The sequence below is a fragment of the Rhodococcus sp. MEB041 genome (assembly GCF_030208955.1).
Taxonomy (GTDB): domain Bacteria; phylum Actinomycetota; class Actinomycetes; order Mycobacteriales; family Mycobacteriaceae; genus Rhodococcoides.
Genome location: NZ_JARVSZ010000006.1, coordinates 1 through 56,986 on the forward strand (window position 1 = coordinate 1; position 56,986 = coordinate 56,986).

Sequence of the window (56,986 nt, forward strand, 5' to 3'; positions counted from 1 at the left end):
CGGTGTCGCCGCCGACTCCCCGCCGCGCGAGTTCGAGGACGATTCGACCGCCCATCGATTGACCGACTGTGGAAATGCCACCGAGATCGTGTTCGCGAATGAAATCCGCGACGGAGTCGGCGAGAGCAGCGATCGATACTTCGCCCGTCAACGGCGGCGTTTCACCGAACCCCGGTAGGTCGACCGCGATGACATCACGGTGTTCCGCCAGTTCGTCGATGATCGGGGACCAGGATCGCCATCCCACGCCCAAGCCGTGCACCAGCAACAGCGGGCTGCCGTGTCCGAATCTGACATAATTCAGCGTCATATAGTCGACGGTACGCGAATGCCCGGTCGATGAACGGGTTCCGGAAGACCGATGGCACCCGCCCAGCGAGTGTCCAAATGCAACCTCTCGCCGGGTACCGACTGTTCGGGGCCACGTCACCGAGTTCGCGGCCGAGGCACCCTGGTACGACCGGGATAGCACCACGGTCGGATGGTGGGCGGGTGCGACGGGGTACGCGTTCGCTGATGAACTCGAGATGTTCCCGAGGCGACACCGCGTCTTCGCGTTCCGGCTCGTCCCGAGGTGAGAACGCACCCCCGGCACCATGCACGTGCCGATGATCGGCGAATTACAGGCACTGGCGAATGCTGTCGGGTCGTGCGTCAGCGATCACGCGGCGACGGTCGACTTCGCCGGGAGCAACGGCCGACGCGTCGGGTGAGGCATGCCCGCGCCGGCACGGGCCGCGGGGGGAGAAGACCGGGTCGGGTTTCCCTCAGTGGCCCGTTTTTACCGGGCCGATCTTGTACGGACATGGTCTCGCCGACGCCGGTTCGCATCTATCGATCGCCGAGCGAACGGATCGATGATGACCGAGTCACCCCGCGCGGACCCCACCACGGGCGGGCACGTCGACGATGCTGTTTTGCGGGCGGTGATCGATCAGTCCTAAGACACGGCCAAGCTGTGGGACTCGGCCGGGATCGTGCGGTACGTCAATCCGGCCGGACTGCCCCTGCTCGGGCGCACCGAGAACTCGGCCACGAATCTGACCACGACGGACCTTTTCGCTCCCGGCACGACGTCTACCGTCGAGGATGCCGAGCGCGCCGCGCGCGAACCGGCCGTGGCGTGGACTCCGCGAACTCCGACGCACCGGTACCGATGTCACGGTTCCTGTGGTATTGTCATCCTGCGCCTCAACGGATCTGGTCGCCGCACTGATACGCGAGCGTCCCCGCCACCCCGGCTCGACGCCGAGCTCGTCGACGTGGACGCCGCCGCTCACCGTCTCACGATCGGACAGTCCGCGCGCGCCGGGCTCGCGCGGCTCGGTGTCTCCGCCGATCTCGACGCTGTGTTGGCGGCGACCACGACGACAGCGGCGACCCTGCTAGGCGTGCGATCGGCTGCTGTGGCCCGCCGCGGCGCTCCCACGGATCCAGTGCTGCGCATCGACGCGGTTACCCGCACCCTGCGCACCGACGTGGTGGTGCCCGCCGACGACGGCTCGCTGTCCGGTCACGCGTTGGCACACGTTAGCTGACGGTGTGTCAGGACGCCGAGACCGAATCCGGATTCGGCACTGCCGTCATGTTGCAGATGGGCTTTCGCAGCGGTGTCGCTGTCCCGGTGACCACCAGCTCGGGAGTGTGGGGCACGGTGATCGTCTTCGGCGAGCGCCCCGGTGTGTTCGGCGCCGAGGAGATCGCGTTCCTCTCCGCCTTCGCGGCCGTGCTGCTACTTAGCCGGGTCGTGACGATGGCGCGCTCTGGCGTGCGCCCCGGCGTTCGCCGTGCGGGGATGCGTGCTGCCCACGGGCCTTAGACCCGCTGGCGTCGGCGTCTGGAACCGCCGGCGGCTCTACACGCGTCTGCTACTCCCTTGGTTCACGAGATACTCTGTCCAGCAGAGCAATACAGACGCAGCGGGTTGGGCTCGTGAATTTCTAAGTGTCACGAGAGTGTCACAAGTCAGGAGGGACGGAAGTGGACCGCGGCGGACGGTGATGGACGCATGTGCAGCTCAGGCTGGTTTTCGTGAGTCCAGGTGCATCCACCTGATCAGTTCGTCGAAGCCCTGTAAGCGAGTGGTCTTCGGTTCAATCCCGAACGAAGGCTCTCAGTATGCCTCTGAGCAGGACAAATGCTCCGAAACAGCCCGCTCAGACCTCTCGCTTGACCGCATCAGCGATACGTCCATGCAGGTCCGCCACGGCCCAGGGGCGTCCGGTCACCTGCGAAAACTGCCGAGACGTGGCTCGATGTCACGAGTTGTCACAACTCAGTCGTAACTCGTTCGATGGACTCGGGTAGACGTGGGTGGCTGTGGGTGGACTTTCACGCCCAAGAATCCACGACGGCGCGTGAACCTCCATGGACTGTCGTGGACCTATTCCACTCGCTTCCTGTCCCGTCGCGGGAGGCGTGGACATGGGCGGACTCGAGTGGACGGACCGCATCGCCCTCGGCGGTCGATCGGAAATACGGCAGCCGCGGGTCTGATCACGGCGCTTCCGGGACCCCCGCGACCGTTATTTCGACGTTTTCCAAGCCATTGAAAGAAGCCTTTCCTGCACGGTGACGCGGAGGGCCCACGCAGTCCGGCGATGAGTTCGTCGGGGGACCCGAGTCGACACTGCATGACTACACACACGCTCGCCGTTTCCGGCGCCACCATCACCTACGACGTCCACGGTCCACTGACCTCGGGTACACCCCTGATGCTCATCGGTTCACCGATGGATGCGAGTGGGTTCACCACGCTCCGTACACACTTCACCGATCGACCGGTCGTGACCTACGACCCACGCAACACCGGCCGCAGTGTCCGTGACGAGCCCACGGCTGCGGTCACGGCGCGGCAGCACGCCGACGATCTGGATGCGTTGATCGCAGCGCTGGACTGCGGTCCTGTCGATGTGTTCGCGTCCAGCGGCGGCGCGGTCAACGCCCTCGTCGGCGTCGAACGCCGGCCGGGCGCGATCCGAACTCTCGTCGCCCATGAGCCACCCGCCGGTGGTGCACTCGCTGATCACGACCGCATCTCGGCTGCCTGCACGCACATGGTGGCGTCCTACGACGCGGCGGGGACGGGGCCGGCGATGGCCGAGTTCATCCGCCTGGTGATGCACCGCGGTCCTGTCGACGACGCGTACCTCGCAGGGCCGGCGCCGGACCCGGCGCAGTTCGGACTCCCGACCGAGGACGACGGTTCTCGTACCGATCCGCTGATGTCGAACATGCGTGGACTGGGCGTCGATTACGTGCCCGACGTGGAGCGTCTGACGGCAGCGTCGACTCGCATCGTCGTCGCGGTCGGCGAGGAGTCCGGTGGACCTGAGGACGGCGAGATGGCCGGTCGTGCAGCGTATGCGGTCGCCCGGCTGTTGGGTCAGGATGCTGTCGTCTTCCCCGGCGGGCATCAGGGGTTTCTCGGTGGTGAGTTCGGTCAGACGGGTCGACCCACCGAGTTCGCTGCTGCGCTACGAGAGTGCCTCGACCCTGACATCTGGCCCCCGCACGGCGTGTGATGACGCAGTAGTGGTCGGCGACGGCGGATACGACTCGCCCCCACTCCGGTGTGAGTTACGCCCGCAATGCCCTGACCTGGTCGACTGAGTCGCAGACCATGTGCGCGGCGGGTCAACTGGGCTCGACCTGCCCGAGGCCTGTCGCGCGTCCATTGCCGACGACTTCGGAAAACGACAACGAGCGCCTCGCCGTCCGGTACGGCGTCGAACCGACGAAGCGCTCCGCGCGTATTCGGCCGGAGCCGTGAACACCTGTCCTCCGCGACCCTCGCGGAGTCGTCGAATGCCGCCACGGCCAGAGCATTCGAGGACCTCGTCACCGGCGACGAGGGTCGCAGATGACTCGCCGATGCGGGCTTCGTCGCGCCCTAGAAGTTCGGCTACGGTTCGGATCGTTGTGCTCGATCGACGCTGATGGTGACCTTCGTCGACGTGACGAACACCCTCGCCTCCTGCCCCACATCGAGACCAGCCTGGCGTGACCGATCGGGACGGAGTTGGACCCGTGGCCGCGAGCACGCTGTGGTCGCCGGCTCGGTCGAGTGCAGTGACGACACCGTCGGCGAAGATGCCGTGCAACTCCGACGACGGATAAAATCCCTCAGAAGCGAACATGCCCGGCGCTGCCCGCGCCGCTGAAAGATGTGCTCGGGCGCCGAGCTGACAAGTTCAACCATCACGTGCGAATTCATCATCGCACGTTCGCGAATTCTGTTGTAGAAGTCGGCTTTGAATCTTCGCATCGAGCCCCGGTCAGTAGGTCGGCGTCGCCCGAGTAGGCGACCCCGCGATACTTCCACCCGACCGCGTCTTCGCCGGATCGAACTCGAAGATCTCCAGCTGGAAACCCACGGGCCGATCGGCACACAGGTCCACCAGGTGCGCGGACAAGGTCCGATGGAACTCCTCGACAATCCGTCCAGTGGTGGCCTCGTCACGACCGGCTGCGATCTTGATGCGGACGTGGACATACCCGTTCGGCACACCGACGGCGTCGTCGGCTATCCGCGACGTCTCGACGGCTGTCGCGAACGTCCTGATGCCCCAGTGCGGGAAGACGCCCAGTCGCTGGGCCGTCGCATGCATCGCATCGACCAACCCCGTCGCGTCCAGCAGGTCGGACACGTTGTCGGTGTACTCGATCGCTATGTGTGGCACGAAGATCCCTCTCCTCCGAGATTGCAGCCGTAAGGGTCGAGCGCCGTCACACCATCGACCCGATGCGGTCGTACCGGACGTCCTTGACGGTGTCGAGCGCGGACCGAAGTGATGCCGGTGCTCGACCCGTGATCTGTTCGACATGGCCGGACAGAATCGACTGATACCCGCCGGCAATTGCCAGATCTGCCGACACGAGTTCGTCGCTCGCCCACCGATGGCCCTCCGCGTTGGGCGGCATCGAGGGGTCGTACGTTCGCGGCAGCCCGACCGAATCGAAATAGGCGAGCCGCTGTTCCTCCGAGACCGCCCGGTACTCGATGGGTGTCTCGAACGCTTCCGCTCCCAGCCGCACGATGTCGGACATGGACAGCAGCTCCGGTCCGGTGATCTCGTACACCGCACCGGCGTGTTCGGTCGGGTCTTCCAGGACGGCGGTGGCAACACGGGCGACGTCGACCTTCGACACCGGGGCCAACGACCCGTGCCCGGTGGCCATCTCGAGAACACCCTCGCGGGCGGCGGGGGCCAACCAGACGGCGCCGACGATCTCGGCGTACAGGGAGTTGCGGAGGATCGTGTACGCCAGTCGGCTCGTGCGGAGATCGCGCTCCGTCTCGTAGTGATCGATCGCCGACAGTGCGGGATTGCCTGGCTGCACGCCGCCCACGGAGGTGTAGACGATGTGGCGGATGCCGGCTCGCTCGGCGGCGTCGACAGCAGTGCGATGCTCGACAGTGCGACGACCGAGGTTCAAACCACTGATGAGGAGAAGGACATCGCCTCCACGATAGGCCTCGTCGAAGAGCTCGGGCCTCTCGAAGTCGCCCGGACGCACGCTGACGCCGGGCCCGTCGACGCTGATGCTCGAGGGGGATCGTGTGACCAAGGTCAGCTCTCGACCCGGGTCCGCCTCGAGGAGTTGCTGCGTGACCCGACGTCCCAGGTCGCCCGATGCTCCACTGATGACGATCCGGGTCACGACGTTCCTCCATCGACTAGGTACTCGGCACCGAGAGTTCGTGCCGAGCTCCAAGCCTGACGTCGGCGAGTGACCCGGGCAACACCACGTAGTTCATCCGGGGCATGCCCCCCGTGCATAGACGCTCGTCATGGGCGTGCCCGAAGTCTCCGGACGATCGGGAACGAAAAAGTGCCCGATTGTCGGGATGAATGTGACGGACATAACGTGACGAGCGTCTCAGTAGCGATCGAAAGGCATGCGCATGCAACAAGATTCGACTCTCCTCGATCCAGAACCGACCGCGACCGACCCACTGTTCTCGCCACTCGTGCTCAACACGACACCTGTTCGCAATCGGTTCTATCTGCCGGCGATGCAGCGCGGATCGCGTGGATACAGACCCACCGCGGGAATGGCGGCAACACTCCGAACCACCGCCGAGCAGGGGCCGGGAGTCATCATCACGGAGGGGGCGGCGCCGGAACACCCTGCGGGGTACTGGCAGCCGGCGTTCAGCATCCTGGGCCGCGACACTGCCGACGACTGGGGGCTCGTAGTCCGCGAGGTGCTGGGTACCGGAGACGTCGTGGTGCTCATGCAGCTATGGCACCCGGGAGCTCTGCGCCTCGTCGTCGACGGGATCGAGAATCCCTATCCCGAGCATCCCGCGTGGAGCCCGTCGGGCCTCATCCAGGAGGGGCGGCCCAACGGTGTCGCCATGACTCGCCGGGACCTCGAGGACACCAAGAACGCCTATGTGGACAGCGCCCGCATCGCGCAGAGTCTCGGTGCACACGGGATCGAGCTTCACTGCGCACACGGGTACCTCCTCGACCTGTTCCTGTGGCACGAGAGCAACATTCGCACCGACGAGTACGGCGGCGACACGCTGGCCGAGCGCGCAACCTATCCCGCCGAGATCATCGCAGCTATCCGTGCGGCGACAGGACCCGACTTCATCGTCTCGGTGCGATTCTCGCAGTGGAAGGAAGTGGATTACGGAGCGAAGATCGCACAGCACCCGGACGACTTCGGACCGTTCCTCGAGCGCATGGAGCAGGCGGGTGCCAACGTCTTCCACATCTCGGCGCGGCGATTCGACGCACCCGGGTGGCCCGAGCTGGATCCGCGCAAGAGCGTCGCAGCATGGGTGAAGACCATGACCGACCTTCCTGTCATGACCATCGGCAGTGTCGGTTTGTCCACTGATCTGGCGAGCGACGTCTTCGACGACAAGGACCCGCTCCTCCAAGTCGAGGACGACGTCATCCGAGTGCGTCAAGGCCTGGAGACCGGCGACTTCGACATGATCGGCGTCGGGCGCGCACAGATATCGAACCCCGACTTCGTCGACCGGGTGCGCCGCGGTGACTACGACGGGCTGCGCGAGTTCAGGAAGTACCGAGATCTCGCGGAGGCGTACGAAAGCTATTCGCACGAGGGTCAACTCGTCGACCAGTCCAGGAAAGGTGACAGCGTCGCTCCTGCCCGCTGACGGCGGCGGAGGCGCTGACCGGTCGACGAGCCGCACCATGGTGCGCGGCTCGTCGATCCGTGTGACGAATACGCGAGAACGCGGCTGCGTTCGCGGTACTGTGCGGACGGATACATGAGGAGGGCCGACCCGTGGGAGTCGACGCAGTCTCCGGTGATGCTTCACCCGTGGACGTCATCATGGAGGACATCGCACTCGTACTTCGCGGCGTGTCCGCACCCTCCGGGGAGTACGAGGACCTGTTCCGGAAACTCGCGTCCTTGCTCACCGAGTTCGACAGGGACAGAAGCGTGCCGGTGGTGGGCGTCGCCGGTCACGTCGGGAATTACTGGCGTAACTGGCTTCTGGTGATTTCGCGTGCCGGCGCCCTGAGGCCCTCGGCGATGCGCCGGCTGCTCGACACGCTGGATCCTACGCACCCTCTGTCCCAGAAGATGCTCACGCACAATCTGCGCATGCTCGAACGTGACGGCATGTACACGCGCACGGTGATCGCCGGCACGCGTCGGCACGTCGAGTACACCCTGACCCCGCTGGGGCGAGAACTGTCCGATCTCGTCATGGTCCTCATCGACTGGGGGCTGCGGCACACAGACGACATAGACTGCGCCCGTGCTCGTTTCGACCACTATGCCGAGCGCGGCGCGCAGGACCCGCCCCCCGACGTCGTAGTCGGGGGCGGGTAGGAGTGTCGGTCAGTGCTCGTACGTGTCGAGATTGCGGTCCTTGCTCTCCTTCGACAGTGCGATGAACACTGCGCTGACGACGGCCAGCCCGATCATGTAGAGGCCCACCAGAGTTGTCGAACCGTTCGCCGCGGCTTGAAGGGACACCAGGATCACCGGCGTGAACCCTGCACCCAGCAGAGTGGCGGCCTGGTACCCCAGCGACGCGCCGGTGTATCGAGCGGACGTGCCGAACTGCTCGGCGATGTATGCCGCCATCGGGCCGAACGTCGCGGACTGGACGAGGCTGAAACCGAGCACGAAAGCCAGTGTCACCAGCAGTGCGCTTCCGGAGGACAGCAGCGCGAGCACCGGGAAGATCGCCACCGCGAACACGCCGAGTCCGGCGAGCATCACCGGTCGACGACCGACACGGTCGGACAGCCGGGCGAAACCGAGGAGGGCGAAGATGGCCACGAACTGGCACAGGGCGAAACCGAGCAGGACGTCCGACCGTGCCACCCCGGACTTCGTGGCGTGACCGATGGCGAAGGTGGCGAACATGATCTGGATGGCCACGCTGGCCATGCATCCGCCGGCGACGAGGATCAGGTTCCGCGGGCGACGGAGAATGCTCACGATCGGCGCGGCCGCACGCACTCCCGAGGCCTGTGTAGCACTGCGTTCGAGTGCTTCGCGGAACACGGGGCTCTCGGAGACCCTGCTGCGGACGAACAGGCCGACGGCGAGAAGGACGGCGGAGAGCAGGAACGGGATCCGCCAACCCCACGCGAGGAAGTCGTCCTCCGGAAGCAGCGCGACGAGGGCGAGGGCCAGGGTTCCGAGCAGCGAGCCGGTAGGCGCACCTGCGTTGGTGAATGCGGCAGCGAAGCCCCGACCTCGACCACCGACGTGTTCGAGCGACATCAAGGTCGCGCCACCCCATTCGCCGCCGATGGCGATGCCTTGCAGGACGCGGAGCAGAACCAGGATGATCGCTGCCCAGGAACCGACGGCGGTGGCCGGCGGAACCAGTCCGATCAGGAACGAGGCCGCGCCCATCACGCTCATCGACACCAGCAGCATCGATTTGCGTCCGTACTTGTCACCGAAGTGGCCGAAGATCGCTCCGCCCAGAGGCCGCGCCAGATAACCGGCCGCGAAGGTGCCGAGTGACGCGATGGTGCCCGCGACGGGTGAGAGGTCGGAGAAGAACACGGGAGCGAAGACGATGGCGGCGGATGTGGCGTAGAGGAGGAAGTCGTAGTACTCGATGGTGCTGCCGAGATAGCTGGACAGAACGACCCGTCTGATCTCGCGGCGTCTCGCGTCGGTCGGCGGGGGCACCTGCGCCGAAGTGTCCGCACCGAGGGTGCGTGGTCGAAGCGGTGTCGGTTCCACGGGAATGGTCATGGTGGGTCGGGGGTCCTTCGGTGCGGGTGTCGAGGTGGTGTCCGCCGGGGGCGGCCGCTGTGACACGCGGCCGCCCCCGGCGGAAGATCGGTCACGCTACAGTGGCGTCGATCTTGTCGTAGCGGACTTCGCGAACTCGCTCCATCACCGAGGCGAGCGGCTCCGGCGCGCGTCCGGTGATCTGCTGCACATGCAGGCTCTGGAGAGCCTGATATCCCTGCGCGAGACCGACTTCCGCGGAGACGAGCTCGTCGCTGGCCCACAGGTGGCCGTCAGGGCTGGGGGGCATGCTCGGGTCGTACGTGCGCGGGATTCCGACGGCGTCGAAGAATGCCAGCCGCTCCTCCTCGGAGACCGGCTTGTACTCCACTGGAGACGAGTGCACGTGAGAGGCCAGTGCCGCGATCCGGTGGAAGTCGAGGAGCTCGGGACCGGTGATCTCGTAGATCCGGCCGGCATGTGCCGCCGGGTGCATCAAGCATTGCGCCGCGCAGCGTGCGACGTCCTCCTTGGCTACCGGAGCGAACATTCCGTCTCCCGTGGCCTGGGACAGGACGCCCGACGGTACTGCCGGTGCGACGAGAATGTTGCTGACGATCTCCGCATACAGGTGATTCCGCATGAAGGTGTACGTGATGCCGGACTCCCGCAGATCGGCTTCTGTCTGCAGATGATCGATGGCCGACAGCGCGGGGTTGCCCGGCTGTACGCCGCCGACCGAGGTGTAGACGATGTGGCCCACACCGGCGTGCTGAGCGGCGGCGATCGCGGCGCGATGTTCCGACACTCGCCTCCCGAGGTTGAGGCCGCTGATGAGGAAGAGCACGTCCCCACCCGCGTAGGCCTCTCGAACCGTCGGCGGGTACTGGTAATCGCTGTGCCGGATCTGCACGGTGTCCGAGGCGAAGTCGGCGAGCTTCTCGGGGGTGCGGGTGGTCAGGATCAGCTCGCGGTGCGGATCGGCGTCGAGTAGCAGCCGCGTTACCCGCCGTCCCAGATCGCCCGATGCTCCGCTGATGATGATTCGACTCATGTCTGTGCTCCTGAGGAGTGAGGGATCGCCGTGAGCGGGAGGCTCGCCGGGGTGGATTGTCGGCACTGCCCGAGGCCGCTTCCGCGTCGTCGTTGTGACGTGCGCTACATACGACCACCTGGCCGGGTCTCCGGTCCACCACCAGAATCGTGGGGTCCACCATGCGCGTCGAGCATCGTGCGGCATGTGTCGCAAGCATGGTCCCGCCCAACATTTCGGCGTTGCAGCGTCCTGACGGGCGTCGCATGCTGGGGAAGCCAGACGTGATCGGGGTCACCCCACCCGACAAACACGTCCTCCCGAACGAAAGAGACCCGACATGACCGCCTTCGCCACCCCCGAGCTCGCAGATCTCGACACCGCCGGCGTATCGGACGCAGAACTGGTGGCCCGCGCCACCGCGCTGGTCCCGCTCATTCGCGAACACGCCGCCGACGCCACGAAGAATCGCAAGGTCTCGCCCGAGGTGATCGATGCGATCGCCTCGGCCGGCTTGTTCCATGTGATGGTCCCCAAGCGTTGGGGTGGACAGGGTGCGACGTTCAAGACAGCGTGCGACGTGGTCGCCGAGATCGCCCGCGGCGACGGATCGACCGGCTGGGTCACGGCGCTCACTCTCCTCGCGACGGCCTACGGAGCCACCAACACCACCCAGGCGCAGGACGATGTCTTCGGTGCGAACCCCGGTGCGCGGATCTGCGGGATCTTCTCCCCGGGCGACAAGAGCGAGAAGGTCGAGGGCGGATATCTGGTGAGCGGCAAGTGGCCGTATGCCTCGGGTTCGTTCGCGGCGCAGTGGGCGAGCCTCACCATCACTCTCGAAGGTGGCGCCCCCGGTATGGCGTTGATCCCCGCCGAGGCGTTCACCATCGAGCCCACTTGGTTCGTCGCCGGAATGCAGGGAACGGGTAGCGACACCATCGTGGTCAAGGACCATTTCGTGCCGGAATACCGCGTCCAGCCGGTCGCCGACATGTTCTCGTCCAAGTTCCGCTCACCGTTCACCGAGGAGCACGTCGCCTCGATGCCGTTCAACGCGGTCGCGGCAGGGATCCTCGTCGCGCCTCAGATCGGTCTGGGCCGTCACGCCCTCGAGCTCACCCGTGAGAAGCTGCCGAAGAAGCCCGTTGCGTACACCGCGTACGGCCAGGCGAAGGACTCGCCGACCCACCAGCTGGGTGTGGCGCGCGCTGCCACCAAGCTCCGTCTCGCAGAGCTGCTGCTCGACGCGATGGCAGCGGACATCGATGGCGCCGCAGAAAAGCACGAGCTGCCGAATCCGGAGATTCTCGCGCGCATACGCAACGACACCGGCGTGGTCGCCGAGCTGGTCAAGGAAGAGATCGACTACCTGCTCACCGCCAACGGCGCCGGCTCGTTCGCCGACGTCAACGTGCTCGGCCGCGTCTGGCGCGACAGCGAGACGGCCGCGCGGCATGCGCTGGTCACGCCCGAGATCGGCCGCGAGGCATACGGCCGTCAGCTCCTCGGCAACTACGATCCGACGATCGGCTTGTGAGGACGGTGACCGCCGCCGTGGCGCCGACGATTGCAGGTCAGGCGAGTGCTGAGGACTACCGTCACGTTCTGAGCCACGTGCCCACGAGCGTCTCGGTGATCACCGCGATGACCGAGAACGGTCCGGCGGGTATGACCGTCGGAACCTTCACCTCGGTGTCGCTCGACCCGCCACTGGTCGCCTTTTACGTCGATCTGGGTTCGACTACCTGGCCGGTCCTGGCCGAGGCGGACCACTTCGGGATCAACGTCCTCGGTGCTCACGCCGGCGATCTCTGTCGCGCGTTCGCCCGACGGGGCGCCGAACGCTTCCTGGGGGTCGAGTGGAGTCCGTCCGGACACGGTGTGCCCTGGTTGTCCGACGCCATCGTCTCGATCGACTGCACTCCGCACTCGGTGGACCGCATCGGTGATCACCTGCATGTGGTGGGTCGAGTGGAAGCCATCGCGCAGCAGCGTTCCGACGAACCATTGATCTTCCTGCGGGGTGGTTTCGTGGACATGTCGGCCATCGCGGACCGAGGTGCCGGCCGGTGATCGCCGAGCACGTGGAGATCCGGGTCAGGGAGGGGTGTGCCGGCGACCTCGAGAGCGGGTTCGACGAGATCCGCGCTCTGCTGCTGGCCGCACCGGGATGTTCCGACGCAGCGCTCGCCGCGAGTGTCGATCGTCAGGACACATACCTGCTGACCGCACGATGGGAACGTCTCGAGGACCACACCGAGACATTCGCCGGTTCCGCGTCCGGCGCTCGTGTGCGCCAGGTTCTCGAGCCGCTCTGCGCCGAGATGCCGAGGGTGACGCACTACCGGTGCTAGTCGCCGACCACGCAGTAGCACCGGCGCCCCTGCCATAGCTTCACGCTATGGCAGGGGCGCCTTATTGATATTTGTCAAATAGCGGGAGCCGGCGAAGACTGTGTTCCACGCCATAAATATTCGACCGAGTGAGGATGTTCGCCATGATCGACGTCACTGTTGATTTCGCCCGATGTGATGCCAACGGCACGTGTGCCGCGCTGATGCCCGACGTGTTCCGTATCGGCGACGACGGATTGTTGGTCCAGCTCGCAGAGTCCGTGCCGGACGATCGAGACCAGGACCTCGACGAAGCGATTCTCTGCTGCCCGATGGGAGCGATCTCGCGCTCATGACGACCTCACACGCTCTGGATCCGTTCGCACCCGATTCGCCCACCCATTCCGGTGGCGCAGCCGATGGCCAGTCGGTCATCCGCGGCGAGTACGGATACGCCGTCCTCGACTTCGCGCTCGCGACCACCGTTCTGCGCGACATGCGCTTCGTCAACGCTGCGCTGACGCTCATGGAACAGTTCGGCATCACCGACGGTCCGGTCCACGATTTCCGGGCCCGCAGCCTCATCATGGCCGAGGGCGCACGGCACATTCGGCTGCGGACCCCGCTCGCTCGATTCATGGGCCCGACGATGGTCGAGGACATTCGCGTCGAGCTCCGCACAATCCTCGCGGACATCGATCCGGGTGGCCGGTCCGACGGCCCGGTCGACTTCAACGAGACCGTGGCGCGGAAGATCCCGGCGCGGGTCTACTGCCTCCTCGCCGGAGCGCCCGCCGAGGACGCACCTCTGGTCGCCAGGTTGTCCGCGGGCACTCTCGCGCTGCTGCAACGAGATCCGAGTCTGAAGGACTCGATCTTGCAGTCCTACGACGAACTGTTCGCATACCTGACCTCGCTCATTGCACGCAAGCGCGAACAGGGACTGGGCAACGACATGCTCTCGTTCCTCATCGGCCAGGAGATCGAGGGAAAGCTCGATGCCGAGGAGTTGCTGAGCGAGGCGACGGCGATGCTCGAGGCCAGTTCGGTGAACACCTCCCACCAGACTGCTCTCGTCGTGTGGACACTCCTGCGGGAGCGGGAGACGTGGAAGCGCTTGCAGGAGGACCGATCCCTGGTTCCTGCCGCGGTCGTCGAGGCATGCCGGCTCTACCCCCGTCCCGGCATCGTCAGCAAGATCGCATCCGAGGACATCGACATCGCCGGCACGACCGTCCCGGCCGGATCCGATGTCCATGTCGCGGTGTGGTCGGCCAATCGCGATCCCGAACGCTTTCCGAACCCGGATGCCTTCGACATCGATCGTGAACGCGTGCAACCACTGACCTTCAGTACAGGTCTGCACGGATGCCTCGGACAGAGCCTTGCCAAGGTGGAGATGGAGGAGGTGGTGGGCTTCCTGCTCGACCGCTACCCCGATGCGACGGTGGTCGACGAGGGGACAAGCATCGGACATGCCGGCGGACGCTGGCTCGTCGACTCGCTCGCCGTCGACCTCGGACCCGCACGCGCCGGCCGATCTGTCGCGGAGGCCACGCCGTGACCGCGGCAGCGCAGACGATCACCGAACACCTTGCGGCGCAGTGGGCAGACACGACGTACGACGATCTCCCGCGCCATGTCGTCGACGCCGTCAAGGACCACATCCTCGACACGCTGGCCGTCGCGCTCGTGGGTGCGAGCACACCTGAGGTGATGGCCGTGATCGACGCGTCCGTGTCGTTCTCGTCCTCGCCCACGGGATCCGTCGTCTGGGGGACCGGACACCGGTTCACCCCCGCGCACGCCGCCCTGGTCAACGGTACGTCGGCGCATGCCCGCGATTTCGATGACGGTGGCGGCGCGGGCCACGCCGGCTCGACGGTGCTACCTGCCGCACTGGCCGTCGGTGAACATGCCGGATCGACCGGGCGACAGGTGATCACCGCGGTCGTCGCGGGTTACGACGTGGGGTATCGCGCACTGCAATCGCTCGGTGGTTTCGCCGCGCACACCGATCGCGGCTGGCACACCAGCGGCACGATGGGCAGCCTCGGCGCAGCCGCAGCGGCGGCGTCGCTTCTCGGCGCCGACCGCGGAGCCTATGCCGACGCTCTCGGGATCGCGGGATCGTTCACCGGAGGTGTGTGGGCGTTCATCGACGACGGTGCGCTGACGAAACGTATCCACCCGGGCAAGGCCGGTGAGACCGGCGTCGATGCCGCGGTCCTGGCCGTCGGAGGCATCACCGGACCTCGGCGCATCTTCGAAGCCGAGTGGGGCGGCCTGCACTCGGTTCTCGCCGACGGGATCGGCCATCCCGAGCGCGCACTGCGGGATCTGGGTGTCGACTTCAACGTCGCGACCTCCTATCTCAAGCCGTACGCGTGCTGCCGCGGGAGCCACTCCGCCGTCGACGCGGTGCGGAGGTTGATCGCCGAACGCGGCCTCGGTCCGGAGAACGTCCGGTCGGTGACGATCACCGCCGGCACCACCGCGGTGAACATGCTGTCGGTCTCGCCGATCGAGAACGTCTTCGACGCCCAGTTCAGCCTTCCTTACGCTGTCGCTCTCGCGCTGTGTGGCAGCGACCTCGGGCTTGCCGACTACGACCCGCCCCGTCACGGCGAGGCACGGATCGCCGATCTTCTGACGGCGATCTCGATGGAGGTGGACGACTCCATCGAGATCGAGGACGGTCCTCGGCTGTCCTTCGTGCTCACCGACGGCGAGACGATCACCGTGGATGCCGGAAACCCCACCGACGCACGCGGATCCGCGGTGCGCCCGCTCTCCCACGACGAGGTCGTCGCCAAGGCTACGTCGGTGCTCCGCCCACTGGGCGGGGACATTGCGTCTCGCCTGGTTTCTGCCGTGGAGAACCTCGACGACGCTCCCGACCTCACCGAACTCCTCGCCGTGCTGGCGGCCGAAAGGGTACCCACATCATGACCACGCCCGAGACGATCGCGCGGACCGAGGTGATCTCGGCCGAACCGGTCGAGTCGATGGCCGCACTTCTCGACATCGACGTTCCCCACGCACTCGGTGACACCGTGCCGCCGATCTGGCACTGGCTGCACCTGCTTCCTCGTGACCCGCAGGCAGATTTGGGTGAAGACGGACACCCGCTGACGGGGATCCCGGCACCGCCCGGTGGTGGTCGCCGGCGCATGTTCGGAGGAGGTCGCGTGACGACCTTCGGGGAGCTGCGGATCGGGGAGCCCGCGACGAAGGTGACGTCCATCGCGAAGTCGGTGGACAAGGTAGGCCGCACCGGCGCACTGACGCTCACCACCGTGCTCCAGGAGATCACCCAGAACGGCGAACTGGTCATCCGCGAGGAACAGGACATCGTCTACCGGGAGGGTGGTTCTGCGCCCCTCCCGACACCCGCTCCGGCGGTCGATCCGGTGCGTGAGCCGTCGCTGTCCCTCCCGGTGAACGAGGCGCTCCTGTTCCGGTTCTCGGCGTTGACCTACAACGCGCACCGCATCCACTACGACCTCGACTGGTGCCGCCGCGAGGGATACGACGGGCTGGTGATCCACGGACCACTACTCGCGTTCCTGATGGCCGATCACATGCGTCGCCAGGGAATCTCGCTGCTGAACCGGACGTTCGGGTACCGACTGGTATCGCCGATGACACGCCCGCAGACCGTGACGGTGACTCCGAGTCTCGACGGTCTCGAGGTCGGCGCCGAGGCGCGCAGCGCCGCGGGAGTCGTGTGCGCCGTGGGCACACTGTCCGACGGAACGCAGCGATGAGCGCCGAGACCGACGTTCTCATCGTGGGCGGGTCCGTGGCTGCAATCCGAGCGGCCGAAGCGATTTCGCGGCATGCGCCTGCGGTTCGAGTGACGATGGTCAGCGACGAGCCGCACCTTCCGTACGAGCGGCCACCACTGTCGAAGACCGCACTCGACGGCACCCTCGACCTCTCGGCATTGACCTACCCCTCCGTCGCAGGTCTACGCGAGCACGGCGTGGAGTTCGTGACGGATACCCGAGTCACCTCTCTCGACGTCGAGAGCCGCACGGTCTCCACGACCGCCGGTGACATCACGTACGGCGCAGCGATTCTGGCCACCGGATGCGAACCGATCTTTCCGCCGATGTTCCGACAGCTCCCCGACGTGTTCGTGCTGAGGCGCTTCCAGGACGCCGTCGCCCTCCGCGCCGCGGTGGCGGATCGACGAAAGTCGGTGGCCGTCATCGGGGCCGGCTTCATCGGTGGGGAATTCGCCGCCACCCTGGCGACGGTCGGACGACCCGTCACCATCGTCGATCTCGCTACGAAACCTCTGGGCCGGTTCGGGGATCCGGTGGCTTCCGAATACGCGGCGCTGCATCGAGATTCCGGTGTGACGCTCGTGCTCGGGGACGCGGTGACCGGAGTCGAGGACGCCGAGCCGGGCAGAGTGCTCCGCCTGGCCAGCGGTGCCACCGTCCCGGCCGACGTCATTCTTCTCGGCATCGGCGTGCGACCGTCCACCGGGTGGATGGAGAATTCAGGACTGACGCTGGACAACGGTGTGGTGTGCGACTCGACGCTGCGTGCGGCGGACGGTGTGTACGCGGCCGGCGACGTGGTCACCTGGCCCAACGGGCGCTTCGGTGCAACCATGCGCATCGAGCACTGGACCAATGCGGCCGAGCAGGGACGCGCAGCCGGAATCAACGCGGCCAACGCCGTGACGGGTCTGGCCCCGATCGACTGTGTCACGGTGCCCTACTTCTGGTCCGACCAGCACGGTGTGCGCATCCAGTTCTCCGGATTCCTCCGCGGTGACGAGGAGATCATCGAGTGCCCGGGTCCGGGCGGATCCCTGTACCTGTACGCCGGCGGCGACACGCTCCACGGTGTGCTGGCATTCGAGCGGCGCGCCGAGTTCGTGAAGATCCGCGCGATGCTCCGTCGGGAGACGACGGTCGGCGCGGCCCGTGACATCCTGTCCGTCGGAGCCTGAGCGTGTCAGTCCGTCGACCGATGCGTCGCCGAACTGTCGTCGCCGCGGCGGTGCAGCACGTCGACGAACTGTGCAGCGACAGGGGTGATGACGCCTCCTCGACGGGTCACGACGGCGAGCGGCAGATCCGGCCAGCCGCCCTGCACCTCCACCGTCACCACACCCGGGTGATGCTCTGCCAGAACGGTACTGATGACGGAGATTCCTACACCGGCGGCGACGAGACCTGCCGCGGTTTCGACGGTGGGGACGGATACGACCGACTCCGGGCTGCCGCCGACGGCGGCGAATCTGTCGTCGATCAGTCGAGACAGGCTGCGTGCCCCCGGCACCCGGGACGGCAGGATCCACCGCTCGCCCCGCAAATCCTCGAGAGCAACCCGCTTCTGCGCGGCGAGGGGCGACGACCCCGACACCACCAGCGTCAGTGGCGAGTGCGCGATGATCGTCGTGTCGAAGGCGACGTCGTTCACCGTGGGCAGTGGTTCTTCCACCAGGACGGGAACGACGGCAAGATCGAGGTAGCCGTCCGCCAGGTTCTCGAGCAGAACCAGAGGATTGGCGTCGGCGAGTTCGAACGTGATGCGCGGATACTCTGCCAGGAAGTCGGATACCGCGCTGTTGACCACGTGCCACAACCCGATCGGTTCCGCGCCGATACGGAGTTCGCCGTCCAATCCCTGCCCCATGGACCTGAGCGCCGCCGTGATGCGCTGCTCCTCGGCCACGAGTCGCCTGCCCGCGTTCTGCAGGTAGCGCCCGGCGTCGGTGAGGGTCACGCCGCGCGGATGGCGCTCGAGAAGCCGGACGGCGAGTTCGGATTCCAGTTTGGTCATCGCAGAGCTCAGCGGGGGCTGCGACAGATGCAGGATACGTGCCGCCTCGGTGATGGATCCGGCATCCGCAACGGCGAGAAAGTAAGTGACGCTCCGGATGTCCATGCGCCGAGTGTATGGCAGGGCCACTGCAATGGCATTGGCCTTTCGGGGACGAGTGCAGGATCGTAAATGACCAGGCGAGTGATGGAGGAACAGTGTCCGAAGATCAGCAGGTGACAGTGATCGGGGCCGGCCCGACGGGGCTCCTGACCGCCCTCGGCCTGGCCCGACAGGGCGTCACGGTCACGGTCGTCGAGCGGGGCCCCGGTCTGCAGGACACACCGCGGGCCATCGTGTACCACTGGTCCACCCTGGACGGCTTGGCGCGACTCGATCTACTCGACGACGCCGGTCGTGCCGGATTCTTCAAGCAGGACTACGCCTATCGAGTCCGTGCCACCGGCGAGATCATCTCGTACGGTCTCGCGGCGCTCGACGGCAAAGTCGAGCGACCCCACAACCTGCACCTCGGTCAGGGCGCCCTCGCCGCGGTCGTACTCGACAGACTCGAGGCCTTCGACAACGTCCGGGTGCTGTGGGGCCACGAGGTCACCGCGATCGAGCAGGACGCGACCGGAGTGAGTGTGTCGGTGCGCGGTGCCGACTCGGAGGACGTCCTGCGCTCGGAGTGGCTCGTCGGTGCCGACGGGGCCGGCTCGGCCGTCCGGCGCCTGTCGGGACTCGAGTTCGAGGGCATGACATGGCCGGAACGTTTCGTCGCCACCAACATTCGCTTTCCCGACGACCGTGAGGGATGGGCGCAGTCCACCTTCTACCTCGACGACGTGTACGGCGCGATCATCGCCAAGATCGACGAGTCGGGTGATCACGGGCTGTGGCGGTACACGTACATGGAGGACGCGGATCTCCCCGCGGATTCGATCGACGACCGCATGCCACGCTTCCTGTCCGCGGTGTTCGGGCACGAGGTGGCCGACCGGATCGAGGTCGTCGCCACGTCCCCGTACCGGATGCATCAACGCGCCGCATCCGCCTTCCGGGTGGGCCGGGTATTGCTCGCCGGTGACGCCGCGCACGCGACGAACCCGACGGGTGGACTCGGACTGACCATGGGCCTGTTCGACGCCTACTCGCTCATCGAAGGTCTGGGTGCTGTCGTCACCGGTCGAGCGAGCGACGACGTTCTCGACGAGTATGCGCGACAACGACGGTCGGCCTTCGTCGACAAGGCGAGTCCGCGCGCATCGTCGAACAAGAAGCTGCTGTTCCACTCGTCCGATCCCGTGCAGCGAGATCGGGATCTGGACATGTTCCGCCGGATGTCGCGGGACCGCGAGTTCGCGGCCGACGTCCTGTACTTCACCAAGACCCTCGAAAGTCCGTCGCTGCTCTCCGTGTAGCGCGACCACCACCCGAAACGAAGGTGTACCACCATGAATCCTCTCGACGGACTCACGATCGTGTCGCTGGAACAGGCCGTCGCGGCGCCCTTCGCCACGCGGCAGCTCGCTGATCTCGGCGCCCGCGTCATCAAGATCGAGCGACCCGGCGTGGGCGACTTCGCCCGTGGCTACGACGAGACCGTGCACGGGCTGGCCAGTCACTTCGTGTGGCTGAATCGTTCGAAGGAATCCGTGGCGCTCGACCTCAAGTCGGACGAGGGGCGTGCGGCGGTCCACGCGCTCGTCGGTCAGGCCGACATCTTCGTGCAGAACCTCGCCCCGGGTGCTGCCGAGCGGCTGGGGCTCGGTGCCGAGGATCTGCGTGCCCGCCACCCCCGGCTCATCCACGTCTCGATCTCCGGGTACGGACGCGGCGGACCGTACTCGTCGAAGAAGGCGTACGACCTGCTCGTGCAGTGCGAGGCCGGTCTCGTCTCGATCACCGGAACGCAGGACGAGCCGTCGAAAGTCGGAATCTCCATCGCGGACATAGCATCCGGGATGTACGCCTACGCCGGCGTCCTGACCGCGGTGATCCGCCGCGACCGCACAGGTGAGGGCGCCACCATCGAGGTGTCCATGCTTGAGGCACTCGCCGAGTGGATGGGGTTCCCCCTCAACTACGCCATGTACGGCGGATCGTCCCCGTCGAGGACCGGCGCCAGGCACGCGGCGATCGCCCCGTACGGGCCCTTCACTTGTGGGGACGCGAACGAGGTATTCCTGGGTATCCAGAACGAGCGCGAATGGGCGACGTTCTGCGACGTCATCCTCGACACCCCGGCGCTGGCGCAGGACCCGCGGTTCCTCCGCAACTCGAGCCGGGTCGAGAACAACGCCGAGTTGCGCAGTGCCATCGAGGCCGTCTTCGCCTCCGACACAGCGGAATCGGTGGCGGAGAAATTGGAGCAGGCGGGTATCGCGAACGCGCTGCTGCGTACGATGGACGGCCTTGCGGCGCACCCGCAGCTCGCCGCCCGAGATCGGTGGCGGACCTACGATTCGCCGGCCGGCCCGCTGCGTGCGCTGGTACCGCCGGTCACGATGTCGGACGCGGCGCCGGTCATGGGCGCAATTCCCGAGGTGGGCCAGCACACCGACGCCGTGCTCGCGGAGTTCGGCATCGCGTCACCGGTCGCCACCGGTGCGTGACGTGAGGTCCGATCGACCGTCGGTCGACCACGCCTCCACATTCCTCTTCGTTCCCGGAGATCGCCCCGAGCGGTTCGACAAAGCCGCGCGCGCCGGCGCCGACATGGTCATTCTCGATCTCGAGGACGCCGTCGCAGAGGAGGCGAAAGCCGCGGCGCGCACACACGTGGTGCGCTGGCTGTCGGAGGGCGGAATCGGCTGTGTCCGTGTCAATGCGGTCACGAGCGATCATCACCACGACGACATCGAAGCTCTGTCCGACGTCGCGGGCCTGTGCTGCGTGATGGTTCCGAAGGCGGACGTCACCGTGGATTGGGCCGGAATCGAGCGGAGCGTGCGCGGACGGGCAGTCGCGCTGGTCGAGACGGCCGCGGGCCTGGACTGCGCGGCTGCTCTCGCGCGCGACCCGGACGTGGCGCGGCTGGCGTTCGGCCACCTGGACTACGCCGTCGATCTCGGCGCCGAACCGTCTCGGGCGGCGATGATGCACGCCCGGTCCCGGTTGGTCCTGGCATCGAGATTGGGCGGCAAGCCCCCGCCGATCGACGGAGTCACCACAGCGCTCGGCGACGTGAGTGCTCTCACCGACGACATCAGGCATGCGCAGGAGATGGGTATGGGCGGCAAACTCTTGATTCATCCGTCGCAGGTCGACCCGGCCAGGCGCGCGTTCGCGCCCTCCGACGATCAGGTGGAGGCCGCGCGCAGGATCGTCGCGGCTGCCCTGTCGGGGGCTGCCGTGAATGTCGACGGGTTCATGGTGGACGCGCCCGTGCTTGCTCGCGCTCACCGCGTCCTGCACTCCGCCGGCGTGGGTTCCGCGCCGTCTTCGGCCGGATAGCGCGAGCGCCGGAACTGCAGTGATACGCCCCAGGCATGGTGGCCGGGAACATCCTGGCATTGCAGCAACTGTGTGCCGGCGCACAGACTCGACAGTGACCGGAGTCTCACTCCGCGGTCGTCGCCCTTCGTTCCGAGTACCGAGGAGAATCCCTGATGTCCGTCACCGTCGACAGGCCGAGCAGTCTGGATCGCACCCGCTTCTTCATCGACGGCGAGTGGGTCGATCCCGTGCGGATCGAGCTGCGGGACCAGATCGAAGCAGCCACCGGTGAACGCCTCGGCGTCGCTGCTCTCGCCGACGAGGCCGACATCGATCGCGCCGTCCGCGCGGCCCGTCGGGCACTGGACGAAGGCCCGTGGGGCCGCACCACCGCGGCCGAGCGCGCCACCGTGTTGCGCGCCTTCGCCGACGCCCTGGACGCGCGAGCCGGAGACACGGCCACCCTGGTCAGCCGCGAGAACGGCATGATTCTCGGTCTGTCGCACGCACTCAACGGCGGTGCGCCCGGAGCGTTGCTGCGGATGTACGCCGACATCGTGGAGGCGCTTCCGCTCGAGTCGGTGCGACCGAGCCAGGCGGGTTCGACCATCGTCCGTCGTCTCCCTGTCGGTGTTGTCGGCGCGATCGCGCCGTGGAACTTCCCGCAGGCGCTCGCGATGTTCAAGATCGCGCCCGCTCTGGCCGCAGGATGCACCGTCGTTCTCAAGCCCTCGCCCGAAACTGCCCTGGATTCCTATGTTTTCGCCGATGCGGCCCTCGAGGCCGGCCTCCCGGCGGGTGTCCTGAACATCGTCCTGGGCGACCGTGACGCGGGTGCCGCACTGGTGTCGCACCCGCTGGTCGACAAGATCGCGTTCACCGGTTCCACCGAGGCCGGACGCATCATCGGTCAGGAGTGCGGACGACTGCTTCGGCGATCGACGCTGGAGCTCGGTGGCAAGTCCGCCGCGATCGTCCTCGAGGACGCCGACATCGACACGGTGCTCGCGGGTCTGGACAACGCGTCGTTCCTCAACAACAGCCAGACCTGCACCACACAGTCGCGGATCCTCGTCGCCCGGTCGCGGTACGAGGAGGTCGTCGAGGCCATCGGACACTTCGCCGACTCCTACGTGCTCGGTGATCCCCTGGACGCCGCCACCACGATGGGCCCGATGGCTACCAGCGGCCATCGCGACAAGGTGTTGGGCTACATCGACATCGCCAAGAACTCCGGTGCACGCCTCGTCGCGGGCGGCGACCGTCCTGCACATCTCGACCGCGGCTGGTTCGTGCAGCCGACGGTCTTCGCGGACGTCGACAACGGCGATCGCCTGGCGCGCGAAGAGGTGTTCGGCCCCGTGATGGCACTGATCCCGTTCGAGGACGACGCCGACGCCGTTCGGATGGCCAACGACAGCAACTACGGGCTGGGCGGTTCGGTGTGGAGCGCCGACGAAGACCGGGCGTTGGCGGTAGCCCGTCAGGTGCGCACCGGGACGATCGGTTTGAACTACTACACACTGGATCTCGGTGCACCGTTCGGCGGGTTCAAGGATTCCGGCCTCGGACGCGAACTCGGTCCCGAGGGGATCAACGCGTATCTGGAGTACCAGTCGGTCTACGCTTCGACGCGCTACCTCGACGCATGAGCGGCCAGTCGCCGGCCGATGTCGTGACCGCATACTTCGCCGGGGTCACCGCCGGCGACGCCGGCGCAGTGACCGCGCTCTTCGCACCCGACGCGGTGCTGAGCAACGCCGCCGGCACCCTGACCGGATCCGCAGCTATCGGGCGGATGTACGAGGGTGGGCTGAACGGCACCACCACGATGCGTCCGTCGCCGCGTCGTCTGCTGGTCGACGGCGACGACGTCGCCGTGGAGATAGACCTCGACGTGAACGGCAATGTCGTCGTCCTCGGCGACTTCTTCACGGTGCGCGACGGACTGATCACCTCTCTGGCGATCTACAGCCTCACACCCGCCGGAGGACGCCTGCTCGACGACGTCGGGGTCGATCCGTCCGCACCGACGACGTGACTCGGTCACCACTGACTCACTCACCACTACAGGGAGATTCATGAAGATCGCAGTTTTCGGACCGCACCGCCGCGTGGGAGCCGTCGTCGACGGCACTGTCGTCGACCTCCATGCGGCCTATATCGCCTACCTGACGGAGAAGGAGCCGAGCCCACGGGCATCGGCACGAGCGGATCACGAAGTCCCGTCGGACCTGAATTCGTTCATCGAGCAGGGGGACAGCGCGTTGGCCGGTGCCCGCGCGGCACTAGATCACCTCGCCGAGCGACCTGATACGAGGGGAGTCGACGGGGAGCAACTGGTATTCGACCTCGGCGAGGTCACGCTGCACGCGCCGATCGAGAGCCCGTCGCGCATCTTCGCCGCGCTGGCCAACTTCGCGGACCACATGCAGGCGGCAGCGGACAACACGTCGAGTGGAACCGACAAGGCGACCCTCGACCGATTGGTGTCGGGTGGGCCCAAGTACTTCATCAAGGATCCCCGAGTGGTGTCCGCGGACGGTGACGATCTGTCCTACCCCGCCCGCACCGACTTGCTGGACTACGAGGCCGAGGTCGCCGTGGTCCTGGGTCGGCGCGGGAAGGACATCGCCGCAGCGGATTTCGACCAGTACATCTACGGCTACACCCTGGTCAACGACTGGTCGATCCGAGACAACATCTCCTTCGGCCCGGACTTCCAGTACTCGAAGAACTTCGACGGTGCGGCGAGCGTCGGTCCGTGGATCGTCGTCGACGAGGGACTGGATGCGCAGGACATTCCCGTCGAGGCACGCGTCAACGGTGAGGTCCGGCAGAGCGGTAGTACCAAATCCATGATCCACTCGTTTGCCGCGTTGGGGGAGTACCTCTCCCGTGACTCCACCCTGTTCCCGGGAGATCTCATCAGCGGCGGCACCCCGAAGGGCACCGCAGTCGACTCGAGCACCAAGAACGCGGACGGCGGCTTCGACGACGACTCCAAGTTCCTGAGACCCGGCGACGTCGTCGAGATCAGCTCGGCTGCACTGGGTTCCATCACCAACACCGTCACCGGAACGCGGAAGGGGCACTAGCCGTGGCCGCGAAGAAGTACTCCGTCGGCGGAGTGACGTACGACCGCCCGTTCAAGATCCGTCGGCTCAACCACTTCGGCATCAGCGTCGCCGACACCGGTGACGCCGTGGCGTTCTACCGCGACCTTCTCGGATTCGTGGTGGCCGACATGCTCGACCTGAACAAGTACGACCCGGGACCCTGGCTCGACGGTCTCCCGGACACCCGCATCTACTTCCTGCGCCACAACAGCGACCATCACACCCTCGTGCTCATGCCGCGGGCCTGGGTGGACAAGAACGAGAGCCCGGCTCGGGACGACATCACGGTCAACCAGATCACGTGGCAGGTCGGTTCGCTGCGCGAGGTCGTCGAGGCACGTCTGTGGCTCGAGGAGCAGGGCTCGAAGGTCGACCGGTACGGGCGCGATCCGGGGTCCAACTGGCACACCTACTTCCCGGATCCGACGGGTCACACGAACGAACTCGAGTACGGCATCGAGCAGGTCGGTTGGGACGGGGTCAGCAAGCCGGAGATCATGTGGCCGTGGGCGAACGAGCATCCGGCGCTGCCCACCCGCTCGGAGGGAACCGAGCTCGACGATGCGGAGAAGGCCGGCATCGATCTGACCTCGGGACACCGGTGGGTCGACACTCTCCCCAAGACGCACGACGTGGGGGGCGTGCTGTTGTCCCGTCCGTTCAAGCCCGTACGCATCGGCCCCGTGAGCATCTTCGTCTCCGATCTCGATGCCGCTGTGCGCTTCTACACCGAGACGCTCGGCCTCGTCGTGTCCGAGGAGACGTCGGTACTCGGCCATCGCGCCGTTTTCCTGCGTGCCAACACCGAGCACCACAGCATCGCTCTGTTCCCCGTCGAGGCACGCGAGCCGCTCGGGTTGGGTGACGAGACGACGCTGCTCGCCTTCGGTGTCCAGGTGGGATCGTACGAGCAGCTGCGGGCCGCACGGACTTTCCTGGAGGGCAGGGGCGTGAAGCTCGTCGACCTCCCGCCGGAGATCCACCCCGGCATCGACTACGTCCTGCACGCGGTGTCACCGGACGGACACGTCATGCAGCTCTACTACTACATGGAGCAGGTCGGCTGGGACGGTGCCGTGCGTCCGAAGTCGGGTCGTCGCGTGGTGGAGGCCGGCGTGTGGCCCGAGACCCTGGAGCCGATGTCCGACACATACGGCGGCGAGACCTTCTGGGGTCCGCTCGGCTGATGTCCGCTTCTCGGCGAACCCGTCCGTTCACATCACGTCATAGGAGATCCGTGTCCGACCACACCACCGTCACCCGCGTCGCCGCCGTCAGCGGCGCCGCACAGGGCCTGGGAGCCGAGATCGCCGAACGTCTGGCGAGAGCGGGCTTCTCACTGGCTCTCCTCGACCTGCAGGACACGGGCCTGAAGAACACCCGAGCCCACATCGAGGAACTGCACCCCGGCATCGAGGTCGTCACCGTCGTCGCCGATCTCGCGGACGAGGCGGCCGTCGTGGCGGCGTTCCAGCAGATCGACGAACGCTTCGGCCGACTCGACGCCCTGGTCAACACTGCGGGAGGAAGCGGTACCGACCCGGTGCGTTCACTCGCGGATCTCGGGGTGGACGTGTGGCGCAGGGTGGTGGACAACAATCTCACCAGTGCGTTTCTCTGCAGCCGAGAAGCGGTGCAGCTCATGCTCCGACACGACTACGGCCGTATCGTCAACTTCTCGTCGGCGGTGGCGAAGGGGCTCTCGGGCCCCTCGGGGACGGTCGGTGCACGTCTGCCCTATGCCGCGTCGAAGGCCGCCGTGAACGGTCTCACCAAGCAGCTGGCGAAGGACCTGGGGACCACCGGAATCACCGTCAACGCGGTGTCTCCGGGACTGGTCCTCCCGGACGCGGGTCGAGTACGGGACATCTTCGATGCGCTCCCCGCCGATGCACAGGCGGCCACGCGAGCAGCGATACCGCTCGGCCGCACCGGAACCGGATCGGAGATAGCCGAAGCGGTGGTCTATCTGGTGTCCGAGCACGCGGGCTTCACATCGGGATGCATCCTGGCAGTCGACGGAGCAGCGACATGACAGCACTCCCGCTCGTCTTCGTCCCCGCACTCGGGTCGGACGAACGTCTCTGGCAGCCCGTCGCCGACCTGCTGGCGGACTCGATCGAGACGATCGTGATTCGCGGAGAAGGCTCATCGATCTCGGCGATGGCGGACAGCGTCCTCGAGCAATGCCCCCCACGGTTCGCCGTCGCGGGGAACTCGATGGGAGGCTACGTAGCCCTCGAGGTAGCGCTCCGGATGTCACCGCGGGTGTACGGCCTCGCTCTGCTGAACTCGTCTGCGATCGCAGCGGACGCCGGGCGTCGGGAGAACTCTCGTCGCATCATCGAGATGGTGCGCGGGGGTCGCTTCGACGAGGCGGTGACCGCGATGTCAGGTGCTGTAGCACCCCGTCGGCAGGAGGTCGCCGATCTTGCCGCGACGATGGCACGCGACCTGGGCGAGGACGTCCTCGTCGCCCAGCAGGTCGCCGTGATGACCCGACACGATCGCCGGGACGAACTGACGTCTCTCACCGTGCCCACCCTGGTGATCGCCGGCACCGACGACGCCATCACACCGAGTGTCCTGGGGCGTGAGGTCACCGACCTGGTCCCGGCCGCGGAACTGGTCGTGCTCGCGGGAGTGGGCCATCTGTCGACGCTCGAAGCACCGGAATCCGTCGCCGCGAACCTCTCTCGCTGGCACGCCGCGCTGACCCACTCCGTGGTGCGAACATGATGGCCTTCGACCACACCACCCTCGCGCAGCGAGTGCTGTTCCAGCACGGTCGCGTCGTGGACAACGTGGAGGCCGCGGTCGCCGCACTGTCCGGCGCTCGGGTTCTGCTCGTTGCCGACACCTCGGTGGCTGCGGTGGCGGACGCAGTGGCGACACGGATCCCGGTGGTCGCCAGGATCGGCGAGATCGTCCAGCACGTACCCGTGGAACACGGCGACGCAGCCGTGGCGCTCACCAGGAGCGAGAACGTCGACCTGGTGGTGTCCATCGGTGGAGGGTCCGCCACCGGACTCGCCAAGTACGTCGCTCGCGACACCGGGACACCGATCGTCGCGGTTCCGACGACATTCGCCGGATCCGAGGCAACCGACGTGTGGGGGCAGACCGCGGGCGCTCGGAAGACCACCGGGTCGAGTCCGGCGGTGCTCCCTCGGACGGTCGTCTACGACGCCGAATTGTTCGCGACGCTGCCCGCCGACCTTGCCGTGGCGTCGGGACTCAACGCCCTCGCGCACGCGGTGGACGGCTTCTGGGCACCTCGCGCCGACCCGATCAACACCGCGCTGGGGACCGAGGGAATCCGGGCACTGGTTCCCGGGCTCCGTGGGATCGCCGCCGACGCAGACGACCTTGATGCACTCGAACGCACTCTGTACGGCGCCTATCTGGCCGCCGTCGCATTCGCGTCGGCGGGGAGTGGACTGCACCACAAGATCTGCCATGTGCTCGGCGGTGCCTTCGATCTGGCCCATGCGCAGACCCACGCCGTCGTGCTGCCGTACGTCATGGATCTGTTCGCGTCGACGGCTCCGGATGCCGCGTCGCGAGTGTCACACGCGGTGGGCGGCCCCGACGCCGCATCCGGCCTGTTCGCCCTGCGCGAGGAGCTCGGTGTGGTCGGATCGTTGCGGGAACTCGGTATGCCGGAGGGCGGCATCGACGGTGCTGCAACGCGGGTCGCGGCACTGGTACCACCGTCCACTCCGCGTCCTGTCGACCCAGCGATGCTTCGTGCGCTGATCGGCGCCGCGTGGGCAGGTGCCCCTGTGGGACATCACGACAACTGAGGAGCGACCATGTCCGACCCTGTTCAGGCAGAACGAGAGCAGATGCTCGTCGACACCGTGGTGCGGTCGTTCGACGGTGCGCCCGACGACCGGCTGAAGCAGGTCATGCAGACGGTGACCCGCCATGTTCACGCCGCGGCCCGCGAGCTCCGACTCACCGAGACCGAGTGGAACACGATGATCGACTTCCTCACCAGGACCGGGCAGACGTGCACCGATACCCGGCAGGAGTTCATCCTGCTGTCCGATGTGCTGGGGTTGTCCATGCAGGTCATCGGCATGAACAACCCCCCGGTGGCCGATGCCACCGAGGCCACAGTCTTCGGCCCCTTCTTCGTCGACGGGGCCCCAGCGATCCAGCAGGGCGGTGACATGTCGTTCGGCGCGGCCGGTGAGCCGTGCTGGGTGAGAGGAACCGTCCGGGGGACCGATGGCCGCCCGGTCGTCGGCGCGCGGATCGAGGTCTGGGAAGCGGATGAGGACGGCCTGTACGACGTCCAGTACGACGACGATCGAACGGCCGCCCGGGCGCATCTGTTCTCGGACGACAACGGCGCGTTCCGCTTCTGGGGGCTGACTCCGACGCCCTACCCGATTCCGCACGACGGCCCCGTCGGGAGCATGCTCGCCGCGGTGGGACGGTCGCCGATGCGCGCGAGCCACCTGCACTTCATGGTCACTGCCGACGGCTATCGCCGGTTGGTCACGCACATCTTCGTCGACGGTGACGAGATCGGCTGGAAAGATGCGGTGTTCGGCGTCAAGGAGTCGTTGATCAAGCAGTTCGTACGTCGCGAGGGCGTTCCGACGCCCGACGGTCGCGCGGTGTCGACATGGAGCGAGGTCACCTTCGACATCGTGCTCGCACCGTCGCCGTAGTCAGGCCGTCGGGACCGGCGAGGCCGTGGTCGGCTCGTCGAGCAAAGACTCGTCGTACGATCCGGTCACGAAGTCCAGGAATGCGCGCGCAGCACTCCCTGTCGGACCGTCGTTCCGGGTGATGACGCCGTAGGAGCGGAACGCGTTGGCGTCGCTGATCGGCACCGTGACGGTGGGAGATTGCTGATCCGAACGCGGTACCGGAACGATCGCGATCCCACTCCCGTGGCGCACGAGGGCGCGGAGCGTGGACAGCTCCGTGGCCTCGATGCTGATCGACGGTATGCACCCGGCGTCGTCGAACAATCTGTCCACCACGTGTCGTAGCCCGTAGCTCTGTCCGAGTGCAATCATGGGACGCGTCGAGATCTCGGCGATCGAGATGGACTCCCGATCGGCGAACTCGTCACCCGGTGGCACCTCGAGACACAGCAGCTCGCGTCCCAGTCGCACCCACGCCAGGTCTTCGGCCACGGGTCGGGGTGCGACGAAGCCGATGTCGATCCGGCCCGAGCGCACTGCCTCGACGATGGAATCGGCAGCCCCCCCTTCCAATTCGAACGACGTGAGTGGCGCCTGCACGTGATAGCGATCGAGCAACGACGGAACGAGCCATCCGCCGAAAGAGTGCAGGAACCCCAACGACACGACGCCTTTGTGCGGGTCGACGAGGGTGCGGATGCGTTCTTCGCCCTGCGTGAGCTCCTTCATGGCGCGCTCGGCATGTGCCCGGTAGATCTCGCCGTACTTGTTCAGACGTAGCCGATTCTGATTGCGGTCGAACAGCTTCACACCGAGTTGACGTTCTATTCTGGCGAGCGCTCTGGACAACGTCGGTTGGCTGACATGGAGCTGTGTCGCCGCGTTGGTCACATTCTCCGTCCTCGCCAACACGACGAACCACTCCAGCTCACGAACCTCCATGTGACGCGCTCTCTCTCGCAGTGACGGCGGCCGCGGCACGTACTGCGTCCACGGTGTCAGCGTCCACGATACCGTCCTGCAGAAGGCGAGGAAGCGTTGTGGACGAGAGTAATTCGGTGGATTCTCCATCATCCAGACCGATGAGTATGACCCCGTCGGCCACACTTGCCGCGCCGATGTCGGCGATGAGCCCAGCGAGTCCTCCGGGTGTACCGACGTAACGAACGGTCGTCGCATCGTTCACGTCGAGTCCGCGATCGCGATATTCGACCAAGGCGGCTCGAGCCGTCGGCGCGATAAGGAACTCGACGTCCAGAACAGCGACGACGGTGTCGGCCTGATCGCTCAGGTCGTCGTACATCGCTGCCGCGCGGCGCAGATCGGTGGCGCGGACACGGTGGATCGCGGGATCGGTCGCCTGCAGGTCGAGCGCGACGTGGAATCGTCGAGGAGCCGTCGAGAGGGTTGCCCTCCGCGTCTGGGAGACAGTGCGGAACCCGATGCCGTCGAGCGTGGTGCGCGATGGATTATCCATGTGTCCAGTGTTGCAGCGATCACCCCAGCAGGACCTGGGCGAACTTGCGCAGGGGACTATGCCTGAACGGTATGAAGGAGACCCCTATGAGTCGGGCGCTTGGTCAGGCAAACGTTCCTGTCTATGGACCGAGGCCCGACCCGATGGTGGGCTGTTGTCCACGTCACATGAACAGCCGGGTGCTCGTCGACAGAGACACGGACGCGACGCCGACACCCACCTCTCGAGGAGCCTTCGTGACCACGACTGAAACATGCATTCGGATGACATCAATGGCTCGAGCGCGCATGCCATGACGCCGAAGCGCGTCGTGGAACTGTTCGACGACGCTCGGTCTCGATGCCCGGTCGCGCACAGTGACGAGCACGGCGAGTTTCACATGATGTTGGACCATACGACGGTCCGAGCGGCCGCGGCGGATCACCGGCGATTCTCGTCGGAGCCGCAGGTTCTCCGTCCGATTCTCCCGCGGCCGTCGCTCGCGGCTCTGGAGATGGATCCGCCTCGTCACGGAGACTGGCGTGCGCTCTGCGACCAAGCGGTGACGCCACACGTCGTCGACGTTCTCGAACCGATGGTCCGCGCCGACGTGGACAAGCACCTCGACGAGGTGATGCCCGGCGGTCGGGCCGACCTCGTTGCTGATCTCGCGAATGCTGTTCCCGCCGAGACGATTTGTCGACTCGTCGGAATTGACGACGATCTCGTTCCGGAAGTACGCGACCGAGCGATAGCGATGTTCGCTGCGCGGGGTAACCCGGTACCGTTCCGCGGGAACCTGTGTGCCTTCGCCGAGTGCGGAGTGCCGAGTAGCTGATGGGGCTCCGGCGCACCGGTGCCTGTGGCCGAAACCGCCCTTGCCGCCTTGCCCGTCAAACATGATCTTCCGTGAACGAGATAGACTGCCCAGCAGTGCGATACAGACTTGTTGGGTTCGACGTAGAGAATTCTCGGTGTCACGAGAGTGTCACAAGTCGGGACGGACGGAGGTGGACCCGGTCGGACGGTGATGGACGAATACGCAGATCAGGACGGTTTTGGTGAGTCCAGGTGAATCCACCTGATCGGGTCGTCGACGCCTTGTAAGCGAGCGGTCTTCGGTTCAATCCTGACAGAAGGCTCTCGATATGTGCTGACATGCATAAATGTCCCGGAATAGCATGATCTGACCTCTCGTTTCACGACTCGTGCCGGTACGTCCCTGCAGGTCCGCCGAGGTCCAGGGGAATCCACGCACCTGCGACAACTGCCGAAATGCCGCTCGATGCCACGAGTTGTCACAACTTGTTCGTCACTCATTCGGTGGACTTAGGTGGGCGTGTGTGGTTGTCGGTGGATTTTGGGCAGGCGCGCGGACAGTCCGTGGATCCTCGAGGACTTTTGTGGACGGTTTCTACTCGCTTCCAGCTGTGTCAGCGGATGGCGTGGATGTGCGGACCTCGGTGGACAGTGCGCTGCCCGCTTCGGGCCTGTCACTCCGCCCACCGACTCATCGCAGGGGGAGCACCAATGAGTGACAACACCGTGAGACCTGTACGAGCATCCGACCGCGTGCTGCCGCATCCACCGCGGCGGCTACCGGTGGTCGGCGACATTGTGGACCTCCACGTCACCGAGTCGAGCCAATGGGCGAAGCGTGATGCGCAGGAGTGCGGCTCGGCTTTCGGACGAGACGTATTAGGCACCCGCGTGACGAACGTGTCGGGACCCGTGGAGGTTGCGGCGGTGAACGACGAGACGATCTGGGCACAGTCGAAGGTACTGCCGATACCACCCGCGCGGGACCGGCCGATCGTGTGATCGTCCCCGCGTCAGCCCATCGACTCGGCGGATGCCGGGCCCCACGACGCCAACATCGGAAGTGCCCGAGCAGTAGACGACTCGGGCTCGACGGTGTAGATGATCAAGCGTTGCTCCGGATCGAGGGGCGACACGAGAGATTCGATGCCGAACGCGAGTCGGCCTACCATGGGGTGAGCGATCATCTTGTCGACGGACGTGCGATTCGCTACGCCGTGATCATTCCACCACCGGGCGAAGTCTCCACTTGCCAGACGTAATTCGTCGATCAAAACCGTCAATCGGGCGTCCGCGACGTGGCGTCCGACCTCGTAACGCATCGCACCCACCGCGGCCGACGCGTAATCGGACCAGTTGACGATTCGTTCCCTCGCACGCTGATCCAAGAAGAGCCAGCGCACCAACACGGCGCCCGCGTCTATCTCTGCCCCCAGGACTGCCCGCGCCAGCGTGTTGCACGCCAGGATCTCCGAGCGGCGCCCGAGGACGAGCGCAGGAACGTGGTCCATGATGGTCAGCACCCGGAGAAGACCAGGATCGGGACGCTGCGCAGACTCCCACGCACTCGAGCGTTTCCGGCGAAGCGGAGCGGCGAGATTCCGGAGGTGAGCGTCCTCGATCTCGTCGAGGCGCAAGGCCCGGCTCAAGGCGTCGACGATGTCGTCGGTGACCGTGTGCTGGCGACCCTGCTCCAACCGGCTGTAGTGGTCGGGGCTCAGTCCCGCGAGCACCGCGAGCTCCTCCTTGCGCAGGCCCGGAACGCGCCGCGGTCCGGGGAACGGCGCAATCCCCGCCGTTGCCGGCGTGAGTGCGTCACGTCGGGACCGGAGGAATGCCCCGAGTGCGGATCTGTCTGCTGGCACCCTGCCGAGACTACGGAGACATCCCGGACACTGCCTGGTCACGGCGTGACCAGGCAGTGCTCGCCCTGGTGCGTTTTGTGATCGCACTGTGGACTGGTCGTCATGAGCAACCCATCGAATCTGTCCGACCGCACCGCCGTCGTCACCGGATCGACAAGCGGAATAGGCGCCGCCACCGCCCGCGAACTCGCGGCCCGTGGCGCTCGCGTCGTGATCACCGGGCGTGACGCCGAACGTGGTGCGCATCTGGTCGCCGAGATCGAAGGCGCCGGCGGATCGGCCGCGTTCGTGCACGGCGATCTCGCCGCGTCACCTGCCGACCTGCGTGCGCTGGCAGCCGCGTGGACCACCGCTCTCGACGGGCGGGTCGACATCCTGGTGCACAACGCGGCTCTGTGCCCCGCCGTCGACACCGTCTCCCTCACCGACGCCGATCTGGAAGCGACACTTGCCGTCAACGTCCGGGCACCGCATGTTCTCACCGCAGCCCTGGCGCCGGCAATGGCCGAACGAGGCACCGGCGCGATCGTGGTCATCGGGTCGTGGATGGCCACGGTGGGCCATGCATTCGTCGGCCTGTATTCCGCCACGAAAGCGGCCGAAGCTCAGCTCGCTCGAAGCTGGGCCGCCGAGTTCGGACCGCAAGGGGTGCGAGTGAACACTGTTGCGCCGGGCGCCACGCGCACTCCGATCAACGACTCGAGTAGCGACGTCATCAGTCAGATGACGGCCGGCATTCCGGCCCAACGTCCGGGTAGGCCGGAAGAGATCGCGTCGGCCATCGCGTGGGTGGTCTCGGATGAGGCGGCTTACCTGCACGGGGCGACGATTCCGGTGGACGGTGGCATCACCGCAACCCGTTAGGCGGCCGTGGCTGAGGTTCTCGTGGAGTGCACCTTTGCAGTTCGCCGAGTGACCCGCCGCGCACGGCTACTCTCGGACCGGTGACCTCGACGTGGACGACCGCAGACATCCCGGATCAGACGGGGCGGCGTTTCGTCGTGACCGGCGCCAACAGTGGCTTGGGTGCGGCCACGGCCCGAGCCCTGGGTGCTCGTGGGGCGGAGGTGGTACTCGCGTGTCGCAATACCGACAGGGGAGAGGATGTCGCCCGCGAGATTGGGCCGACTGCGACCGTTCGCGAGCTCGATCTCGCCGATCTGGCCTCCGTGAGACGCTTCGCCGACGCAACCGAGCCCTTCGACGTCCTGGTCAACAACGCCGGTGTGATGGCGCTGCCGCAGAAGAAGACGGCCGACGGTTTCGAGATGCAGTTCGGGACCAATCACCTCGGCCATTTCGCGTTGACCGGACTGCTCGTCGACCGCATCTCCGACCGGATCGTCACGCTCTCCAGTCTCGCGCACACGAGCGGACACATCTCGATCGACGATCCCAACTTCGAGCACCGCCGCTACAGTCGCTGGGCTGCCTACGGCCAGTCCAAGTTGGCGAATCTGTTGTTCGCGTACAAGCTTCAGCGGCGCCTGTCGGAAGCGCGCTCCTCGGTCGTCTCCGTCGCGGCGCATCCCGGTATCTCGTCCACGAACCTGGCGTCCCACACCGAATCCGCCCTGGACAAGATTTTCTCGTTGGGAGCGGGCGTCATCGGTCAGAGCTCGAACATGGGAGCATTGCCGCAGCTGTACGCGGCGACGGTCGCCGGCGTCGAGGGAGGCTCGTACATCGGACCCGACGGGTTCCGGGAGATGCGCGGCCATCCGACAGTCGTCTCGTCCAGTAAGCGTTCGCGCGACTTGAAGCTCGCGACCGCCCTGTGGAATCTGTCCGAGCAGCTGACCGGGGTGAGCTACACGAGCCTGCGCCGGGACCCGCCGATTGCCTGAGGGCTCCACTGCCCGGGGGGAGCACGCTGCCGAGATGCTGTTCACAGGCAGTCGCGTCACAGCGGAGACCAGCTTCCCATCGGACTCGCGAACCGGGTGATTCCGGGGACCAGCCAGCACATCGGTGCCGGCTCAATTGGGTCTCCGCGCGTGCGGATACCCCTCACGAGTTCGCATTCTGTGAACCATCATCCAAGCCTCTGTCCGCGCCCGGTTCTCGGGCAGGTCCACCGCGAAACCGAGGTGCCGTGACAACGTGGTCAGGCGGTGAGCCACGCTGCTGTGGTGCAGGTTCACTAGCCCTGCTGCGCTCCGGAGCGTTCCGGAGTCGCGGTAGACCTCCAGCGTCGACACCAGTTCGGCTCCGTTGTAAATGTCGTCCAACGTTCGGATGCGCACGAGGTCGGCAACGTTGTCGTGGTCGGGTGGGTGTTCGCCCGCGAGGAGGTCGCCGAGCACCGAGGTCGGTCGCATCGACGACCGGACGGGTAGTCGTGGTCTGGTGGTAGGCGAACTTGCTGTGCCGACGAGGCGGTGAGCCGTCGCTGCTGGCGCCGGAAGCGAAATACTTATTGCCACGGTTCGAGTCGTCGTGCCGGCAGGCAGATGTTCCGCGTCGGCGAGTGCCCTCCGCGGCTGCACGATATGAGCCGGTGTCAGAACCATTCGATCGACGATCATGTCATCGAGTGGAAATGGCGTGCCGATCCACTCGATCCTGACGGTTCCGACGACGATGTCGTCGATCACGACGACTCTCGTGGACGACGCCGAATGGCGTGATGTCAGCAGATCCAGTGACTACGAGATACTCTGTGCAGCATGCGATTACAGATCCAGTGAGGACGAACCGACGGTTTCTCGGTGTCACGAGAGTGTCACAAGTCGGGACGGACGGAGGTGGACCGGGACGGACGCTGATGGACGAACACAGAGCTCAGGCCGGTATTCATGAGTCCAGGTGAATCCACTTGATCGGGTCGTCGAAGCCTTGTGAGCGAAAGGTCGTCAGTTCAATCCTGACAGGAGGCTCCATCTTCAGTCGCTGTGACCTGGGTTTCGCGGCGGCCGCTCGCTTCGCGTAGATGGGCGGTACGCCCCCGATGTCACTCGTTGTCGCAATGTGCTTGACATCGCTCACAGAGGTTGACACCACACCAACGCGGCGGCGCACTCGATGCTTCTGTCAGAAAACGACGGGCGTGACGGTCGTGGTCGTGAGCCTGCCCGCCTACGGTGTGGAACGACTTCTGCGCTCCCATTTCGGCTTTTCTCGATCATTGATCGGAGAGTCAGCAACCAACATAGTGAGTGGAATGCCGCGCTCGGCCGTGCAAAGTCGCAGGTTCCTGCGCCTGACTGGCGACATCGACAGCAGTCACGGCTCTGACCGGCCCGGTCGACGAGTGCGCCGACATCGGAACTCGACGGATGCCGACGCATCCTGTTCGACGGGTACCTTCCTGACTCGTCGCCCGGTCCGACCCAGAGCTCGACCGCGCGACCTACCGTGACGAACCCGCCTCGGCTGACTCACGCTGTGAGTCCGGCCGTCCACCGAGCGGATCTATGCTGGGTCGCGCAACGTGCGGATCTCAGACGCCTGCCCTCCGGGCCGCTTCTTTGAGGGTCTCTGCCGCGATCTCCAGACCTTCGAGGGCTCCGTAGGCGGTGTCCTCGTGCTCGATGTTGACGGCCATGTCGGGATCTATCTTGTACAGGGCTTCGAGGAAGCGTGCCCAGAAAGCGGTGTCGTGCCCGTTGCCGACGGCGACGAAGTCCCAGGCCGAGTCTGTGGGCCACTTGTTGACCACGTGCTTGCCGCCGAGGCCCACTGGGTTCTGGTCTGCGGGGATGCGGGTGAAGCGATCGTCGAGTACGCCGTAGATCTCGCAGTTCGGGTTGATGCGCGTGTCCTTCGCAGCGGCGTGGAACACCAACGGCCCCAGCCATTCGACAGCTTTGACCGGGTCGATGCCCTGCCAGAACAGGTGCGAGGGATCCATCTCCGCGCCCACGTGGGTGGCGCCGACCTTGTCGACGAGTCGCTTCATGGTCGGCGGGTTGAAGACCAGGTTCTGCGGGTGCATCTCGATGGCGACCTTGACACCGTGCTCGCGGGCGAGGGCATCGATCTCCTTCCAGAATGGCACTGCGACCTCGTCCCACTGGTAGTCCTGCGAGTCGAGATAGCCGGAGTCCCACGTGTTGACGTGCCACGCGGGCCAGGCGCCGCCGGCATGCGCGGCGGGAAGGCCGGACATGGTGACCACGCGATCGATGCCGAGCAGCCCGGCGACGCGGATGGACTTGCGGAGATCGTCGGCGTCCTCCGGTCCCACCTCGGGATCGGGGTGCAGCGGATTTCCGTTGCAGTTCAGTCCCTGGATCGAGACGCCCGTTCCCTCGAACGTCGCGAGATAGTCAGCTGGACTGACGGTTCCGGCGAGGAGGTCGTCGACGGGGATGTGGACCGGCGGGAGAAACCCGCCGGAGTTGATCTCGATGCCCTCGAGCCCGAGGGAGGCGATGGTCGCCAGCGCCTCCGGGAGTGGCTTGTCGTGCAGGATCGCGTTGTAGACGCCGAGCTTCATGGCTGGTCCTCTGTGTGTGGTGGTCGGGTGGTCAGATCTTGACGGCGGTGCCGTTGTTCGCTGCGGATTCGGCGATCGCGGCGACGAGTTGCATACCGCGCAACCCGTGGGTGAAGTCGGGGAGAGGCGGCAGGCCGTCGATTCCCGAGACCTGGTCGAGGAAGGCGCGTGCCTGGTAGGCGAAGAACTCGGCCTTGCCGTGGCCGACGCCGCCGGCGTCCATCGGTAGTCCGCCCCGGATGTAGGGGTGCTGGGGTCCGACGATCACCTGGCGACGGCCGTTGACGGCGTCGTCGATGTCGGTGGTCGAGATGTGGAATTCGGCAGCGCGCTCGAGCGCCCAGGAGGCCGATCCCTTCGTGCCGAAGACATCGAAGGACAGTCCGTCCGGGTTCGCATGGGAGACACGCGAGGCGGAGAACGTGCCGACGAATCCGCCCGCGAACGCCGCGGTGAAGGTGGCGACGTCCTCGTTCTCGACGGGGGCCATGTCGCCGGTGGTCTCGGCCTTGGTGTGTCCGTAGGTGACGCCGACGGGAACGGGCCGCTCGCCGATCACGGTGGCGAACTGGGCGCCGCGCACCTCGGTGATGGGCCCGGCGACGTACTCGGCGAGGTCGATGAGGTGGCTGCCCACGTCGGCGAGCGCACCGGTGCCGGGGCCGCCGCGGTAGCGCCAGGTCATGGGACCGGTGGGGTCGAGGGAGTAGTCGGCGCGGTACCGGCCGTCGAAGTGGACGATGTCGCCGAGGCGGCCGGCTGCGAGCTCGTCGGCGATGGCTTGGACGGCAGGGGAGCGGCGGTAGGTGTATCCCACGGTGGCGATACCGGACGACATCGACGCGGCGGCGACCATTGCCTCCGCATCGGTGATCGACCCGGCGAGCGGCTTCTCGCAGAGAACGTTCTTGCCGGAGGCGAGCAGACCTTCGACGATCTCGCGGTGCAGGTGGTTCGCGACGACGACACTGACCACGTCGATGTCGTCGGCGACGGCGATCGACTGCCAGTCGTACTCGGCGCGCTCGTACCCGTAACGCTTCGCAGTGTCGTCGGCTACTGCGGCATTCGTGTCGGCGACGGCGACGAGGCGGACGTCGGGCCGGTCGGTGCCGAAGAGGGTGGATGCCATGCGGTATCCGGCAGCATGGGCGCGGCCGGCCATACCGCCGCCGATGACGGCGACGCCGATCGAGTCGTGGGTCATGAGAACTGCTCTCTGAGATTCGTGGTGGAGGACTGACTCGGTCTATTGAACCGGTCTAGTAGGTCTACTATGAGAGTCGCATCGCGCCCCTGTCAAGGGTGCTGCCCGCCGACCGATGAGGGGATCCGCGTGTCCGACAGCTCGGTGTCCCGCGGCGGAGGCCGTTCCCGCACCACGACCATGCAGGACGTCGCCGATCGAGCAGGGGTGTCGAAAGCGCTCGTGAGCATGATCTTTCGTGGCGTTCAGGGGCCCAGCGCGGCGACGCGTGAGCGGGTCATGGAGGTCGCGGCGGAGCTCGACTACCGGCCGAACCGCAGTGCGGCACTGCTCGCCCTGCGTCGCACGCACCTACTCGGCGTGATGACGAATATTCGCAACACCTTTCACGCGGAGATGGTCGAGCACCTCGTCGAGCACGCGTCGGAACGCGGATACGAGGTGGTCCTCGGCGCACTCACTCCGACGCACGGGGAAGAGGCGGTGATGAACACCCTGCTCGACTTCCGTTGCGAGGCAGTCGTACTTCTCGGTCCCGAGGTGGAGTCCGAGCTGTTGAGCCTGTGGAACGCCCGCGTGCCCATCGTGTCGGTGGGTCGGCGCCTGGCACGGCCCGACGTGGACGTGGTCCGCGCCGGTGATCTCCGCGGGATGAGCTCGGTGGTCGACCATCTCGTGGGGCTCGGCCATCAGCGCATCACTCATCTGACGGGCGGGTCGAACCCGATCGCGGTGGACCGGCGATCCGGCTACGTGCGAGCGATGCACCGCCACGGCCTCGACGCCCACGTGGACATCATCGAGGGTGACTTCACCGAGGCTTCGGGCGTGGCTGCTGCCGCGGCCGTCATGCGGCGAGCCACGCGCCCCACGGCCGTCGTCGCGTCGAACGACCGCAGTGCAGTGGGTCTACTCGATGCACTGCAACGGTCAGGAGTCACTGTGCCCGAACAGATGTCGGTCACCGGATACGACGACAGCGTGCTGGCCCAGCTCGCGCACGTGGATCTCACATCGGTGAGCCAGGAGGCACGCGAGCAGGCCGTCAGTGCCGTCGACGCCGCGGTGGATCGACTCGACAACGGGCGGACCGAACCACGGTCCGTCGTGCTGCGACCACGTCTGGTCGTGCGTTCGACGTCGGGTCCCGTCCCGTCCTGACCTGACCCGCCTCTTGACAGTGCCCTGTGTGCCACGTCATAGTTCTGCTACTAGACCGGTCAAATAGATCCGTCTACCTCCTGGGAAAGTAGGACTCCTCGTGATCTCCACACGTCGCGCTGCGGTCGCCATGGCACTCGCTGCCGCCACCACACTCACCGCGTGCAGTAGCTCCGGTGGCGCTCCCGACCAGGCCGACGGAGGTGCGAACGCCGGCGTTGCCGACACTCCGCGTGCCACGATCGCCATGATCACTCACGCCCCTCCCGGTGACACGTTCTGGGATCTGATCCGGCGCGGCGCGGAAGCGGCGGCCGCCAAAGACAACATCGACCTGCAGTACAACGGCGAGGTCGAGGCGCCGAATCAGGCGAACCTCGTGCAGAATGCGCTGGACTCCGGCGTCGACGCCATGGCGGTCACGTTGGCCAAACCCGATGCGATGCAACCGAACGTCGAAGCCGCCGTCGCTGCCGGCGTTCCCGTCGTCGCCTTCAATTCCGGTTACGACAACTGGAAGGACATGGGGGTTCAGGGGTACTTCGGTCAGGACGAGCGCACGTCGGGGATCGCCGCCGGTGAGCGCTTGAAGGCAGACGGTGCGACCAGCGCCGTTTGCGTGATTCAGGAGCAGGGAGCGGTGTCGCTCGAAGCGCGGTGCGCCGGTGTCGCGGAGGGCTTCGGCGGGAAGATCGAGAACCTCAACGTCAACGGCCAGGATCTGCCGTCCGTACAGGCCACCATCCAGGCGAAGTTGCAGCAGGATCCGACCATCGATGCAGTCCTGACGCTGGGCGCGCCCATCGCGCTCGCCGCCGTCGAATCACGCAGCGCCGCAGGTAGTGACGCCGAGATCGCGACGTTCGACACCAACGGTGCGCTCGTCGACGCCGTGAAGTCCGGGGACGTGGCTTGGGCCATCGACCAGCAGCCCTACCTGCAGGGATACCTGGCGGTCGACTCGCTCTGGCTCTACCTGAACAACAAGAACACCCTCGGCGGCGGGCAGGCCGTGCTGACGGGACCGTCCTTCATCGACGCCACCAACATCGACGCCATCGCCGACCTCGCCGCCGGCGGCACTCGCTAGGACTCGGGACGTCCGCGCCGACACCTGCATCGATCCCGGCGCGGACGACACCGTACGAGCGACACAGCCATGCCGCATCACCGCATCGAACTCGACACCTCGAGCCCTGTTCCGATCTATCACCAGATGGTGCAACAGGTTCGGCAGTTGATCGACTCCGGAGCACTCGGCGACGGCGACACGTTGGAGAGTGCACGCTCCTTGTCGCGGAGATTGCGAGTCTCCCGCGACACCGTCATCCACGCTCAGCGCGTGCTCGTCCGAGACGGTTACGCACAGCGAGGCGAATCCGGGGACCTCATCGCCAGAACCCCTCCGCCCGCCACCCGGTCGCTGGCCTCGTGACTACTGCTGTGCACCAACGAGATCAGGTAGACGCTCACTCCCGATCAGTACAGGACACTTCATGAAGATCGCACTCGATCCGACGCCGTTCCATCATTCGCATTCGCTGCTCGAGCTGCCCGCCGTGGTCGCCGATCTGGGGTACGAGTGGTTGCAGCTCACCCCACACGTGGACATGATCCCCTTCTTCAACCATCCCAAGGCCGACGACGGATTGGTCGCGAAGTTCCGCAAGGCCTGCTCGGACGCCGGCGTCGGGATCGCCTCGGTGTTGCCGGTGCTGCGCTGGTCCGGCCCCGACGAGGACGCCCGCGAGGCGGCCGTGCGGTACTGGAAACGCGCCATCCAGATCACCGTCGACCTCGGCGTGTCGACGATGAACACCGAGTTCTCCGGCAGACCGGAGAAGCCGGAGGAGTCCGAGCGGGCGTTCTACCGGTCGATGGAGGAACTGGTCCCCATCATCGAGCGCGAGGGTCTCGACATCCTGATCGATCCGCATCCGGACGATTTCGTCGAGGACGGGCTCGCCGCGATCCGCACCATCCGCGGGATCAACTCCCCGAACATCGGGATGGTGATCGTGGCGTGCCACCAGTTCCACATGGGTGGTGACCTGCCGGCGATCATGGCCGCCGCCGGGGACATGGTGCGTCTGGTGCACGTGGCGGACACGATGGATCATCACCGCTCGCACGGGTTGCGGTACATCACCAACCCACCCGGCAACGCGGTGCGGGTGCACCAGCACCTGAAGATCGGCGACGGAGACGTCGACTGGGACCAGTTCTTCGGCGGCCTCGGCTCACTCGGGTTCTACGACAACGACACCGTCATGGTGTCGAGCGTCTTCGCCGAGAACGAGAACGCCCACGACGTCTCCCGCTACCAGCTCGAGACGATGACCCGGTACGTCGAGAAGTACTGACAGCGGTTCGGACGTGAGACCGGTCTGCTCGGCGAAAGGCCTGCGATGGTGGTCTTCTCGCATCCGGGTGGGCCCCACAGCACCATGGACGCGAGTCGTCGTATCGCGACCATGCGGCCGATCGGACCATCGTCTGCAAGTACGTGGCTCTGCCCGACGACCTCGGTCAGCGAATGTGGACGCAGCCGGTCCGCCCGCGGCCGGGACACCTCGTCCGCCGCGAACAGGGACGGTGTATCAGTCATGCAGACCCCGACCGGTGGCCGGCCGCAAGCTCGTGAGAGCCATGCACCAGATCCTCGACGAGCCGCTTCGTCACGCCCCGGCCTGGACCGACCGAGGTCCAGTGCCGCTTGTCGAGATAGCGCCCGGCCGTGATCGAGTCGTGGTCATGTCGCAGTGCGACAGCGTGATGCGGGGCCACCTTCACGGTGATGATCTGCAGATCCGGGTCGTCGTCGGTCACGATGAGGAACACCTTGTCACCCACCTTCCAGACATCCAGATGCGGAGTGAACGGATGTCCGCGGCTGACATCATCGAGTGTCGCCGCAGTGTCGCGGGCAACCTGATGCACCTGCGCACCTGACAGTGTCACCGGTACGCCGGATCCGTACGGAGCAGACCGCGTACTTCCGTCGGTGAGTGGCGGCGCATCATGTCCTGTCTCCCTTCGGACGGTGTGGATCGTCGTGCGTCACGACGTACGCGCGATACTCCTCGACACGTGTTCGCCCGAGGCCCGTCACGTCGTCTGGAGGGCTGGCACGACGCGTTCGGGGCGTCCGAGGGCTCGATACTCGACATTACTTGGCTGGCCACGCATATCTGTGTAGAGTACGTGGCTAGCCAAGTAAATCGTTGACGAGTCACGGGCAACCGATGGTCGTCATCACCATCGACGTAACGAGCCTGCCGTGCGTATGACCGAAGACATGATCGATCCATCGTTGCGCATGCCGAGCCGCGGGTTCGACGCGGCGGCACCGTGGACCCGCCCGGCGAAGGAGGCCAAGGCGTGGTTCCTGGAGCGGTTGGTCGAGTACACGGCGCGTCACCGCGCATCGCAACCCGATCCCGCCGTCTGACAACAGAGCACGACCGATCCCACTTTTCCGCAAGAAAAGAATAAGGAGACACCATGAAAGCCATTCGTTTCGACCAGTTCGGCTCGACGTCGGAACTGCACCTCGTCGACGTCGACCCACCGCAGCCCGGGCCCGGCCAGGTCCGCGTCCGTGTCCGCGCTGCGGGGGTCAACGCGCTGGACGGGAAGATTCGTTCGGGTGCGATGAACGCGGTCTTCCCCACCCCGCTACCGGCCGTTCCCGGCGCCGAGGTGGCGGGTGTCGTCGACGCCGTCGGCGACGAGACCCACGGCCTCTCGGTGGGCGACGAGGTATTCGGCTGGTCCGACACCGGAAGCTACGCCGAGTACGCCCTCGCCACCACCGTCGCGATCAAACCGGGCGCCCTGGGCTGGGATGATGCCGTTGCACTACCTGTGGCGGGCGCTACCGCACAGCGAGTGCTCGATCAGCTCGCCGTCGTCGACGGCGACACCGTGCTGCTGCACGGCGCGGCCGGCGCTGTGGGAACCATCGCCGTACAGCTCGCCGTCGCCCGCGGTGCGCGCGTCATCGTCACCGCGGGACCGGGGAATCACGACTACCTGTCCTCCCTGGGCGCGACACCCACCACGTACGGGGAAGGGCTCGTCGACCGAGTCCGCGCACTCGCTCCCGAGGGTGTCGATGCGATCTTCGACCTCGCTGGGAAAGGCGCGCTCGAGGACTCGATCAGCCTGCGCGGAGGAACGGACCGCATAGTCACCATTGCGGACTTCCGTGCCCACCAACTGGGGGTCGCCTTCTCCGCCACTCCTGCGGAACGGTCGACCGGCCTGCTCGACGACTTGGCGCGCGCCGCGGCCGCCGGAACACTGACCACGACCGTCACGACGTTTCCTCTTGCACAGGCATCCGCTGCCCTGGACCTGAGCGACTCCGGTCATGTGCGCGGCAAGATCGTCCTGTCCGTCGACTGACGCGTCGACGACCCCGCTCGACAGCACCGACAGAATGGTGACATGCCCGAGCCCACATCACCGCTCCCCGCATCCTTCAACGGCGGACAGGTGAGTTACACGATCTTCGAACTCGCTCGCGCCCACCGCGGCTACGCCTCGACTCTGCTGCGCGGCCTCGAGCTCCACCCGGGCCAGGAATTGATACTCATGCACCTGCATCACCGCGACGGGCAGACGCAGTCCGAACTCGTCGCCAGTGTGGGCGTCGACCACTCCACGATGTCGAAAGCATTGCGGCGCATGCAGGACACCGGCCTCATCGTTCGAGAACCGGCCGAACACGACCGGCGAGTCTCGGTCGCACACCTGACACCCAAGGGTGAGGCGATGCGTGAACCCATCGCCGCCATGTGGCGCGAGCTCGAATCCGTCACCACACGCGACCTCACCACCCAGCAGGCTGCGTCACTCCTGACCGCGGCCCACGCCATCATCGATTCCATCCGAGGCCGGACGACACCGGACGGCCCGGATGAAAGAGGCACACCATGACCACCACACCCCCACCGCACCTGTCCTCGTCGTCGGCGCGACCGGAAACCTCGGCGGACAGGTCGTCGATGCGCTGCTCGACATCGGCAAACCCGTTCGCGCATTGGTCCGACCCACCACCGATGCCGGCACGCTCGAAAGTCTCGGCGTGGAGATCGCCCGCGGCGACATGCTCGACGTCGACTCCCTGGTGACGGCGATGACCGGCGCCGACGCCGTCATCACCACTGCAGCCGGCTACACCCGAGGCGGTAAGAACGCTGACGACATCGACACGATCGGCAACGCCAATCTGGCCGAGGCCGCGCACCGCAGCGGCATCCGAAAGTTCGTCCTGACCAGCATTCTCACCAGCGACCGCACTCCCGACGTGCCGCACTTCTGGCACAAGAAGTTGGCGGAGGACCGTCTGGAAAGTCTGGGGGTGCCGTTCGTCGCGCTGCGCCCTGGTGCATTCCTCGATCAGATCGCCACCATGGGTGGTGACCCGATCAGCAAGGGCCGCTTTCTGTGGGTCGGCAACGCAAACACTCCACTGACATTCGTGTTGATCGCGGACCTCGCCCGCTACCTTGCGGCAGCAGTCGACGCGGACACCGAGGTCGGCGAACGCATCGACGTCGGATGGGACCGGCCCGTCGGTGCCCGAGAAGCCGCGCGCCTCCTGAGTGACGCCATCGGACAGGACATCTCGGTACGAGCGATCCCGGCACCGCTGGTCCGCGCGGCCGGCACGGTCACCAGCCGCTTCGTCCCGATCATCAAGGACATGGCCGCGATGTTCAGCTGGTTCGACACCGGCAACTACGTCGCCGACATCACCCGCCAGACCGAACTGTTCGGACCCGCCCCGACCGCCGAGGACGCCACCCTGCGACTCGGTCACAGGCTTACGTCGAGCTCGAGGCGCTGAGCGGCCACACTCGATGCACGTCCAGATCCGGTTCGAGATCTGTCCGTTCACCGGGTGGTTCTCCACGGCAGCCGGAGAAACGTGTGGTGAACGGCAGGAAATTTCAGGGGTGAGCGGCCGTGTGCGCGTGTGGAATCCGGCGGCGAACGTGACACTCCCGTTCGACCCGGGCTGGGGAGGTTTCATGGATCGTGACCACAGTGTTCATTCTGCGCACGTTCGAGATGCCTGAACCCTTGTGAGACAGCAGTTCACACGGGGTATTCCCAGTCTGACAGCTCTCACCGCTGGAGATGGAGCCTCGGTGCTCCGTCATGGCGCTTCTCATTTCCAGAGAGCTATCGCTGTCGTATCGGTACCGTCAGAGCGGTGATCGAACTTCCTACTCCGCCTGTGTTGTCGGACCCTCGCACGGAGGTGAGGACGTCGTACCTCGTGGGCGAGCTGGCTGACATGCTGCATCGTGGGCGGAGCACGGACTGGTTGCGGGCGGCGAGCCTCGACTTCGATACGCACGTGGCCGAGCGGGTAGGAGTGCGCGATCGATGGGGTGTCCCTTCCCAGGTGTGGTGGTACACATCGGGTGAGTTCTACCTCGGCTCGCTCGTGCTGCGACACCGTCTGACCGACGACGAGGGTGGCGGCCACATCGGCTGTCACGTCGTGTATCCGTGGCAGCGGCGTGGGCACGCCACACGCATGCTGCGAGCCGCACTGGGTCGATGCTCCCGAATGGGCATCACCCGCGCATTGCTGACCGTGGCTCCCGACAATGTTGCCTCGCTGAAGGTCGTAGAACGCAACGGCGGTGTACCCGACGGGGTGAACCATGAAGGCGAGGCGCGGTTCTGGATCGACACCTCGGTGTCCCTGAAGCCCTGTAACCCTGAAGCCCCGGGACCCTGAGATTCGCGAGTCGCCGCGACCGATGATGGCGAGAAGGGGCCAGTACTTGGAGATCGGGCCTTTCCGCGGTTGGCCGGGGTTTCGGCGCGCCGGTGGTGCCATACGCCATCCGCGTGAACTCGGCCCAGTCGTGAGTGTGGATCACCACGTCGTTGTCGTGACCCTTGTAGATACCCCCGTCCGATTGTTGCGGGGGCTTGGTTGTAGGTGGACGTGGGTGGTCAAGGGCGCAGGATTATCCACGACGGTCGGTGGACCTCCGGAGACTTCTATGGACGGACACCGCTCGCTTCACGTCGACGTCGGAGGCGTGGAGCGTGCTGACTGCGCCCCGCACAGTGCACCGCTCGCTTCGGAATTCTCACCTGTTCACTGTTTCTGCGTGTTGTCGTGTCGTTGGCGTTGTCTGGTTCCGTAGGCGGCTTCCTCGACTGCGTCGTCGTCTTCGAGGCCGGATCCGAGGGCGCCGCCGATGGTGGCGATGGAGGCGAGGAGCCAGCTGAGTTCGAGGTAGTCGGCGGTGGTCGCGTCGTGCCCGAGGGTCGAGGACAGGACGTGCGCTCGGAGGGAGAGCCAAGCGGTGAAGAGCAGCAGACCGAACAGGGCGATGTGGAGGACGACGACACCGATGGTCAGGGTGATGACGGTCGCGGTGTTGTACAGCCTGGAGCGTTCGCGTTCCTCGTCGGATCCGGACCGTTCCCACAGTTCGTGATCGATGACGAGCCAGAGGATGAGCGCCACCGTCGACAGGATCGTCGCCGCACACAGGCGCCATCCGCCCATGGTGTCGGCGAACCACCAAATGGTGCTGGTGGACAATGCGAATGCGCCGGTGGCGAAGGCGCCGACGAGCACTTTGGACAGGCCGGTGACCAGCCGCCAAGGCCGGTTGGCTCGCACCGTTCCGGAGACCAGTCGGAGCGTGCGCAGTCCCTTCGGTGCGAGGTACCGGGTGCCGGTTTCGTGCTGTTCGGCGGGGAATCGTCTCGCGGCGCTCGTCGGTGCGAGTTCGGGTTCGCCGAGGATGCGTGCAAGGGCGAGTTCGACGACGGTGGTGACGCGTCGAGTGAGGTCGATGCCGCCGACGGCGGCGATGGAGATCAGTGCGAACTTGTGATCGGCGCTGACCTCGCCGATGACGGGGACGGTGTTGTCGCGGCGGGGGAGGTCGGTGAGGTAGACGACGATGTCCTCGTGGTCGGAGTCGATGTCGACGGTGTCGATCACGTCGTCGAGTGAGGCGTGTTCGTCGGAGACGAGGGGTTGTCGGCGCACGGTGGTGGTCCATCGGCGGGGCGGTGATCCTCGTTCGGTGAGGCGTCGGGGTAGGTGGTCGGAGAGGTGCTCGGCGAGGTCTGCGGGTTTGCCGGGGTCGGCGATGAGCAGTACCGATACACCGTCTCCCGCTGGGCGGGTGGGTCCTTTTCGGTGTGGGTCGTGGTCGGTCATCGCCCGGTGCCACCCGGTTGAGACAAGTCGAAACGTCCGAAAGACGAGCAGACCGTCAGACCGTCAGCTGTGACCTCCGCCAGGGAGCTGACCGACGACGTGTGCGATCACCCGCGGGCGACCCGACTGCAGTGACGCCGATCGTCAGCTGACCCCAGGGTCGCAGAGGCTTCGGTGCGGCGAGAATGTTCACTACAGGGGGGTGGTTCCGTGAGTGGCGGGGGCGGGACGCCCGAGGTGATACCCCTGCAGCAAATGGGCGCCGAGACGGCGGACGGTGCGCAGTTCGGCATCGGACTCGACGCCCTCGAACACCACGGTCATGCCGAATTGCTCGGCAAGGGTCACGGTGCCGGCAGCGATGGCTGCACGCAAAGGATCGGTGTCGATGTCGTGGGTGACGAACGCGTCGATCTTGATCATCTCGGGTCGGACGGTGATCACCTGCCGGAGCCCGGACTGCCCGGCGCCGACGTCGTCGAGGGCGATGACCACACCGGCGTCGCGTAGGTCGTTGACCCGTGTGAGGACGGTGTCGATCTCGTGGATGTGGGTGCGTTCGGAGACCTTGAGGATGATGCGGCGATGTCGGGCGGCGTGGCGCAGCGGCTCGGCGAGCAGAGGGTCGTCGGTGAGCGCGGCGGGGGAGAGGTTCACCGCGAGGAACATTCCCGGCGGGAACGATGCCGCTTCGTTCAGAGCGGAGAGCAGCGCGGCGCCTTCGAGTGCCCCGGACAGTCCGCTCTGCGCTGCGGTGTCGAACCACTCCGCGGGGCACGCGGTTCCGGTGGGGAACCGCGAGAGCGCTTCGTAGCCGACGACGTTCAGGTCTGCGGCGTCGACGATGGGTTGGAACACCATGGTGGGTCCGCCGCGACGTACAAGGTCGCAGATGTCATCAGCGGTGACCGGCCGCTGCTGGGCGCGGCCGGGGCGGCTTCCGTCCCCGTCGAAATCAGTCACCGGGAACGCTTGCTCGCACACGGCGCCGCACCGGCGGGCGGAACGAGCTCACGTGGACTGCAGTCGGCGGCGCATCGTGTCGGGTCTGAGAGATGAGGACGTGGTACCCCCCATTCGCAGAACGGATGAACCACCCCTGAAAGGGTGACAAGCACAAACTCTGCTGGCCATGCTCGCCGTAGGCATGACGTCCCGTCACGCCGAAAGCGGCACGCCGGAACCGGCTACGCACCGGGACGGTGGGGACACGCGTGGTGATTGCCGAGGACGGCTCGGGAACTGACACCCTCCGAGTAGCACCGACGATGCGGCCCTGCTCACGATGCCCATTCCCGGGCAGCGTCGCGGCGACCTCGCCGCCGAGAACCGGGGCGATATATTCGGCCGGCCCCGATTCGTTCAGCATGTCAGCAGTGAAGCAGGCACCCGCGCCAGGCAATGCGTCGGGTCACGACCACTCCTGAGCCTCATGCCCGATTGCACGAAGATCGTCGACTCGCTCAGTTCGGGGAAATGCCGGAGGCGTGCTCGTGCGCCACCTGTGAAGTCACCGGACGAGAGGAATGGCGGCCCTCCGGCCCTGCCCGCACGCCGCCTCCGATCTGATGTGCGGGCAGGGCCGGATCCCCCGGTAGGACGCGCCGCGACCCTCCCGCGACACCGGGACAGTCGTCACCACGCAGCGAGTTCGCCGGGGGCCGGTCGAGGTCGCCGGCGAATGGTGACCCGCGATCGACATGCACTGGTCGGACCTTTGAGAATCATCCTCTCTCGGTGCGGTCGAGAATCAATCGAGTGGCTTCTCGAGGTGCGTCCCACTGCGGAAAGTGACCGCACCGCTCGAACCAGTGCAGAACGGCATCGGGGAACAGTTCCGATGCGCGTGTGGCTTGCCTCGGCACTGTCACCAGATCTCGTCGTCCCCAACCGATCGTGACCCGCCCGGGCACTGTGCCGGACGGTGCGCCTTCCTGCTTCGGCCCGTGGATGAGGGCGTTCAGAGCGGCCCCGGTCGACGGGGAGTCGGCGAGCCCGCGCACGTCGGGCAACACGGTGTCGCGCGAGAGTGCCCATGGCCGCGCGGACAATTGAGCGAGCAGCAGGGTCCTTCCCGCAGGGTTGCCGAGAAGTGCAGGTAGGAAACGCCGCAACATGTTGACAAGGGCTATGGACGGCCGGAGTGTGGCGCCGAAGACAGCACGTTCGCGGTCGCTCCAGAAACCGCCGGGGTCGAGTGCCACGGTGTCGCCGCCGACTCCTCGCCGCGCGAGTTCGAGGACGATTCGACCGCCCATCGACTGACCGGCGGTGGAAATGCCACCCAGATCGTGTTCGCGAATGAAGTCCGCGACGGAGTCGGCGAAAGCGGCAATCGACACGTCGCCTGTCAACGGCGGCGTGTCGCCGAACCCCGGCAGGTCGACCGCGATGACGTCACGGTGTTCCGCCAGTTCGTCGATGATCGGGGACCAGGATCGCCATCCGACGCCCAAGCCGTGCACCAGTAACAGCGGGCTGCCATGTCCGAATCTGACATAGTTGAGCGTCATATAGTTGACAGTACGCGAATGCCCGGTCGACGCAGGGGTTCCGGAAGACCGATGGCACCCGCTCGCCCAGTGTCCAATTCAACCTTTCGCCGGGTACCGACTGTTCGGGGCCACGTCACCGAGTTCGCGGCCGAGTCACCTTGGTACGACCGGGACAGCACCACGGTCGGATGGTGGGCGGGTGCGACCGGGTACGCGTTCGCTGATGACCTCGAGATGTCCCGGAGGCGACAGCGCGTCTTCGCGTTGCGGCTCGTCCCGCGGTGAGAACGCAGGTGCGCCGAGGCGGTCGTCATCGGGCTGTCCTGCTGATCGCGTGTGTGCAGCAAGTCCAATTGCAGGTACTTGTCTCGGTCGTCGAGACCGCGTGCGCGAAACAGTCGGTCGGCTTCCTGTGAGGCGGTTCAGACGATAGTCGTCCGGCCCATCACGTCGCCGTCCCCGACCGGCCCCGAAATTCGACCACCGTGGACCCCCACCCCAGGCTTCCGACACGTGCGTCGGCACCGAGGGACTCGGCAATCAGCTCGCGCACTTCGGCTTCGGTGCGTCGCCCGGATCCGTACAGGCACAGTCGGACCAAGTCGTCTTCGGTGTCGTGATCGTCGGTGGTCGCCGGGTCGAGCACGTCGGTGACAAGGACGACCCTGCGCGCGGACGTGGCCAGCGTCGAGAGCAGTAGTCGCGCATCGGTATCGGGGTGGGCGTCGATCAGGTCGACGGCGATCGCAAGGTCTACGGGGGATCCCGAAGGGGTGATATCGGTGGAGTCGATGCAGTGCACCGCACCGCGCCGTTCATGGGCCACGTCTGCCAGGTTTCGGCGGTTGCGGTCGGGATGTCCGACGAGCGCGATCTCGAGGTCGGGACGTTCCCGTACGAGGGTGTCGGCGTAGACGCCTGCCCCGTCGCCGTGGAGTGCGACCGTCCGGACTCCGTCGAGATCGACCGCGTCGGGCAGTGCGGGAGCGCGGTAGACAGCGGAGAACGCCGCTTCCTCGTGGAACTCGTCCGCGACACCGGGCTCGGCCATCTTGTCGGCGAAACGATGTGTCGCAGCGGGTGTCCCGGTCCGGATTGTCTCGGTGAGTCCGAGGAGCGACAGTTCGAGTCGGGTGTGGATCCTGTCGTCGTGCAGCGATTGGTTGAGAAACGCGTCCGGGTCGGCGAGCAGGGACCCCATCTCGGTGAGGGCGCAACGCTGACCGTCGGTGGTGAGAAGATCGAGCAGCACGAGGTGCCGCACCAGCTTCGCCGTGGCGCCGGGGTGAGTGCTGCATGCTGCGGCGATCGCGTCGACGGTGTCGGCGCCGCCGTCGACAGCAGCGAACACCCCGAGCGTCACCGCGGTCCTGATCACCAGCGGGGTCGCCAGGTCCGCCATCTCGTGCAGGCGCGCCGCGGCGTCCCTCGCCTGGCCGCTCTCGGCCGGGGACGCGTCCGTTCGTTCCTCGCGTCTACGCCAGTACCCGGCGATCTCGACGAACTTCTTGTCGATCTGCTTGTCTAGCTTTGCCCATCGACGTAGTGGCGTGATGGTCTGTGCTTCGCCGGCCACCCACAGGTACGGCTGCCCGGGTCGCCACGGCGCCGTTCGGACCGCGTCGACGAGCCGGGAGTCGCCTACGGCTTCGGACCGGTACAGCCAGGTGATGTCGACGTCGGCAGCCGAGCGCAGTTCCTGTCGGTGCGAGCGCTCGGCCACTTCGACGACCACCGTCGCCGGCAGATCAGCGGGCAGCATCTCGAGGCAGCGCGCGATGGCGGGCAGGGCGGTCTCGTCGCCGGCGACGAGCATCCAGTCCACCTCGCGCGGCAGGCTCGCGGAGTGTTTCGGTCCGGCGATCAGCACCGTGTCGCCGGGCTCCACCGTCCGGGACCACGTCGCTGCGAGTCCGCCCTCGTGGGCTGCGAAGTCCAGCACCATCTCTCGCTCGGCCTCGTCGAACCTGCGCACGGTGTACGTGCGTGCGTACGGGAACGATCCTGCGGGCCAGTCGACGGTGCCGTCGTCCTGATTCCTGGGTACCGGGAACGGCAGGGTCCCGGTGACCGGGTCGACCGGAAGAATCTTGACGTCGTCGTCGAATCCGGTGGTCCGCACCGGAGGCAGCTTGACACCGTCGCGCACGTGCCGGTCCATCGACGGCCCGCCCACCACGACCCGTCGCATCCCGGGGGTCACGTCCTCCACCCGCAGGACATCGAGTTCTCGCATGCAGATCGGAAAGACCTGAACGTCGCGCACTGTGCCCGCCATAGGAATCCCTACCTCCTGATCCGTTCTCACCGAGTGGCACTGCTACGCGGCGAACGTCTGCTGGATCTGGTCCAGCGTGGCCATGACCCCGTCGTAGTCGGGTCGGTAGCTCGTCGCCGGAAGTTCGTGGACAGTGCTCGCGGCGAAGGCCGGCAACACCGCGTAGGCCGGATCCTGCTTCAGCTGCTCGAGGGTGCGCCCGGCAACCGGGACGACGAACATCACCGGGGCGGTGGCGACGGAACCGAGCAATTCGGGGCTGACGATGAACGAGTCCCCGGAACCGTACAACTCCGGATTCCCGGCCTTGGTGAGAATGTCGTCGGCTTCGAAACCGACCTCCGACAACAACGTCGGCAATGCCGCGGTCTGCGGAATGAAGGAGGGTTCATTGGTGCTCAGCGACAGGAAATATGCGACAGGAGACCCGGGAACGGTGATGGAGTCCCTGACATCGGCGACCTTGTCCTCGTATGCCTGCAGGAGAGAGTCGACCTTGTCGCTCTCCCCGGCGGCGTCGGCGACTGCCGCGAGTTCGCCTTGCCAGGTGGTGACCGTGGACGGGATCAGCACGGTGGGTGCGATCGCGGCGAGCTGATCGTAGGCATCATTGGCCAGGATGGCGGAGTAGCCCTGCCCGCCACCGATGATGAGATCAGGTTCGGCCTGCGCAATGGCTTCGATGTTCAGCGATTCCCCCGCCGGCAGTTCCACTGTGCCCCGGGCCTCAGCCTTGTCGGCCCACTGTGGAGGGAAGCCGCCGTCGAGGTTGGTCACACCGAGCAGTCGGGTGTCGGTGATGGCGACGGGCGCGTCGAGTGTGTAGAGGTATCCGGCGAATCCGGCGGAGAGGACCGCGATGCGCTGGGGGTCGGCGGGCACGGTCACCTCTCCTCTGTCGGTGGCGATCACGCGGGTCTCGCTCGATGTCGGCACGACAGTTGCAGCGGTGTCGTCGGCGGTCGAACTGCACGCGGACGCGCCGAGGACGACGAGCGCCATCGACGCAGCGGCGACGAGGCGGACGCCTCGCCGGCGAAGGGGGGAGTGCACCATGGCGAATCCTTTCGAGAGCACTGTCGTGCGTGTCATGGTTGTGTCGAGGCCGCGATACGCACCTCGTTCCGAGGGCGGGCGTACACGGCGGTCCGCGCGCCGTCGATGTCGTGGACGCGCACCCGGGTATCGAACACGTCGCTCAGGATGTCGTCGTGCATGATCGCGCCGGCGGGCCCGCTGACGACGATCCGACCGTCCCGCATCGCGACGATGTCGTCCGACCAGGCCGCTGCGAAGTTGATGTCGTGCACCACGAGCACGATCGTGCGCCCCAATTCGTCGGCCGCGCGTCGGAGATGGCCCATCATCGCCACCGAGTGCTTCATGTCCAGATTGTTCAGCGGCTCGTCGAGCAGGACGTACGGAGTGTCCTGCGCGAGAACCATGGCGACGAACGCCCGCTGGCGTTGACCACCCGACACCTGGTCGAGGTGGCGCCCGGCGAGGGTGTCGAGGTGCAGGAAGTCGAGCGCACGGTCGACGTGTTCGTGGTCGTGTGCGCGGAGTCGGCCGCCGCAGTGCGGGAACCGGCCGAACGAGACGAGCTCGCGGATGGTGAGCCGCGCGGTCAGGTGGTTGTCCTGGCGCAGCACCGAGACGATGCGGGCCAAGTCTCTCGTGGCCGTGTGCTGCACCACGGCGTCTCCGATGGTCACGGTTCCGGTGGTCGGCTCGAGCAGTCTGCCCATGATCGAGAGCAGGGTCGACTTGCCCGCTCCGTTGGGCCCGACGACCGAGGTGATGCCACCCTCTGCGATGGTGCCGCTGACCGGTCCGAGCACCGTCTCGCTCTGGTAGGTCTTGGAGACGTCCGAGAACGTGATCACAGTCTGCCTTTCCGGAGGACGACGACGAGGAAGAGCAGTCCACCCGCGAATTCGATGACGACCGTGAGGAAACCGGCCGCGTAGAACACGTGCTGCATGACGAACTGTCCGACGACGAGCGTGAGCATGCCGAGCACGAACGCCATCGGCAGCACGTACTGGTGCTTGTAGCTGCCGGTCACCTGATAGGCCATCGTCGCGACGATGAAGCCGAAGAAGGTCATCGGCCCTGCCAGCGCGGTGGAGAACGACACCAGCAGCGCCACCAGAACGAGCACGAGCGTCAGTTCACGCTTGTGGTCGACGCCGATGGTCGTCGCGGAGTCACGGCCGAGCAACAGAGCATCGAGCCGGAAACGCCTGCGCCACAACACCACTCCCACCGCGACGCACACCGTGAACGCGAGGGGAAGCATGTCCGGATCCACCCCGCTGAGGCGACCGAACAGGCGAACGGACAGCAGGTCGTACTCGGTGGGGGAGAGCAGTCGCTGCAGAAACGTCGAGAGGCTGTCGAAGGCCAGTCCCAGGACGACGCCGACGAGCAGCATCGTGAAGAGACTGCCGAGGCGACCGGAGAAGAGCCAGCGATAGAGGACCGTGGCGAACAGGACCATGGTGAGGGTCTGTGCGATCACTTTCGGGGTGCCGTCGGTCCGAGCGATGACGGAGCCGCCGAAGACGTACACCATGACGGTCTGCATCAGCACGTACAGCGAGTCGAAACCGACGATGGACGGAGTGAGCAATCGGTTGTCTGTGACGGTGTGGAAGACGACGGTGCCGAGCCCGTGGGCGAAGGCCGCGACGGCCATGGCGCCCAGCATCGTGGCGCGGCGTTCCACCGCGAACTCGAAGGAACCCCGGACGAACAGGAGAAGGAAGCAGGCGATCGCCCCCGCCAGCACCGCGGAGGCCACGAGAAGTCGTCGTCGCGGACGTGGTCTCGAGTCGGCGCGCACCGGCGTCGGCATCGAGGGTGATTCACGCAAGAACATGACGTCGCTGCCTCACCACGAGAAGTACGAAGACCGCGGCGCCGAGCGCGCCGAGAATCACCGAGGCCGGAATCTCCATGGGCGCGACCACCGTGCGCCCGATCAGGTCGCAGGCCAGCAGCAGTCCGACGCCCAGCACCGCTACCCACGGGAGGTTCCTCCGTACGTCGTCTCCCAGGACCATGGACACGATGTTCGGCACGATGAGGCCCAGGAACGGGATGAAGCCGACCACCACGCTGGTGACACCGGTGCACACCGCCACCATCGCGACGCCGAGCACGACGGTCGCGTCGTAGTTCAGTCCGACCGTGGTGGCGAGGTCCTTCCCGAGGCCGGCGACGGTGAAGCGGTGCGCGAGCAGGTAGACGAGCACGGCGATGACGACGACGGCCCATAAGGGTTCGTAGAAACCGCGCACGATGCCGCTGAATCCGCCGGACCGCCACGCGGACATGGACTGCAGCAGGTCGAATGTGCCGGCGAGGAAGGTGGTGATCGCGCCGACGACGGCGCCCAGCATGATGCCGACCAGGGGGACCACCAGTTGTTGTTCCAACGAGATTCGACGCAGGACGCCGACG

General features: G+C 66.3%; 57 protein-coding genes (1 of these 57 cut by a window edge). 36 read left to right on the forward strand and 21 right to left on the reverse strand.

The window, feature by feature from the left end; genetic code table 11:
- Positions 1–310: alpha/beta fold hydrolase (locus tag QRN16_RS19250; protein ID WP_285189137.1), on the reverse strand; the 310-nt coding region annotated here is incomplete at its 3' end.
- A gap of 952 nt (positions 311–1,262) precedes the next feature.
- Here QRN16_RS19250 and QRN16_RS19255 point away from each other — a divergent pair.
- The 3 genes from QRN16_RS19255 (at position 1,263) to QRN16_RS19265 (ending at position 3,524) form a co-directional block, all read left to right on the forward strand.
- Entirely contained in the window at positions 1,263–1,538 is a 276-nt protein-coding gene (locus QRN16_RS19255; RefSeq protein ID WP_285189140.1) for a hypothetical protein, read from the forward strand.
- Between the two features lie 2 nt (positions 1,539–1,540).
- Positions 1,541–1,819 carry a GAF domain-containing protein gene (locus QRN16_RS19260; protein WP_285189142.1) on the forward strand — a complete coding sequence of 93 codons (279 nt, stop codon included), beginning with the start codon at positions 1,541–1,543 and terminating at the stop codon, positions 1,817–1,819.
- Positions 1,820–2,633: 814 nt separating this feature from the next.
- Entirely contained in the window at positions 2,634–3,524 is an 891-nt protein-coding gene (locus QRN16_RS19265) for an alpha/beta fold hydrolase (RefSeq protein WP_285189144.1), read from the forward strand.
- Positions 3,525–4,277: 753 nt separating this feature from the next.
- Here QRN16_RS19265 and QRN16_RS19270 read toward each other — a convergent pair.
- Positions 4,278–4,682 carry a hypothetical protein gene (locus tag QRN16_RS19270; protein WP_285189146.1) on the reverse strand — a complete coding sequence of 135 codons (405 nt, stop codon included), beginning with the start codon at positions 4,680–4,682 and terminating at the stop codon, positions 4,278–4,280.
- A 46-nt stretch (positions 4,683–4,728) separates the two neighbouring features.
- A complete protein-coding gene (locus tag QRN16_RS19275; RefSeq protein WP_285189148.1) occupies positions 4,729–5,664 on the reverse strand; it encodes an NAD(P)H-binding protein in 936 nt (311 codons plus the stop codon).
- 244 nt (positions 5,665–5,908) lie between these two features.
- Here QRN16_RS19275 and QRN16_RS19280 point away from each other — a divergent pair, with 244 nt between their 5' ends.
- Both QRN16_RS19280 and QRN16_RS19285 read left to right on the forward strand, forming a co-directional pair.
- Positions 5,909–7,141: an oxidoreductase gene (locus QRN16_RS19280; RefSeq protein ID WP_285189150.1), complete on the forward strand. Its 1,233-nt coding sequence runs from the start codon at positions 5,909–5,911 to the stop codon at positions 7,139–7,141.
- 131 nt (positions 7,142–7,272) lie between these two features.
- Positions 7,273–7,827 (forward strand): winged helix-turn-helix transcriptional regulator, encoded by a 555-nt coding sequence (locus QRN16_RS19285; RefSeq protein ID WP_285189152.1) that lies wholly within the window; start codon positions 7,273–7,275, stop codon positions 7,825–7,827.
- Positions 7,828–7,836: 9 nt separating this feature from the next.
- Here QRN16_RS19285 and QRN16_RS19290 read toward each other — a convergent pair whose 3' ends face one another.
- Together QRN16_RS19290 and QRN16_RS19295 are read right to left on the reverse strand one after the other, a co-directional pair.
- Positions 7,837–9,219: an MFS transporter gene (locus QRN16_RS19290; RefSeq protein WP_285189154.1), complete on the reverse strand. Its 1,383-nt coding sequence runs from the start codon at positions 9,217–9,219 to the stop codon at positions 7,837–7,839.
- Positions 9,220–9,310: 91 nt separating this feature from the next.
- Positions 9,311–10,252 (reverse strand): NAD(P)H-binding protein, encoded by a 942-nt coding sequence (locus QRN16_RS19295; RefSeq protein ID WP_285189157.1) that lies wholly within the window; start codon positions 10,250–10,252, stop codon positions 9,311–9,313.
- A gap of 319 nt (positions 10,253–10,571) precedes the next feature.
- Between QRN16_RS19295 and QRN16_RS19300 the strand changes: the two genes are divergently transcribed.
- The 8 genes from QRN16_RS19300 to QRN16_RS19335 all read left to right on the forward strand — a co-directional run bounded on the left by QRN16_RS19300 (position 10,572) and on the right by QRN16_RS19335 (position 17,539).
- Positions 10,572–11,771, forward strand: coding sequence for an acyl-CoA dehydrogenase family protein (locus tag QRN16_RS19300; RefSeq protein WP_285189159.1), 1,200 nt, complete (start codon positions 10,572–10,574; stop codon positions 11,769–11,771).
- Between the two features lie 77 nt (positions 11,772–11,848).
- The gene (locus tag QRN16_RS19305; RefSeq protein ID WP_285189161.1) at positions 11,849–12,307 is read left to right on the forward strand and encodes a flavin reductase family protein; all 459 of its coding nucleotides are present in this window, start codon (positions 11,849–11,851) and stop codon (positions 12,305–12,307) included.
- Positions 12,304–12,588, forward strand: coding sequence for an antibiotic biosynthesis monooxygenase family protein (locus QRN16_RS19310; RefSeq protein WP_285189163.1), 285 nt, complete (start codon positions 12,304–12,306; stop codon positions 12,586–12,588). The genes QRN16_RS19305 and QRN16_RS19310 overlap by 4 nt, the downstream gene beginning before the upstream one ends.
- A 143-nt stretch (positions 12,589–12,731) precedes the next feature.
- A complete protein-coding gene (locus tag QRN16_RS19315) occupies positions 12,732–12,923 on the forward strand; it encodes a ferredoxin (protein ID WP_042574547.1) in 192 nt (63 codons plus the stop codon).
- Complete coding sequence (locus QRN16_RS19320; protein ID WP_285189172.1) at positions 12,920–14,131, forward strand: cytochrome P450; 1,212 nt, start codon at positions 12,920–12,922, stop codon at positions 14,129–14,131. Before QRN16_RS19315 ends, QRN16_RS19320 begins: the two co-directional genes overlap by 4 nt.
- On the forward strand, positions 14,128–15,519 hold the full coding sequence (locus QRN16_RS19325) for an MmgE/PrpD family protein (RefSeq protein ID WP_285189174.1): 1,392 nt from the start codon (positions 14,128–14,130) through the stop codon (positions 15,517–15,519). The genes QRN16_RS19320 and QRN16_RS19325 overlap by 4 nt, the downstream gene beginning before the upstream one ends.
- The gene (locus QRN16_RS19330; protein ID WP_285189176.1) at positions 15,516–16,337 is read left to right on the forward strand and encodes an FAS1-like dehydratase domain-containing protein; all 822 of its coding nucleotides are present in this window, start codon (positions 15,516–15,518) and stop codon (positions 16,335–16,337) included. Before QRN16_RS19325 ends, QRN16_RS19330 begins: the two co-directional genes overlap by 4 nt.
- On the forward strand, positions 16,334–17,539 hold the full coding sequence (locus QRN16_RS19335; protein ID WP_285189178.1) for an NAD(P)/FAD-dependent oxidoreductase: 1,206 nt from the start codon (positions 16,334–16,336) through the stop codon (positions 17,537–17,539). The genes QRN16_RS19330 and QRN16_RS19335 overlap by 4 nt, the downstream gene beginning before the upstream one ends.
- 5 nt (positions 17,540–17,544) lie before the next feature.
- Here the strand turns inward: QRN16_RS19335 and QRN16_RS19340 are convergent, their stop codons facing one another.
- Positions 17,545–18,480: a LysR family transcriptional regulator gene (locus tag QRN16_RS19340; RefSeq protein ID WP_285189180.1), complete on the reverse strand. Its 936-nt coding sequence runs from the start codon at positions 18,478–18,480 to the stop codon at positions 17,545–17,547.
- Between the two features lie 92 nt (positions 18,481–18,572).
- Between QRN16_RS19340 and QRN16_RS19345 the strand changes: the two genes are divergently transcribed.
- From QRN16_RS19345 to QRN16_RS19395, 11 genes are all read left to right on the forward strand, one after another.
- Complete coding sequence (locus QRN16_RS19345) at positions 18,573–19,778, forward strand: FAD-dependent oxidoreductase (protein ID WP_285189182.1); 1,206 nt, start codon at positions 18,573–18,575, stop codon at positions 19,776–19,778.
- A 33-nt stretch (positions 19,779–19,811) separates the two neighbouring features.
- Positions 19,812–20,972 (forward strand): CaiB/BaiF CoA transferase family protein, encoded by a 1,161-nt coding sequence (locus tag QRN16_RS19350; RefSeq protein ID WP_285189185.1) that lies wholly within the window; start codon positions 19,812–19,814, stop codon positions 20,970–20,972.
- Position 20,973: 1 nt separating this feature from the next.
- On the forward strand, positions 20,974–21,813 hold the full coding sequence (locus QRN16_RS19355) for an HpcH/HpaI aldolase/citrate lyase family protein (RefSeq protein WP_285189186.1): 840 nt from the start codon (positions 20,974–20,976) through the stop codon (positions 21,811–21,813).
- A gap of 155 nt (positions 21,814–21,968) precedes the next feature.
- Positions 21,969–23,447, forward strand: coding sequence for an aldehyde dehydrogenase (locus QRN16_RS19360; RefSeq protein WP_285189188.1), 1,479 nt, complete (start codon positions 21,969–21,971; stop codon positions 23,445–23,447).
- Positions 23,444–23,836 (forward strand): nuclear transport factor 2 family protein, encoded by a 393-nt coding sequence (locus QRN16_RS19365; protein ID WP_042574437.1) that lies wholly within the window; start codon positions 23,444–23,446, stop codon positions 23,834–23,836. Before QRN16_RS19360 ends, QRN16_RS19365 begins: the two co-directional genes overlap by 4 nt.
- A gap of 40 nt (positions 23,837–23,876) precedes the next feature.
- On the forward strand, positions 23,877–24,893 hold the full coding sequence (locus QRN16_RS19370) for a fumarylacetoacetate hydrolase family protein (RefSeq protein ID WP_285189196.1): 1,017 nt from the start codon (positions 23,877–23,879) through the stop codon (positions 24,891–24,893).
- A 2-nt stretch (positions 24,894–24,895) separates the two neighbouring features.
- Positions 24,896–26,101 carry a VOC family protein gene (locus QRN16_RS19375; protein ID WP_222650849.1) on the forward strand — a complete coding sequence of 402 codons (1,206 nt, stop codon included), beginning with the start codon at positions 24,896–24,898 and terminating at the stop codon, positions 26,099–26,101.
- Positions 26,102–26,151: 50 nt separating this feature from the next.
- Complete coding sequence (locus tag QRN16_RS19380; protein ID WP_285189199.1) at positions 26,152–26,949, forward strand: SDR family NAD(P)-dependent oxidoreductase; 798 nt, start codon at positions 26,152–26,154, stop codon at positions 26,947–26,949.
- Entirely contained in the window at positions 26,946–27,653 is a 708-nt protein-coding gene (locus QRN16_RS19385; protein WP_222650851.1) for an alpha/beta fold hydrolase, read from the forward strand. Before QRN16_RS19380 ends, QRN16_RS19385 begins: the two co-directional genes overlap by 4 nt.
- Positions 27,650–28,720 (forward strand): maleylacetate reductase, encoded by a 1,071-nt coding sequence (locus QRN16_RS19390; RefSeq protein ID WP_285189200.1) that lies wholly within the window; start codon positions 27,650–27,652, stop codon positions 28,718–28,720. Before QRN16_RS19385 ends, QRN16_RS19390 begins: the two co-directional genes overlap by 4 nt.
- 9 nt (positions 28,721–28,729) lie before the next feature.
- The gene (locus QRN16_RS19395; protein ID WP_285189201.1) at positions 28,730–29,599 is read left to right on the forward strand and encodes a hydroxyquinol 1,2-dioxygenase; all 870 of its coding nucleotides are present in this window, start codon (positions 28,730–28,732) and stop codon (positions 29,597–29,599) included.
- Here QRN16_RS19395 and QRN16_RS19400 read toward each other — a convergent pair whose 3' ends face one another.
- Positions 29,600–30,523, reverse strand: coding sequence for a LysR family transcriptional regulator (locus QRN16_RS19400; protein WP_285189202.1), 924 nt, complete (start codon positions 30,521–30,523; stop codon positions 29,600–29,602).
- Positions 30,510–30,884 (reverse strand): hypothetical protein, encoded by a 375-nt coding sequence (locus QRN16_RS19405; protein ID WP_285189203.1) that lies wholly within the window; start codon positions 30,882–30,884, stop codon positions 30,510–30,512. The genes QRN16_RS19400 and QRN16_RS19405 overlap by 14 nt, the downstream gene beginning before the upstream one ends.
- Positions 30,885–31,437: 553 nt before the next feature.
- Between QRN16_RS19405 and QRN16_RS19410 the strand changes: the two genes are divergently transcribed.
- The gene (locus QRN16_RS19410; RefSeq protein ID WP_285189204.1) at positions 31,438–31,875 is read left to right on the forward strand and encodes a cytochrome P450 family protein; all 438 of its coding nucleotides are present in this window, start codon (positions 31,438–31,440) and stop codon (positions 31,873–31,875) included.
- Between the two features lie 994 nt (positions 31,876–32,869).
- On the opposite strand, the gene QRN16_RS19415 is transcribed toward QRN16_RS19410, so the two are convergent.
- A complete protein-coding gene (locus tag QRN16_RS19415) occupies positions 32,870–33,721 on the reverse strand; it encodes a helix-turn-helix transcriptional regulator (protein ID WP_285189205.1) in 852 nt (283 codons plus the stop codon).
- A gap of 102 nt (positions 33,722–33,823) precedes the next feature.
- Here QRN16_RS19415 and QRN16_RS19420 point away from each other — a divergent pair, with 102 nt between their 5' ends.
- Positions 33,824–34,585, forward strand: a complete 762-nt coding sequence (locus QRN16_RS19420) for an SDR family NAD(P)-dependent oxidoreductase (RefSeq protein WP_285189206.1) — start codon at positions 33,824–33,826, stop codon at positions 34,583–34,585.
- Positions 34,586–34,665: 80 nt separating this feature from the next.
- Positions 34,666–35,568, forward strand: a complete 903-nt coding sequence (locus tag QRN16_RS19425; RefSeq protein WP_222640292.1) for an oxidoreductase — start codon at positions 34,666–34,668, stop codon at positions 35,566–35,568.
- A gap of 132 nt (positions 35,569–35,700) precedes the next feature.
- Here QRN16_RS19425 and QRN16_RS19430 read toward each other — a convergent pair whose 3' ends face one another.
- From QRN16_RS19430 to QRN16_RS19440, 3 genes are all read right to left on the reverse strand, one after another.
- Positions 35,701–36,318: a hypothetical protein gene (locus tag QRN16_RS19430; protein WP_285189207.1), complete on the reverse strand. Its 618-nt coding sequence runs from the start codon at positions 36,316–36,318 to the stop codon at positions 35,701–35,703.
- 845 nt (positions 36,319–37,163) lie between these two features.
- Complete coding sequence (locus tag QRN16_RS19435) at positions 37,164–38,162, reverse strand: sugar phosphate isomerase/epimerase family protein (RefSeq protein WP_285189208.1); 999 nt, start codon at positions 38,160–38,162, stop codon at positions 37,164–37,166.
- A 31-nt stretch (positions 38,163–38,193) separates the two neighbouring features.
- A complete protein-coding gene (locus QRN16_RS19440) occupies positions 38,194–39,369 on the reverse strand; it encodes a Gfo/Idh/MocA family protein (RefSeq protein ID WP_285189209.1) in 1,176 nt (391 codons plus the stop codon).
- Positions 39,370–39,549: 180 nt separating this feature from the next.
- On the opposite strand from QRN16_RS19440, the gene QRN16_RS19445 reads away from it, so the two are divergent.
- The 4 genes from QRN16_RS19445 to QRN16_RS19460 all read left to right on the forward strand — a co-directional run bounded on the left by QRN16_RS19445 (position 39,550) and on the right by QRN16_RS19460 (position 42,893).
- Entirely contained in the window at positions 39,550–40,530 is a 981-nt protein-coding gene (locus QRN16_RS19445) for a LacI family DNA-binding transcriptional regulator (protein WP_285189323.1), read from the forward strand.
- Positions 40,531–40,660: 130 nt separating this feature from the next.
- On the forward strand, positions 40,661–41,620 hold the full coding sequence (locus tag QRN16_RS19450; protein ID WP_285189325.1) for a substrate-binding domain-containing protein: 960 nt from the start codon (positions 40,661–40,663) through the stop codon (positions 41,618–41,620).
- 69 nt (positions 41,621–41,689) lie between these two features.
- Entirely contained in the window at positions 41,690–41,965 is a 276-nt protein-coding gene (locus tag QRN16_RS19455; protein WP_285189210.1) for a GntR family transcriptional regulator, read from the forward strand.
- A gap of 61 nt (positions 41,966–42,026) precedes the next feature.
- Positions 42,027–42,893, forward strand: coding sequence for a sugar phosphate isomerase/epimerase family protein (locus tag QRN16_RS19460; protein WP_285189212.1), 867 nt, complete (start codon positions 42,027–42,029; stop codon positions 42,891–42,893).
- A 241-nt stretch (positions 42,894–43,134) separates the two neighbouring features.
- On the opposite strand, the gene QRN16_RS19465 is transcribed toward QRN16_RS19460, so the two are convergent.
- Complete coding sequence (locus tag QRN16_RS19465; protein ID WP_350310219.1) at positions 43,135–43,491, reverse strand: MmcQ/YjbR family DNA-binding protein; 357 nt, start codon at positions 43,489–43,491, stop codon at positions 43,135–43,137.
- Positions 43,492–43,810: 319 nt separating this feature from the next.
- Between QRN16_RS19465 and QRN16_RS19470 the strand changes: the two genes are divergently transcribed.
- The 5 genes from QRN16_RS19470 to QRN16_RS21830 all read left to right on the forward strand — a co-directional run bounded on the left by QRN16_RS19470 (position 43,811) and on the right by QRN16_RS21830 (position 47,293).
- Positions 43,811–43,981: a hypothetical protein gene (locus QRN16_RS19470; RefSeq protein WP_285189214.1), complete on the forward strand. Its 171-nt coding sequence runs from the start codon at positions 43,811–43,813 to the stop codon at positions 43,979–43,981.
- Positions 43,982–44,034: 53 nt separating this feature from the next.
- The gene (locus QRN16_RS19475; RefSeq protein ID WP_285189216.1) at positions 44,035–44,940 is read left to right on the forward strand and encodes an NADP-dependent oxidoreductase; all 906 of its coding nucleotides are present in this window, start codon (positions 44,035–44,037) and stop codon (positions 44,938–44,940) included.
- 42 nt (positions 44,941–44,982) lie between these two features.
- Complete coding sequence (locus tag QRN16_RS19480; RefSeq protein WP_285189217.1) at positions 44,983–45,474, forward strand: MarR family winged helix-turn-helix transcriptional regulator; 492 nt, start codon at positions 44,983–44,985, stop codon at positions 45,472–45,474.
- Positions 45,455–46,387 carry an SDR family oxidoreductase gene (locus QRN16_RS19485; RefSeq protein ID WP_285189218.1) on the forward strand — a complete coding sequence of 311 codons (933 nt, stop codon included), beginning with the start codon at positions 45,455–45,457 and terminating at the stop codon, positions 46,385–46,387. The genes QRN16_RS19480 and QRN16_RS19485 overlap by 20 nt, the downstream gene beginning before the upstream one ends.
- Before the next feature lie 453 nt (positions 46,388–46,840).
- Positions 46,841–47,293 (forward strand): GNAT family N-acetyltransferase, encoded by a 453-nt coding sequence (locus QRN16_RS21830; RefSeq protein ID WP_350310220.1) that lies wholly within the window; start codon positions 46,841–46,843, stop codon positions 47,291–47,293.
- Positions 47,294–47,662: 369 nt separating this feature from the next.
- Here QRN16_RS21830 and QRN16_RS19490 read toward each other — a convergent pair whose 3' ends face one another.
- From QRN16_RS19490 to QRN16_RS19525, 8 genes are all read right to left on the reverse strand, one after another.
- Positions 47,663–48,745 carry a hypothetical protein gene (locus QRN16_RS19490; RefSeq protein ID WP_285189219.1) on the reverse strand — a complete coding sequence of 361 codons (1,083 nt, stop codon included), beginning with the start codon at positions 48,743–48,745 and terminating at the stop codon, positions 47,663–47,665.
- Between the two features lie 192 nt (positions 48,746–48,937).
- Positions 48,938–49,708 carry an EAL domain-containing protein gene (locus QRN16_RS19495; protein ID WP_285189220.1) on the reverse strand — a complete coding sequence of 257 codons (771 nt, stop codon included), beginning with the start codon at positions 49,706–49,708 and terminating at the stop codon, positions 48,938–48,940.
- Between the two features lie 761 nt (positions 49,709–50,469).
- On the reverse strand, positions 50,470–51,258 hold the full coding sequence (locus tag QRN16_RS19500) for an alpha/beta fold hydrolase (protein ID WP_285189221.1): 789 nt from the start codon (positions 51,256–51,258) through the stop codon (positions 50,470–50,472).
- Positions 51,259–51,685: 427 nt separating this feature from the next.
- The gene (locus QRN16_RS19505) at positions 51,686–53,518 is read right to left on the reverse strand and encodes a siderophore-interacting protein (protein WP_285189222.1); all 1,833 of its coding nucleotides are present in this window, start codon (positions 53,516–53,518) and stop codon (positions 51,686–51,688) included.
- A gap of 42 nt (positions 53,519–53,560) precedes the next feature.
- On the reverse strand, positions 53,561–54,574 hold the full coding sequence (locus tag QRN16_RS19510) for an ABC transporter substrate-binding protein (RefSeq protein WP_285189224.1): 1,014 nt from the start codon (positions 54,572–54,574) through the stop codon (positions 53,561–53,563).
- Positions 54,575–54,606: 32 nt separating this feature from the next.
- On the reverse strand, positions 54,607–55,404 hold the full coding sequence (locus QRN16_RS19515) for an iron ABC transporter ATP-binding protein (RefSeq protein WP_056449125.1): 798 nt from the start codon (positions 55,402–55,404) through the stop codon (positions 54,607–54,609).
- Positions 55,401–56,402: an iron chelate uptake ABC transporter family permease subunit gene (locus tag QRN16_RS19520; RefSeq protein WP_285189225.1), complete on the reverse strand. Its 1,002-nt coding sequence runs from the start codon at positions 56,400–56,402 to the stop codon at positions 55,401–55,403. The genes QRN16_RS19515 and QRN16_RS19520 overlap by 4 nt, the downstream gene beginning before the upstream one ends.
- Positions 56,389–56,986 carry the 3' portion of an ABC transporter permease gene (locus QRN16_RS19525; RefSeq protein WP_285189226.1) on the reverse strand. 368 nt of this gene lie beyond the right edge of the window, so 598 of the gene's 966 nt are visible here — the last part of the coding sequence; the start codon falls outside the window, past its right edge; its stop codon occupies positions 56,389–56,391. Before QRN16_RS19525 ends, QRN16_RS19520 begins: the two co-directional genes overlap by 14 nt.

Excerpts from the sequence above, each read along its gene's own strand:
- QRN16_RS19265 (WP_285189144.1), top strand. The coding sequence starts at position 2,634 with ATGACTACACACACGCTCGCCGTTTCCGGCGCCACCATCACCTACGAC.
- QRN16_RS19280 (WP_285189150.1), top strand. The coding sequence starts at position 5,909 with ATGCAACAAGATTCGACTCTCCTCGATCCAGAACCGACCGCGACCGAC.
- QRN16_RS19290 (WP_285189154.1), bottom strand. The coding sequence starts at position 9,219 with ATGACCATTCCCGTGGAACCGACACCGCTTCGACCACGCACCCTCGGT.
- QRN16_RS19295 (WP_285189157.1), bottom strand. The coding sequence starts at position 10,252 with ATGAGTCGAATCATCATCAGCGGAGCATCGGGCGATCTGGGACGGCGG.
- QRN16_RS19300 (WP_285189159.1), top strand. The coding sequence starts at position 10,572 with ATGACCGCCTTCGCCACCCCCGAGCTCGCAGATCTCGACACCGCCGGC.
- QRN16_RS19315 (WP_042574547.1), top strand. The coding sequence starts at position 12,732 with ATGATCGACGTCACTGTTGATTTCGCCCGATGTGATGCCAACGGCACG.
- QRN16_RS19320 (WP_285189172.1), top strand. The coding sequence starts at position 12,920 with ATGACGACCTCACACGCTCTGGATCCGTTCGCACCCGATTCGCCCACC.
- QRN16_RS19330 (WP_285189176.1), top strand. The coding sequence starts at position 15,516 with ATGACCACGCCCGAGACGATCGCGCGGACCGAGGTGATCTCGGCCGAA.
- QRN16_RS19335 (WP_285189178.1), top strand. The coding sequence starts at position 16,334 with ATGAGCGCCGAGACCGACGTTCTCATCGTGGGCGGGTCCGTGGCTGCA.
- QRN16_RS19340 (WP_285189180.1), bottom strand. The coding sequence starts at position 18,480 with ATGGACATCCGGAGCGTCACTTACTTTCTCGCCGTTGCGGATGCCGGA.
- QRN16_RS19350 (WP_285189185.1), top strand. The coding sequence starts at position 19,812 with ATGAATCCTCTCGACGGACTCACGATCGTGTCGCTGGAACAGGCCGTC.
- QRN16_RS19360 (WP_285189188.1), top strand. The coding sequence starts at position 21,969 with ATGTCCGTCACCGTCGACAGGCCGAGCAGTCTGGATCGCACCCGCTTC.
- QRN16_RS19365 (WP_042574437.1), top strand. The coding sequence starts at position 23,444 with ATGAGCGGCCAGTCGCCGGCCGATGTCGTGACCGCATACTTCGCCGGG.
- QRN16_RS19370 (WP_285189196.1), top strand. The coding sequence starts at position 23,877 with ATGAAGATCGCAGTTTTCGGACCGCACCGCCGCGTGGGAGCCGTCGTC.
- QRN16_RS19385 (WP_222650851.1), top strand. The coding sequence starts at position 26,946 with ATGACAGCACTCCCGCTCGTCTTCGTCCCCGCACTCGGGTCGGACGAA.
- QRN16_RS19390 (WP_285189200.1), top strand. The coding sequence starts at position 27,650 with ATGATGGCCTTCGACCACACCACCCTCGCGCAGCGAGTGCTGTTCCAG.
- QRN16_RS19395 (WP_285189201.1), top strand. The coding sequence starts at position 28,730 with ATGTCCGACCCTGTTCAGGCAGAACGAGAGCAGATGCTCGTCGACACC.
- QRN16_RS19400 (WP_285189202.1), bottom strand. The coding sequence starts at position 30,523 with ATGGAGGTTCGTGAGCTGGAGTGGTTCGTCGTGTTGGCGAGGACGGAG.
- QRN16_RS19405 (WP_285189203.1), bottom strand. The coding sequence starts at position 30,884 with ATGTACGACGACCTGAGCGATCAGGCCGACACCGTCGTCGCTGTTCTG.
- QRN16_RS19410 (WP_285189204.1), top strand. The coding sequence starts at position 31,438 with ATGATGTTGGACCATACGACGGTCCGAGCGGCCGCGGCGGATCACCGG.
- QRN16_RS19420 (WP_285189206.1), top strand. The coding sequence starts at position 33,824 with ATGAGCAACCCATCGAATCTGTCCGACCGCACCGCCGTCGTCACCGGA.
- QRN16_RS19435 (WP_285189208.1), bottom strand. The coding sequence starts at position 38,162 with ATGAAGCTCGGCGTCTACAACGCGATCCTGCACGACAAGCCACTCCCG.
- QRN16_RS19440 (WP_285189209.1), bottom strand. The coding sequence starts at position 39,369 with ATGACCCACGACTCGATCGGCGTCGCCGTCATCGGCGGCGGTATGGCC.
- QRN16_RS19445 (WP_285189323.1), top strand. The coding sequence starts at position 39,550 with ATGCAGGACGTCGCCGATCGAGCAGGGGTGTCGAAAGCGCTCGTGAGC.
- QRN16_RS19450 (WP_285189325.1), top strand. The coding sequence starts at position 40,661 with ATGGCACTCGCTGCCGCCACCACACTCACCGCGTGCAGTAGCTCCGGT.
- QRN16_RS19455 (WP_285189210.1), top strand. The coding sequence starts at position 41,690 with ATGCCGCATCACCGCATCGAACTCGACACCTCGAGCCCTGTTCCGATC.
- QRN16_RS19460 (WP_285189212.1), top strand. The coding sequence starts at position 42,027 with ATGAAGATCGCACTCGATCCGACGCCGTTCCATCATTCGCATTCGCTG.
- QRN16_RS19475 (WP_285189216.1), top strand. The coding sequence starts at position 44,035 with ATGAAAGCCATTCGTTTCGACCAGTTCGGCTCGACGTCGGAACTGCAC.
- QRN16_RS19480 (WP_285189217.1), top strand. The coding sequence starts at position 44,983 with ATGCCCGAGCCCACATCACCGCTCCCCGCATCCTTCAACGGCGGACAG.
- QRN16_RS19485 (WP_285189218.1), top strand. The coding sequence starts at position 45,455 with ATGAAAGAGGCACACCATGACCACCACACCCCCACCGCACCTGTCCTC.
- QRN16_RS21830 (WP_350310220.1), top strand. The coding sequence starts at position 46,841 with ATGCTGCATCGTGGGCGGAGCACGGACTGGTTGCGGGCGGCGAGCCTC.
- QRN16_RS19490 (WP_285189219.1), bottom strand. The coding sequence starts at position 48,745 with ATGACCGACCACGACCCACACCGAAAAGGACCCACCCGCCCAGCGGGA.
- QRN16_RS19500 (WP_285189221.1), bottom strand. The coding sequence starts at position 51,258 with ATGACGCTCAACTATGTCAGATTCGGACATGGCAGCCCGCTGTTACTG.
- QRN16_RS19505 (WP_285189222.1), bottom strand. The coding sequence starts at position 53,518 with ATGGCGGGCACAGTGCGCGACGTTCAGGTCTTTCCGATCTGCATGCGA.
- QRN16_RS19510 (WP_285189224.1), bottom strand. The coding sequence starts at position 54,574 with ATGGTGCACTCCCCCCTTCGCCGGCGAGGCGTCCGCCTCGTCGCCGCT.
- QRN16_RS19520 (WP_285189225.1), bottom strand. The coding sequence starts at position 56,402 with ATGTTCTTGCGTGAATCACCCTCGATGCCGACGCCGGTGCGCGCCGAC.